Annotated in this window: 59 protein-coding genes and 5 tRNA genes; 31 read left to right on the forward strand and 33 right to left on the reverse strand. The window is 52.9% G+C overall.

From position 1 onward, the window contains the following. Nucleotides 1-800: 800 nt before the first annotated feature. The 5 genes from GXX34_04410 to GXX34_04430 all read left to right on the forward strand — a co-directional run bounded on the left by GXX34_04410 (nucleotide 801) and on the right by GXX34_04430 (nucleotide 6717). The gene (locus GXX34_04410) at nucleotides 801-3128 is read left to right on the forward strand and encodes a molybdopterin-dependent oxidoreductase (protein HHW06765.1); all 2328 of its coding nucleotides are present in this window, start codon (nucleotides 801-803) and stop codon (nucleotides 3126-3128) included. A 1-nt stretch (nucleotide 3129) separates the two neighbouring features. After that, nucleotides 3130-3693 carry a 4Fe-4S dicluster domain-containing protein gene (locus GXX34_04415; GenBank protein ID HHW06766.1) on the forward strand — a complete coding sequence of 188 codons (564 nt, stop codon included), beginning with the start codon at nucleotides 3130-3132 and terminating at the stop codon, nucleotides 3691-3693. Then, the gene (nrfD, locus tag GXX34_04420; protein HHW06767.1) at nucleotides 3690-4607 is read left to right on the forward strand and encodes a polysulfide reductase NrfD; all 918 of its coding nucleotides are present in this window, start codon (nucleotides 3690-3692) and stop codon (nucleotides 4605-4607) included. Before GXX34_04415 ends, nrfD begins: the two co-directional genes overlap by 4 nt. Before the next feature lie 152 nt (nucleotides 4608-4759). Then, the gene (locus GXX34_04425) at nucleotides 4760-5581 is read left to right on the forward strand and encodes a DUF2064 domain-containing protein (GenBank protein HHW06768.1); all 822 of its coding nucleotides are present in this window, start codon (nucleotides 4760-4762) and stop codon (nucleotides 5579-5581) included. Between the two features lie 14 nt (nucleotides 5582-5595). Further along, on the forward strand, nucleotides 5596-6717 hold the full coding sequence (locus tag GXX34_04430) for a (Fe-S)-binding protein (protein HHW06769.1): 1122 nt from the start codon (nucleotides 5596-5598) through the stop codon (nucleotides 6715-6717). Between the two features lie 27 nt (nucleotides 6718-6744). On the opposite strand, the gene selB is transcribed toward GXX34_04430, so the two are convergent. The 11 genes from selB to GXX34_04485 form a co-directional block, all read right to left on the reverse strand. After that, nucleotides 6745-8661: a selenocysteine-specific translation elongation factor gene (gene selB, locus GXX34_04435; protein HHW06770.1), complete on the reverse strand. Its 1917-nt coding sequence runs from the start codon at nucleotides 8659-8661 to the stop codon at nucleotides 6745-6747. A 21-nt stretch (nucleotides 8662-8682) separates the two neighbouring features. Continuing rightward, nucleotides 8683-10083 carry an L-seryl-tRNA(Sec) selenium transferase gene (locus tag GXX34_04440; protein ID HHW06771.1) on the reverse strand — a complete coding sequence of 467 codons (1401 nt, stop codon included), beginning with the start codon at nucleotides 10081-10083 and terminating at the stop codon, nucleotides 8683-8685. Nucleotides 10084-10204: 121 nt separating this feature from the next. After that, nucleotides 10205-10864, reverse strand: a complete 660-nt coding sequence (locus GXX34_04445; protein HHW06772.1) for a CBS domain-containing protein — start codon at nucleotides 10862-10864, stop codon at nucleotides 10205-10207. Between the two features lie 23 nt (nucleotides 10865-10887). Beyond that, the gene (locus tag GXX34_04450) at nucleotides 10888-11592 is read right to left on the reverse strand and encodes an ABC transporter ATP-binding protein (GenBank protein HHW06773.1); all 705 of its coding nucleotides are present in this window, start codon (nucleotides 11590-11592) and stop codon (nucleotides 10888-10890) included. A 1-nt stretch (nucleotide 11593) separates the two neighbouring features. Beyond that, nucleotides 11594-12352, reverse strand: a complete 759-nt coding sequence (locus GXX34_04455; GenBank protein ID HHW06774.1) for an ABC transporter ATP-binding protein — start codon at nucleotides 12350-12352, stop codon at nucleotides 11594-11596. Then, nucleotides 12327-13289, reverse strand: coding sequence for a branched-chain amino acid ABC transporter permease (locus GXX34_04460; GenBank protein ID HHW06775.1), 963 nt, complete (start codon nucleotides 13287-13289; stop codon nucleotides 12327-12329). The genes GXX34_04455 and GXX34_04460 overlap by 26 nt, the downstream gene beginning before the upstream one ends. Nucleotides 13290-13298: 9 nt before the next feature. Beyond that, a complete protein-coding gene (locus GXX34_04465; GenBank protein ID HHW06776.1) occupies nucleotides 13299-14183 on the reverse strand; it encodes a branched-chain amino acid ABC transporter permease in 885 nt (294 codons plus the stop codon). A 101-nt stretch (nucleotides 14184-14284) separates the two neighbouring features. Further along, on the reverse strand, nucleotides 14285-15511 hold the full coding sequence (locus GXX34_04470) for an ABC transporter substrate-binding protein (protein HHW06777.1): 1227 nt from the start codon (nucleotides 15509-15511) through the stop codon (nucleotides 14285-14287). 227 nt (nucleotides 15512-15738) lie between these two features. Next, a complete protein-coding gene (locus GXX34_04475) occupies nucleotides 15739-16929 on the reverse strand; it encodes an aminopeptidase P family protein (GenBank protein HHW06778.1) in 1191 nt (396 codons plus the stop codon). Between the two features lie 147 nt (nucleotides 16930-17076). Continuing rightward, nucleotides 17077-18078, reverse strand: a complete 1002-nt coding sequence (locus GXX34_04480; protein HHW06779.1) for a GerMN domain-containing protein — start codon at nucleotides 18076-18078, stop codon at nucleotides 17077-17079. A 169-nt stretch (nucleotides 18079-18247) separates the two neighbouring features. Continuing rightward, nucleotides 18248-19270 (reverse strand): hypothetical protein, encoded by a 1023-nt coding sequence (locus tag GXX34_04485; protein HHW06780.1) that lies wholly within the window; start codon nucleotides 19268-19270, stop codon nucleotides 18248-18250. A gap of 146 nt (nucleotides 19271-19416) precedes the next feature. On the opposite strand from GXX34_04485, the gene yyaC reads away from it, so the two are divergent. Next, nucleotides 19417-20058, forward strand: a complete 642-nt coding sequence (yyaC, locus tag GXX34_04490) for a spore protease YyaC (GenBank protein HHW06781.1) — start codon at nucleotides 19417-19419, stop codon at nucleotides 20056-20058. 52 nt (nucleotides 20059-20110) lie between these two features. Here yyaC and GXX34_04495 read toward each other — a convergent pair whose 3' ends face one another. From GXX34_04495 to GXX34_04520, 6 genes are all read right to left on the reverse strand, one after another. Further along, nucleotides 20111-20506: a polymer-forming cytoskeletal protein gene (locus GXX34_04495; protein ID HHW06782.1), complete on the reverse strand. Its 396-nt coding sequence runs from the start codon at nucleotides 20504-20506 to the stop codon at nucleotides 20111-20113. 22 nt (nucleotides 20507-20528) lie between these two features. Then, nucleotides 20529-21554 (reverse strand): peptidoglycan DD-metalloendopeptidase family protein, encoded by a 1026-nt coding sequence (locus GXX34_04500; protein HHW06783.1) that lies wholly within the window; start codon nucleotides 21552-21554, stop codon nucleotides 20529-20531. Further along, nucleotides 21551-22120 (reverse strand): DUF4446 family protein, encoded by a 570-nt coding sequence (locus tag GXX34_04505; GenBank protein ID HHW06784.1) that lies wholly within the window; start codon nucleotides 22118-22120, stop codon nucleotides 21551-21553. The genes GXX34_04500 and GXX34_04505 overlap by 4 nt, the downstream gene beginning before the upstream one ends. A gap of 142 nt (nucleotides 22121-22262) precedes the next feature. Further along, nucleotides 22263-22955: a DUF554 domain-containing protein gene (locus GXX34_04510; protein ID HHW06785.1), complete on the reverse strand. Its 693-nt coding sequence runs from the start codon at nucleotides 22953-22955 to the stop codon at nucleotides 22263-22265. Nucleotides 22956-23088: 133 nt separating this feature from the next. Next, the gene (locus GXX34_04515) at nucleotides 23089-23301 is read right to left on the reverse strand and encodes a hypothetical protein (GenBank protein ID HHW06786.1); all 213 of its coding nucleotides are present in this window, start codon (nucleotides 23299-23301) and stop codon (nucleotides 23089-23091) included. A gap of 241 nt (nucleotides 23302-23542) precedes the next feature. Next, nucleotides 23543-24001: a DUF296 domain-containing protein gene (locus GXX34_04520; protein ID HHW06787.1), complete on the reverse strand. Its 459-nt coding sequence runs from the start codon at nucleotides 23999-24001 to the stop codon at nucleotides 23543-23545. 306 nt (nucleotides 24002-24307) lie between these two features. On the opposite strand from GXX34_04520, the gene GXX34_04525 reads away from it, so the two are divergent. Then, nucleotides 24308-24460 (forward strand): hypothetical protein, encoded by a 153-nt coding sequence (locus tag GXX34_04525; GenBank protein HHW06788.1) that lies wholly within the window; start codon nucleotides 24308-24310, stop codon nucleotides 24458-24460. A 113-nt stretch (nucleotides 24461-24573) separates the two neighbouring features. Here GXX34_04525 and GXX34_04530 read toward each other — a convergent pair whose 3' ends face one another. From GXX34_04530 to rpmH, 10 genes are all read right to left on the reverse strand, one after another. Continuing rightward, nucleotides 24574-25458 (reverse strand): ParB/RepB/Spo0J family partition protein, encoded by an 885-nt coding sequence (locus tag GXX34_04530; GenBank protein ID HHW06789.1) that lies wholly within the window; start codon nucleotides 25456-25458, stop codon nucleotides 24574-24576. After that, nucleotides 25451-26212 (reverse strand): ParA family protein, encoded by a 762-nt coding sequence (locus GXX34_04535; protein ID HHW06790.1) that lies wholly within the window; start codon nucleotides 26210-26212, stop codon nucleotides 25451-25453. Before GXX34_04535 ends, GXX34_04530 begins: the two co-directional genes overlap by 8 nt. 125 nt (nucleotides 26213-26337) lie before the next feature. Further along, the gene (gene rsmG / locus GXX34_04540) at nucleotides 26338-27066 is read right to left on the reverse strand and encodes a 16S rRNA (guanine(527)-N(7))-methyltransferase RsmG (protein ID HHW06791.1); all 729 of its coding nucleotides are present in this window, start codon (nucleotides 27064-27066) and stop codon (nucleotides 26338-26340) included. Continuing rightward, a complete protein-coding gene (gene mnmG / locus GXX34_04545) occupies nucleotides 27059-28948 on the reverse strand; it encodes a tRNA uridine-5-carboxymethylaminomethyl(34) synthesis enzyme MnmG (GenBank protein ID HHW06792.1) in 1890 nt (629 codons plus the stop codon). The genes rsmG and mnmG overlap by 8 nt, the downstream gene beginning before the upstream one ends. Nucleotides 28949-28969: 21 nt before the next feature. Then, a complete protein-coding gene (gene mnmE, locus GXX34_04550) occupies nucleotides 28970-30367 on the reverse strand; it encodes a tRNA uridine-5-carboxymethylaminomethyl(34) synthesis GTPase MnmE (GenBank protein HHW06793.1) in 1398 nt (465 codons plus the stop codon). A 130-nt stretch (nucleotides 30368-30497) separates the two neighbouring features. Further along, nucleotides 30498-31115, reverse strand: coding sequence for a protein jag (locus GXX34_04555; protein HHW06794.1), 618 nt, complete (start codon nucleotides 31113-31115; stop codon nucleotides 30498-30500). Between the two features lie 3 nt (nucleotides 31116-31118). Next, on the reverse strand, nucleotides 31119-31796 hold the full coding sequence (locus tag GXX34_04560; protein HHW06795.1) for a membrane protein insertase YidC: 678 nt from the start codon (nucleotides 31794-31796) through the stop codon (nucleotides 31119-31121). Between the two features lie 74 nt (nucleotides 31797-31870). Further along, entirely contained in the window at nucleotides 31871-32077 is a 207-nt protein-coding gene (gene yidD / locus GXX34_04565; GenBank protein ID HHW06796.1) for a membrane protein insertion efficiency factor YidD, read from the reverse strand. Next, nucleotides 32074-32409, reverse strand: coding sequence for a ribonuclease P protein component (rnpA, locus tag GXX34_04570; GenBank protein HHW06797.1), 336 nt, complete (start codon nucleotides 32407-32409; stop codon nucleotides 32074-32076). Before rnpA ends, yidD begins: the two co-directional genes overlap by 4 nt. Nucleotides 32410-32504: 95 nt before the next feature. Further along, nucleotides 32505-32639, reverse strand: coding sequence for a 50S ribosomal protein L34 (gene rpmH / locus GXX34_04575; GenBank protein HHW06798.1), 135 nt, complete (start codon nucleotides 32637-32639; stop codon nucleotides 32505-32507). 531 nt (nucleotides 32640-33170) lie between these two features. Here rpmH and dnaA point away from each other — a divergent pair. The 21 genes from dnaA to GXX34_04680 all read left to right on the forward strand — a co-directional run bounded on the left by dnaA (nucleotide 33171) and on the right by GXX34_04680 (nucleotide 50022). Further along, complete coding sequence (dnaA, locus tag GXX34_04580; protein HHW06799.1) at nucleotides 33171-34529, forward strand: chromosomal replication initiator protein DnaA; 1359 nt, start codon at nucleotides 33171-33173, stop codon at nucleotides 34527-34529. A 178-nt stretch (nucleotides 34530-34707) separates the two neighbouring features. Continuing rightward, complete coding sequence (gene dnaN / locus GXX34_04585; GenBank protein HHW06800.1) at nucleotides 34708-35838, forward strand: DNA polymerase III subunit beta; 1131 nt, start codon at nucleotides 34708-34710, stop codon at nucleotides 35836-35838. A 55-nt stretch (nucleotides 35839-35893) separates the two neighbouring features. Next, nucleotides 35894-36988: a DNA replication/repair protein RecF gene (gene recF / locus GXX34_04590; protein HHW06801.1), complete on the forward strand. Its 1095-nt coding sequence runs from the start codon at nucleotides 35894-35896 to the stop codon at nucleotides 36986-36988. Nucleotides 36989-36999: 11 nt separating this feature from the next. Further along, a complete protein-coding gene (locus GXX34_04595) occupies nucleotides 37000-37254 on the forward strand; it encodes a DUF370 domain-containing protein (protein HHW06802.1) in 255 nt (84 codons plus the stop codon). Between the two features lie 21 nt (nucleotides 37255-37275). Next, entirely contained in the window at nucleotides 37276-39195 is a 1920-nt protein-coding gene (gene gyrB / locus GXX34_04600) for a DNA topoisomerase (ATP-hydrolyzing) subunit B (GenBank protein HHW06803.1), read from the forward strand. A gap of 67 nt (nucleotides 39196-39262) precedes the next feature. Then, nucleotides 39263-41644: a DNA gyrase subunit A gene (gyrA, locus tag GXX34_04605; GenBank protein ID HHW06804.1), complete on the forward strand. Its 2382-nt coding sequence runs from the start codon at nucleotides 39263-39265 to the stop codon at nucleotides 41642-41644. After that, nucleotides 41644-42198 carry a hypothetical protein gene (locus GXX34_04610; protein HHW06805.1) on the forward strand — a complete coding sequence of 185 codons (555 nt, stop codon included), beginning with the start codon at nucleotides 41644-41646 and terminating at the stop codon, nucleotides 42196-42198. Before gyrA ends, GXX34_04610 begins: the two co-directional genes overlap by 1 nt. Nucleotides 42199-42298: 100 nt before the next feature. Next, entirely contained in the window at nucleotides 42299-42460 is a 162-nt protein-coding gene (locus GXX34_04615) for a hypothetical protein (protein HHW06806.1), read from the forward strand. Nucleotides 42461-42526: 66 nt separating this feature from the next. Then, on the forward strand, nucleotides 42527-43801 hold the full coding sequence (gene serS, locus GXX34_04620; GenBank protein HHW06807.1) for a serine--tRNA ligase: 1275 nt from the start codon (nucleotides 42527-42529) through the stop codon (nucleotides 43799-43801). 32 nt (nucleotides 43802-43833) lie between these two features. Continuing rightward, entirely contained in the window at nucleotides 43834-44382 is a 549-nt protein-coding gene (locus GXX34_04625) for a hypothetical protein (protein HHW06808.1), read from the forward strand. 74 nt (nucleotides 44383-44456) lie between these two features. Further along, nucleotides 44457-44545: transfer RNA gene (locus GXX34_04630), tRNA-Ser, on the forward strand. A 77-nt stretch (nucleotides 44546-44622) separates the two neighbouring features. Further along, nucleotides 44623-44717, forward strand: a tRNA-Ser gene (locus tag GXX34_04635). A 3-nt stretch (nucleotides 44718-44720) separates the two neighbouring features. Then, nucleotides 44721-44797 (forward strand) — tRNA-Arg (locus GXX34_04640). 103 nt (nucleotides 44798-44900) lie between these two features. Next, nucleotides 44901-44977: transfer RNA gene (locus GXX34_04645), tRNA-Arg, on the forward strand. 157 nt (nucleotides 44978-45134) lie between these two features. Continuing rightward, nucleotides 45135-45389: a ferrous iron transport protein A gene (locus GXX34_04650; GenBank protein ID HHW06809.1), complete on the forward strand. Its 255-nt coding sequence runs from the start codon at nucleotides 45135-45137 to the stop codon at nucleotides 45387-45389. Nucleotides 45390-45461: 72 nt separating this feature from the next. After that, nucleotides 45462-47183, forward strand: a complete 1722-nt coding sequence (locus tag GXX34_04655; GenBank protein HHW06810.1) for a ferrous iron transporter B — start codon at nucleotides 45462-45464, stop codon at nucleotides 47181-47183. A 17-nt stretch (nucleotides 47184-47200) separates the two neighbouring features. After that, nucleotides 47201-47842 (forward strand): hypothetical protein, encoded by a 642-nt coding sequence (locus tag GXX34_04660; GenBank protein ID HHW06811.1) that lies wholly within the window; start codon nucleotides 47201-47203, stop codon nucleotides 47840-47842. Then, nucleotides 47778-48755, forward strand: coding sequence for a flippase-like domain-containing protein (locus tag GXX34_04665; GenBank protein HHW06812.1), 978 nt, complete (start codon nucleotides 47778-47780; stop codon nucleotides 48753-48755). The genes GXX34_04660 and GXX34_04665 overlap by 65 nt, the downstream gene beginning before the upstream one ends. Then, entirely contained in the window at nucleotides 48727-49338 is a 612-nt protein-coding gene (locus GXX34_04670; protein HHW06813.1) for a CDP-diacylglycerol--serine O-phosphatidyltransferase, read from the forward strand. The genes GXX34_04665 and GXX34_04670 overlap by 29 nt, the downstream gene beginning before the upstream one ends. A gap of 133 nt (nucleotides 49339-49471) precedes the next feature. Then, nucleotides 49472-49918, forward strand: coding sequence for a nucleoside deaminase (locus GXX34_04675; protein HHW06814.1), 447 nt, complete (start codon nucleotides 49472-49474; stop codon nucleotides 49916-49918). Between the two features lie 9 nt (nucleotides 49919-49927). After that, nucleotides 49928-50022: transfer RNA gene (locus tag GXX34_04680), tRNA-Ser, on the forward strand. 39 nt (nucleotides 50023-50061) lie between these two features. Here GXX34_04680 and GXX34_04685 read toward each other — a convergent pair. From GXX34_04685 to GXX34_04710, 6 genes are all read right to left on the reverse strand, one after another. After that, the gene (locus tag GXX34_04685; GenBank protein ID HHW06815.1) at nucleotides 50062-50883 is read right to left on the reverse strand and encodes a Dam family site-specific DNA-(adenine-N6)-methyltransferase; all 822 of its coding nucleotides are present in this window, start codon (nucleotides 50881-50883) and stop codon (nucleotides 50062-50064) included. 21 nt (nucleotides 50884-50904) lie between these two features. Next, a complete protein-coding gene (locus GXX34_04690; GenBank protein HHW06816.1) occupies nucleotides 50905-52704 on the reverse strand; it encodes a WD40 repeat domain-containing protein in 1800 nt (599 codons plus the stop codon). Between the two features lie 195 nt (nucleotides 52705-52899). Then, nucleotides 52900-53118 carry a hypothetical protein gene (locus GXX34_04695; GenBank protein ID HHW06817.1) on the reverse strand — a complete coding sequence of 73 codons (219 nt, stop codon included), beginning with the start codon at nucleotides 53116-53118 and terminating at the stop codon, nucleotides 52900-52902. A gap of 89 nt (nucleotides 53119-53207) precedes the next feature. Beyond that, a complete protein-coding gene (locus GXX34_04700; GenBank protein HHW06818.1) occupies nucleotides 53208-54608 on the reverse strand; it encodes a HAMP domain-containing histidine kinase in 1401 nt (466 codons plus the stop codon). A 1-nt stretch (nucleotide 54609) separates the two neighbouring features. Beyond that, nucleotides 54610-55263 carry a response regulator transcription factor gene (locus GXX34_04705; GenBank protein ID HHW06819.1) on the reverse strand — a complete coding sequence of 218 codons (654 nt, stop codon included), beginning with the start codon at nucleotides 55261-55263 and terminating at the stop codon, nucleotides 54610-54612. 50 nt (nucleotides 55264-55313) lie between these two features. After that, nucleotides 55314-55577, reverse strand: coding sequence for a nucleotidyltransferase domain-containing protein (locus tag GXX34_04710; GenBank protein ID HHW06820.1), 264 nt, complete (start codon nucleotides 55575-55577; stop codon nucleotides 55314-55316). A gap of 182 nt (nucleotides 55578-55759) precedes the next feature. Here GXX34_04710 and GXX34_04715 point away from each other — a divergent pair, with 182 nt between their 5' ends. The 3 genes from GXX34_04715 to GXX34_04725 form a co-directional block, all read left to right on the forward strand. Further along, complete coding sequence (locus tag GXX34_04715; GenBank protein HHW06821.1) at nucleotides 55760-56092, forward strand: CGGC domain-containing protein; 333 nt, start codon at nucleotides 55760-55762, stop codon at nucleotides 56090-56092. Between the two features lie 153 nt (nucleotides 56093-56245). Further along, complete coding sequence (locus GXX34_04720; GenBank protein HHW06822.1) at nucleotides 56246-56695, forward strand: DUF2935 domain-containing protein; 450 nt, start codon at nucleotides 56246-56248, stop codon at nucleotides 56693-56695. A 108-nt stretch (nucleotides 56696-56803) separates the two neighbouring features. Beyond that, nucleotides 56804-57137 (forward strand): copper amine oxidase N-terminal domain-containing protein (locus GXX34_04725; protein HHW06823.1); only part of this gene is annotated, 334 nt, incomplete at its 3' end.

A 57137-nucleotide genomic window follows, 5' to 3' on the forward strand; every position in this document is an offset into this window, starting at 1 on the left:
CGGCTGATCTCCGGAAATTGGCGCGGATCCACATTCTTATCAGTAAGGAACTGGCGCTTGCACCGGAGAATGTGCTCCCATCGCTGGCTCAACAATTGTTCATTCACGACGAAAGACTGATTCGCATTTTCCGGCGAATTTGGAGACACACCATAGGTATCCACGAAAATCGCCTCCTGCATAAAAGATCCGGAAAAGTCCGGTAGTGCACTTCTTCACAAGACTTCCGCTGCGAATTCCTGACCAGGTATAGGTTGCCTAGCTGGAGCAGTATCATGCCTGTAGTTTTATTTTAATATACTAATGCTTTGTAAACAAGCTCAACTAGTGTTTAGGACAATGCTCCGCATGCATCAATAATAAATGTTATATAACTTCAACTTTTTAGACAGGGTTGGTTTGCCCTTTTGCAATATCCCGTTGCCGCCGGCCTGCCCATAGCGTTCCTGATGGCGGCCTGCTCCGGGTCCGCCAGGGACATAGGGCGTAAAGCCCCTGCACCGGCCCCACCCTCTTCCCGGCTATGATGGGTATGCCCGGCGGAAGACACCCGGAATCAAGCATACATGGAAACCCCCACCGGCGGTTTTCCATACCTGAAGCACTACATCCCCGGTAAGATGAAGATAAAATACCCGTTCCCGGCCGGGAATACCTTTGGGGGCCGGCTAATCCCATTTTGATAACGTTTTTTTAATTTTGATACACCCCCCTTACCCTCAGACCCGCCGGCCTCGCTTTTCACCGGTGCGGCCGCTGGCACGGAAATTGCATTTATATATGGTGCATTCATCCCGCAAATGCAGCCGTTACGGGGTGTTAGCCCCGCTTTTTCGCCTGCCGGAAGTTTGGCAAGGAGATTAAATAGTTTGGAGGCAGTTGATAATATGAGAATTGACCTGCAGCAAGAAGGTGTGGAGATTAAAAAGTCCTGTTGCTATTTCTGCCATCAAAACTGCGGGGTGCTGGCCTATGTCAAGGACGGCCAAGTCCTCGCCATCGAAGGCGACCCGGATCACCCCACCAACCAGGGCGGCCTGTGCTGCCGTGGTAACAGCGCCTTGAAACATCTCCATCACCCGGCCCGGGTGAACTACCCCTTAAAAAGGGTGGGACCCAAGGGCAGCGGCCAGTGGGAACGGATCTCCTGGGACCAGGCTTTAGAGGAAATCGCCCAAAGACTGCAAGCCATCAAGGACCAGTACGGGGCGGAAGCAGTGGCCACCGCCGGCGGCACCCAGCGGACCGACGACTGGGCCCGCCGGCGCTTCATGAACCTGTTCGGCAGTCCGAATTGTTTTCACAATTCCCATTTGTGCTGGATCCCTACCTTCATGATCGAAACCGCCATTTACGGCTGGTGTCCCTTTGAAATCGACCTGGCTCAAAGCCGTTGTTTAGTCTTGTGGGGCTGTAACCCGGGCGCCACCACCCTGCCTTTCATGCGGAGTATCAGCGATCTCAAAAGGAGAGGCTTGAAGGTCATTGTCATCGACCCGCGCTACAGCGAAACCGCCGCCAAAGCCGATGTCTGGCTGCCCCTCAGGCCCGGTTCAGACCTGGCTTTAGCCCTGGCCTGGCTGAACGTGATTATTCATGAAGGCCTTTGCGATTGGGATTTCGTCATGAACTGGTGTACCGGCTTCGATAAACTGGCGGCACATGTGGAACAGTTTACCCCGGAATGGGCTGCCCCTTTAACCTGGCTCACCCCCGAACAAATTCGTGAAAGTGCATATATTTACGCCATGAACAAGCCGGGCAACATCCAATGGGGCGTAGCCCTGGACCAGATGGGCAAGCCCGGCGGGGCCGCCATTCATGCCCGGGCTTTGCTGCGGGCCGTGACCGGCAACCTGGACGCCCCCGGCTCGGACATTCTCACCGGTCCCGCCATGGATTTCTTAACTGACGAGGAACTGGAAGCCAACGAGTATTTACCGGAGGAACAAAAGGCCAAGCAATTGGGCGCCGACAAATTCAAGCTCATCACCTGGCCGGGCTACAGCCGCATCGCGGAGATGACAAAGAAATTCTGGGGCAAAGCGCCCACGGCGGAATGGATGTGTGAGGCCCACCCGCCTACGGTTTTCCATGCCATCATTACCGGTGAGCCCTATCCCGTGAAAGCCTTGCTGGTGTCAGCTACCAACCCGGTCAACTCTTACGGCAACAGTAAGAAAGTGCTGGAAGCCTTGCGGAAAGTTGAATTTATGGTCACCTGTGATTACTTCCTTACGCCCACGGCCATGCTGTCCGATTATGTGCTGCCCATAGCCGGGGCCCTGGAAAGACCGACCATTACCACTTCTTACGGTTGCTCCGATTATTTCATCGCCTCCCAACGAGCCATCCGGCCCTTGTACGAGCGCCGCACTGATTACGATTTCTGGCGGGGCTTGGGACTCAAACTGGGGCAGGGAAACATGTGGCCTTGGGAGACCCTGGAAGACGCTTATTTCCATCGCATTGCCCAAGTCGCTGCCGGCTTTGGGGTAGAAACCTTTGATGACTTCGTGGAATATATCCGGTTCTACTTCCCGGAAAGAGAGTACTACCGTTACCAGGAACGGGGCTTCGGTACTCCCTCCGGTAAGGTGGAACTGTACTCCACCGTGCTGGAAGAACTGGGTTATTCACCCATCCCTGAATACATCCCGCCGGTGGAAAACGAGCTCTCCGATCCCGAATTGGCCCGGGAGTACCCGCTGGTCCTGACCACCGGATACGGGGTTATGCCTTTTCACCACTCGGAGCATTTCCAAAGCCCGGACTTGCGCTACATCAGGCATGAACCCTATGCCGATATTAACCCGGAAACAGCACAAGCACTGGGTATTAAAGACGGGGATTGGATTTGGATCGAAACGAAACGGGGCCGGATTAAGCAAAGAGCCAACGTTACCCCCGCCGTCCATCCCAAGGTGGTCATCACCCAACGGGGCTGGTGGTTCCCGGAAAGGGATCTGCGGGAACCGGTCCTGGGCGGCTGCTTGGAATCCAACACGAACGTTTTAACGAGTGATGCCGACGAACACTGCGATCCCATCGGGGGAAGCTGGGCCAACCGGGGACTGTTATGTCGGATTTACAAAGTCACAGATTCCGATGGAAAGGATGGTAAATAACATGCCTCGTTACGCCATGGTCATTGACACCCGTCGCTGTACCGGCTGTCACTCCTGTACCGTTGCCTGCAAAATCCACAACGAACTCCCGGTGGATGTGATCTATAATCCCGTGGTCACCAAGGGACCGGAAGGGGTTTTCCCAAAGGTGCACATGGAGCACCTGCCTCTTCTATGCATGCACTGCGCCAACGCTCCCTGCGTGAATGCCTGCCCCACCGGTGCATCCCGGCAAAGGGAAGACGGTATCGTCTACGTGGAGGAAGCAAAATGCGTCGGGTGCAAAGCCTGCCTGATGGCTTGCCCCTACGGCGCCCGCGTATTCGTTCCCGGCAAAGGGGTGGTACAGAAATGCAATTTCTGCTTGGAGCAGTTGGCCCTCGGCAAGGAACCCTTTTGTGTCCGCACCTGCCACCAGAAAGCCCGGATCTTCGGCGATCTTTCCGATGAAAGCAGCCGTGTCTTTGAGCTGATCCACAAAGAAGGTGCGGAACCGTTAATGCCTGAACTGGACACCGAGGCGCATGTGTTTTATATCCACGGATCGGAGGCTAAGATACTATGAGTTACAGACACGATACATGGGGTTGGATGCTGGCCGTTGATTTCTTTTTCGCCGGCATGGGCGGTGCTATGCTCTGTATTGCCGGTGTCGTTGATCTCTTTGGCCGACAATCAGGTATTTCCCTCTTAGGCAGTTTTCTTGGTCCCATCTGTGTCGGCATCGGTGCTTGCTTTCTTCTCATCGAATTGGGGCGCCCCTTCCAGGGTTGGCGGGTCTTTATGAACCCGAAGGCGATTCTCACTTTCGGAGCCTGGAACATGCTGGTAGCCATTGCGGCCGGCTTGTGGTATGCTTCCTTCGGGCTGGCAGGCCTGCCCTGGTCCGCCAGCTTGGGATTGCGGAAAGTGCTGGCAGCCATTGTGCTCATGGCCGGCTTTATTGTCGCCACCTATCCGGGCGTCCTGCTCGGCAGGCATAAATCAAGGCCTTTCTGGATGGGGACAGGCATCATGAGCCTGTTCTGCCTGTCTTCTTTCGTCACCGGGTTTGCCGCCCACTTGCTCTGCGGGCTGGCTTCCTGGACAGCAAACTTGCCGCTTCACACCTTTGGCCGGATCCTGGCCCTATTGCTGGCACTGCAGCTGGTGTTCTGGCTGGGGTACCTCTGGACAAAAAGCTCCGGCGGTACCCGCTGGGAAGCAGACGCCGCCCGGCGCTGGCTCCGGGGGGATCTGGCCGCCACCTTTAAATACGGTTTTCTCCTGATTGGTACTTTGGCGCCGTTAATTCTCTTCCTCCTGCCGGCGGGCTTAGAAGCTCCGGGAGCCGTCCTGGCACTGCTGGGAGGTCTCATCATGCGCCTCCTGGTGGTCCGGGCCGGTGAAGAGCGGACCTGGCTGCCGGGCGAACGCCTCTACCACGCCAGGCTGCCCGTCGGCAACGAAGATTTCCTAAGGGCCTGGGATAACAAATAGGCTGCTTTTCAATCCCACCGGCATGGCTAAGAGCCCCCCGTCCTCAACCTTGGCCCCCACAGCTCCTTTCAGAGCAACCGGCCGGTGGGATTTCTTTTTACAGCCGGAAGGCTGCCATGAAAAGAAAATCAAACCAAAGGAGTGTTTATCTATTGCTTAAACATGCCCTGCTGATCTTCACTAAAGCACCTAAACCGGGAGTGACGAAAACCCGGCTCACGGAGGAAAAAGGCGGCATCTTCACCCCCGAGGAGGCAGCGGACCTGTACCAGGCCATGCTGCTGGACGTAGCCACCATCGCCGGTCAGGCGATCCGTACCTTGAAACAAGCCGGTGATGATGAGTACCACCTGGTCATCAGCTCCCCTTCCCCGGCGGATCAGGAAGCCTTGACTAACCTGTTTGCCCGGGAAGGAATCAAGCCCGACTTGTTTATTACTGACCGGGGGAAGAATTTCGACGAACACTTTGACAACGCCTTTCAACAGCTTTTTGCCCTGGGCTACTATGCTGTCGTGGCCGTCGGCGGGGACCTGCCTACCATGCCGGTCAGCCACTTGACACAAGCCTTTCAATGGTTGGAGCATTTCCGCATCGCTTCCAACCAAGGCGGTTTTGTGCAAGCTCCCTGTCAAGAATGCGGGGTATCCCTGGTAGGCTATACCGTCGATACCCCCATGGACTCCCAAGGAGTTTACTACAACCTGGACGGTATTCCGGCTCTGGATGCCTATATCGCCAAGGCTAAGGCCAGGAACATCCCGGTGGCGGCCCTCATGCCCGTGGCCGATGTGGATAACACCCAGGATCTGGCCCATTCCATTTCCCTGCTCCGGTCCCTGGCGTATGCCGCCAAGTTTCAAAAGGATATGTTCCTCGCCACCCGGACGCTGAACTGGATTGACCAATCCGGCATCCTGGTCTGCACCCCCCCGAATGCCAATCATGACCCCCGGGAACAGGTGGATCGATAGGAAGTAGGGATCCCATGAATATTTCTGCGGACAACCTCAACCGGATTTGCCGGCAAATCCAGGAAGATTGTACCGGCTGCCGGCAGTGTATGGCGGCATGCCCTTTCTTGCAGGAAACCGGTTGCTCTCCCGGGGAAATTGCCCGGCGCCGGCCTTCAGTCCTGGAAGCCTATTCCTGCACCCTCTGCGGTTTGTGCGAAGCCCTTTGCCCCTTGGGGCTCAGTCCCAACGCCATGTTTCTGGCGGCCCGGCAAGAAGCCGTGCGCACCGGGCAAATTGACATCAACGAGTACCGCTACCTGTTTCCCGACCGGAAGAGCACGGTAATGAGTTACTACCGGCAGTTCCACGGCATCAGCTACCATCACCTGCCTTGCGATAGGGTAGGCCCCAACGCCCTGTTCCCCGGTTGTGTGCTGCTCACCTATGCACCCCCTTTGATCGATGGCCTTTACCGTCATTTGCAGGCCAAATTGGGTTCTTTATCCCTGCTCACCGATTGCTGCGGGTTGCCCTTAGCCCAGCTGGGTTTAGCGGACAGGGCCCACCGTTTGCACGTTGCTTTGCGCCACAAGTTAACCGGCCTCCAGGTGGAGAACTTGTATATCGCCTGCCCGAACTGTTACTATCTCCTCCGGCAGGTCTTGTCTGCCACCTCCATTAAACTGTTTACCGTTTATGAAGGGCTGGACCCGGCTCACCTGCCCGGCGGCGGGGGGCAAGTTGTCGCCATTCATGATTCCTGTCCTGACCGCCACGCGGGCATTTTCGCCCGCCAGGTCAGGCATGCCCTGATTGCTAAGGACTATATCATCGAGGAACTGCCCCACCACCGTAGGCATAGGGCCTGCTGCGGCAGCGGCGGGCAGGTGACCCATTTCCGCCCCGACCTGGCGGAGGAGCTCCTGACCCGGCACCGGCAAGAATTTGCCCGGCATCCCGCCCCTACGGTAGCGGCTTACTGCCTCGGCTGCGTCCTCAATTTCGCCAAGACTTCCGGGGAGAAAAAAGTACAACATGTCCTGAACCTGCTGCTGGGCGTAGAGCAGGACTACACCGGCATCAAGGCTAAAGCTGCCGCACTCTTTGCCGGCCCGGCCGGGGAGGCCGCCTGGCAAGAAATCATGTCTGATTAAAAAAATGAACAAGGGTTAATCCCTTGTTCATTCGCTTTTGTCGGAGAATAAGATGCGCACGTCACCAATCCGCTTGGTGAACTTGATTTGATCCAGGTATTCCAGCAAAGCCAGCACGTACTTCCGGGAGCTGCCCAAAGCATCCCGCATGCTCCCCAATTGCAGGGAGCCGTGGGTTTTAATGAGGTCTCGGGCCACCTCTTTGGCCCGCTCCACCGCTTCCCGATGGAAATAGAGCCCTTCCGCCACTTTCACCAGCTGCTGGGTATCCAGCAGGTAATGCAGCAGTTCCTCCCCTGCTTCCCTGGGGCACTGCACCGCCTGCAGGGCTTCTTCCCAGGCGGGAGGCTGGAAAAGCTGCCGCCGGAACTGGGCCAGGATGCCCTCCATCCACTGCCGCTCCTTGGGCGAGGGAGTGGGCTCAAAGGCAGGCAGCCTTACCCCGCCGGCGGCGGTTACCAGGTGCCCTTGTTCCTCCCAGTATTGGATGAAGCCGTTAAACAGCTTTGCCGGCCACTTGGAAAACTTGCGGGACCGGATCTCCTCTTTGGGGAAACCGCCCCGCAAAGGATATTTCCGGTGATACTGCTCCAGCAGCTTCTCGACCTCTGCTAACACGGCCGCTTCAGCGGCGGCGGGCCAGTACCACTCTTGACCGTCGCAACCGAACTCCATCACTTGACCTGCCTGCTTAAGGTCCTGCAGGTAGCCGGCCAGTTCTTCCCGGGCCAGGTTAACGGCTTTGGCCAAATCCGCCCCGGGCACCGGTACCGGTGCCCGTTGTAAAGCCTCCAGGATCAATTCCTCCGGTGTACCGGTGAGCCTGGTGGCCAGGCGCTCCAAGGTCTGCGGGTCAAAACGGCGGTGTTTCGGCGCCACGGGATCGATAACCTGCCCTCCCCCGATGGTCCGCATGGGGGAGTAGGACCGGATCACGAGCCGGTCCTGTTTATCCGCCACCAGCGGTTCCTCCAGCTGCAGCTGGGCAAAGGCCGTCTCCCCCGGGGCTAAAGTATTCCCTTCTAAAAGGATCACCCGGCCCAGGACTTCCGCCGTGCCCAGGTGGACCCGCACCCGCTGCCGGTGTTCCATTTCCGGCGCACTTTTTAATAGGTGCAGCTGGATATCGATCCGGTAGGAGGCGGACAAGGTCCCCGGTGCCAGCAAAGTGCTGCCCCGGGAGATCTCAGAGGTCTCCACCCCGGCCAAGTTCACCGCTACCCTTTGGCCGGCTTTAGCTGTGTCCACTTTTTGCCCGTGGACCTCCAGGTTCCGCACCCTGACCTGCAAATTCTGGGGCTGGATTTCCAGCACATCTCCCACCTGGATCTGCCCGCTCCAAAGGGTACCGGTCACTACGGTACCAAAGCCCGTGATGGAAAACACCCGGTCGACGGGTAAACGCACTTTGCCGGTGGGGCTCTTGGCCGCCGTTTGCGCCACCAACCGCTCCAAGCCTTCCTTCAGCGCCGGGATACCTTCCCCGGTGAGGGCGGACACCGGATAAATCGGGGCTCCTTCCAACACGGTTCCCTGCAGCGCCTCCTTGATATCCTCCACCACCAGTTCCAGCCAGTCCTGGTCCACCAGGTCCTTTTTCGTCACCACCACGATGCCTTGCCGGATTTGCAGTAAATCAATGATGTCCAAGTGCTCCCGCGTCTGGGGCATGATCCCCTCATCAGCGGCCACCACCAGGAGAACTAAATCCATGCCCCCTACCCCGGCCAGCATTTGTTTAATGAAGCGCTCATGGCCGGGCACATCCACCAGGCCGATCCTCTGCCCGTTCGATAAGGTGAGGGGAGCAAAGCCCAGCTCAATGGAGATGCCCCGCTCCTGTTCTTCCTTCAGCCGGTCGGTATTCACACCCGTCAGGGCTTTGACTAAAACCGTTTTGCCATGGTCTACGTGTCCCGCCGTACCGACGATTACATAATCCACTGCCTGTCACCTCCGCGTACCTCAATCGGGAAAAGCCGCGGCCAACGCTTTGACCAGCATCTCTTCCTCTTTCTCCAGCACCGTCCGCAAATCTAACAGGAGTCTCCCCTCCGCCAGGCGCCCCATGACCGCCGGCTCCCCTAACCTGAGGTTCCTGGCCCACAGGCTGAGTTTGCCGTTGTGCGGCAACAGGGTAATCAGGACTGTGGGTAATTCCAGTAAAGGCAAGGATCCTCCCCCGGCTTGGGACACCCCTTTTTCCAAGGAAACCTCCGCCTTGCCGGCTAGGACTTCCCGCAGCCGCCGGCTCACCCTTTGAGCCCTGGTCCTTAAATAAGTTTCGTCCATGGTCAGCATGCTTAAAATAGGCACTCGCCCGATGGTTTCCTCCGGTTCCCAGAGATAAGCCTTGAGAGTAGCCTCCAGGGCCGCCATGGTCAGCTTATCCACCCGCAAGGCCCGGGTCAGCTGGTTCTTAGCCATTAAATCTATGTATTCCTTCTTCCCTACGATAATGCCCGCCTGGGGACCGCCTAAGAGCTTATCGCCGCTGAAGGTCACAACATCTGCACCCCTGGCGATTTCCTCTTGCACGGTAGGCTCACCGGTAATGCCGTAGGGCTCTAAATCGATCAAAAATCCGCTGCCCAGATCCTCCATAACCGGCAAGCCTGTTTCCCGGCCCAGCTCCACCAGTTCCTCCAGGGAGGTCTCATGGGTGAATCCCCGGATGCGGTAGTTGCTGGGATGGACTTTTAAAAGGAGCGCCGTTTCAGGCGTGATCGCCCGGCGGTAATCTCGTTGATATGTTTTATTGGTGGTGCCAACCTCCACCAGGCGAGCCCCGCTGGCCGCCATCACTTCCGGCACCCGGAAGGAACCGCCGATTTCCACCAGCTGCCCGCGGGAAACAATTACTTCCTTCCCCTGGGCCAGGGTGTTTAACGCCAGCAGCACCGCCGCCGCGTTATTATTCACCACCAGGGCGCCCTCGGCGCCGGTCAGATAACAGAGGAGTTCCACCACATGGCTGTACCGGGAACCCCGCTCCCCCGTGGTCAAATCCAGTTCCAGGTTGCTGTAGCCCCCGGTAACCTGCCAGAGGGCTTGGCGGGCGTCCTCACTCAAAACCGCCCGGCCTAAATTGGTATGCAGCACCACCCCGGTGGCATTGATCACCGGCCGCAGCCGGGGCTTTAAGAAGGCCTCTGCTCCTCTTACGGCCCTCCAGGCTACCTGCTCCGGGCTCAGTTCTTCCGGAGACAAAGCTTTTCCTCCCAACACCTGCTGCCGCAAATGACCAATAGCTGCCCTGACCTGCTCCACCAGTACTTTCCTAGGTATGCGAACCTGTACATCCTTCTCAATAATCTGCAGCACCTCATCCACCGATGGGAGCTGCCTTAAGCTTTGGTGATCCATCCGGGGATCCACTCTCCTTACCTTCCGCATTCTCGCTCGGTAATTATTATAGCACAACGGAATGAGCATAATCTGCGGAAAAAAGCAAGCTCCCTTGCGTGGACAAGGGAGCCTAGCCGTCTTAAGGTTGAAATTCTGCGTAACTGTTTACGCTCAAAACGTGGTAGCCGTGTTCTTTCAGCTTGGCGGCGATTTGGCTGCCGTCGCTGGCATGGATGCGAATCACGATTTTGGCCATGGGAGTGCCGTTGCGAAAAACCGCAATCCGAGCAATATTGGCGCCTAGGGCACCGATGACCCTGGTAATGTCCGCCAGAACCCCGGGCTTGTCTTCCGCTTCCAGGCTGATGCGGCATCCTTCTTCTTTCAGACCCATGATTTCAATGAAAGCGTCGAAAATATTGGTTTCCGTAATAATGCCCACCAGCTGCCCGCCGGATACCACGGGCAAGGCCCCTACCTTGTGCTCCCGCATCACCAGGGCCGCCTCTTCGATGTAGGCATCCGCATCAATCACGTGCACCTTTTGCTTTTTGGGCAGGAAGTCGCCAATCTTCATCTTAGCCAGCAGGTAGTTGATCTCAAAAATACTCAAAGATGTAGCCGGAGACGGTGAAATCTCCCGCAGGTCCCTGTCCGTCACAATTCCCACCAATTTCCCGTTCTCCATCACCGGTAAACGGCGGATGGCATGCCGGCGCATCAAATCCAAAGCATCGGCAATGGTCGTCTCCTTGGTGACGGTGACCGGGTTAGGCGACATGTAATTTCGGACCAGCATGCTGCTCAAACCTCCTTTTCCATTTAACCCCCTAGGTAAGCCTTCCTCACTTCATCGCTTTCCGCCAAATCCTTGGCATACCCGCTCAACACGATCCGCCCCGTTTCCAACACATATGCACGATGGGCAATGGAAAGTGCCATGTGAGCATTTTGTTCCACAAGGAGCACAGTAGTTCCTGCTTTGTTAATTTCGGAGATGATCGAAAAAATCTCCTGCACCAGGATAGGGGCTAAACCCATGGAAGGTTCGTCCAGCAAGAGAAGCTTGGGCTTCGACATCAAAGCCCGCCCCATCGCCAGCATCTGCTGCTCCCCGCCGCTTAAGGTTCCGGCCCGCTGGTACATCCGCTCTTTCAAACGGGGAAACCTGGTAAAAACCATTTCCATGGCTTGCTTGATTTCCTGCCGGTCCTTGCGCAGGTAAGCACCCATTTCCAGGTTTTCCAGCACCGTCAGATTGGCAAAAATCCGTCTTCCTTCCGGCACTTGGGAGATACCCTTCTTGACAATCATGGGCGCCGGTACATTGGAAATCACTTCATCTTCAAAAACAATCTCACCGGTTTTAGACCTGAGTAAACCGGAAATAGTCCGCAGTGTCGTAGTTTTCCCCGCACCGTTGCCGCCAATGAGGGTGACGATTTCGCCTCGCTCCACTTCCAGGGAAACGTTTTTCAGGGCATGAATGTTGCCGTAGTAGACGTTGATATTGTTTATTTTGAGCATGTTACGCCTCCCTCCCTAGATAAGCTTCAATGACCCGCGGGTTTCGCTTAATCTCATCGGGAGTGCCTTCGGCAATAACTTTCCCATAGTCCAATACATAAATGCGTTCACAGATGCTCATCACCAGGGACATATCGTGTTCGATGAGAAGAATCGTCAAGTCAAACTTCTGCCGGATTTCCCCAATCAGGTGCATTAATTCCTTGGTCTCCAGGGGGTTCATCCCCGCCGCCGGTTCATCCAGCAGGAGCAGCTTCGGCTTGGCAGCCAGCGCCCGCACAATCTCCAGCCGTCTTTGTTCCCCGTAGGGCAAGTTCTGGGCCATTTCATAGGCTTTATGGTCTAGATTAAAGACTTTTAAAAGTTCCATGGCCTCCCGGGTCATTTTCGCTTCCCCGCGGTAATAATCCGGGAGCCGCAGAAAAGCACCGGCCAGGCTGTACTTCCCATGCCAGTGGTAAGCCAGTTTCACATTATCCAACACCGTCATGGAGTTGAACAGGCGGATGTTTTGAAAAGTCCGGGCAATACCCTTCGCCGTTACCTGGTAAGGTTTTAATCGCAGGATGCTCTGCCCTTCAAAACTGATGTCGCCGGACGTCGGTACGTAGATACCGGTCAGCAGGTTAAAAACCGTCGTTTTCCCCGCCCCGTTGGGCCCGATTAAGCCTACCAGTTCACCGCGCTTGATTTCAATATCCACGTTGGAGACAGCGGTTAATCCACCAAAGGTCTTAGTCAGTTTGTTTACCGTAATCATAGTACCCGCTACCTCCCTTCCGTCTCAACAAGGTTTGAAAGGTGAATTCGCTGTTGCCCAGTAAGCCTTGGGGGCGGAAGATCATCACCAGGACCAGCAGCACGGCATAAATGACCATCCGCAGGGCGCCGAAGCTTTGCAAGGCGGCGTTCAGGATGGTAATACCGGAGGCCGCGATAATGGAGCCCGTCAAACTGCCCAATCCGCCCAGCACCACCATGACCAGAGCATCAAAGGACTTCAGGAAGCTAAAGGTCTGGGGCTGGATCAGGAAGAAATAGTGGGCATATAATGCCCCCGCCAAACCGGCAAAGAACGCTCCGATACTGAAAGCCAGCACTTTGTAAAAAGTGGTGTTGATGCCCATGGCATCAGCGGCAATCTCGTTTTCGCGAATGGCAATGCAGGCCCTGCCGTGGCTGGAGTTGATGAAGTTTTTAATCAGGAGCACCGTAACCACGGTAAAAATAAACAGCCAGGTCCAGTTCGTCATTTTCGGGATGCCGTTTAAGCCGGCGGCACCACCGACGTAGTCTATGTTAACCAGCAGTCCCCGGACAATTTCGCCAAAACCCAGGGTAGCAATGGCCAGGTAGTCCCCCCTAAGCCGCAAGGTCGGCAAACCGATCAAGATGCCCACCAGCCCGGAAGCCAGGGATCCGGCCACCACAGCCAGCAAAAAAGGCTGTCCCAACTTCAGGGTGAGCACAGCGGACACATAAGCCCCAACCGCCATGAAACCTGCATGCCCCAACGCCAGTTGTCCCGTAAAACCGACAATGAGGTTTAAGCTGACGGCCAGGATAATATTGATACCCATCCAGTACAAGTTCACCTGGTGGAAGGAACTGATCAGGCGATGCTTGAGGGCATAAGCGACTCCGAAGTAGACGAGCGCCAGTAATATGATCACGATTATATTGTTTCTCCACCGCATTGCCCTCACCTACACTTTCTCCCCGGTGTCTTTGCCAAAAAGACCGGAAGGTTTTACAATCAGGATAAAGATGAGAATTAAGAATACCACCACATCGCGATAATTGGTACTCCAGTAGCCGCTCACCAGTGCTTCGATAATGCCCAGCAAAAATCCACCGGCCATGGCTCCCGGAATCACCCCGATGCCCCCTAACACGGCCGCCACAAACGCTTTCAAGCCGGGCATCAGGCCCATCAAAGGCTGCACCGTTTGATAATACAGTCCTAAGAGTACGCCGGCTACCGCCGCCAGGGCACTGCCGATGGCAAAAGTCACGGAAATAACGGAGTCCACGTTAATGCCCATCAGCAGGGCCGCATCCTTGTCATAGGAGACCGCCCGCATGGCCTTACCGGTTTTCGTCTTGTTCACGATGAAATTTAAAACCAGCATCATGATAATCGTCACTACTAAAATGAGGATTTGGTAACTGGTGATGGTGATCATGCCGTCAAGAAACTGGAAGGTCTTTTTGGGAAAGGCTTGGGGAAAAGACCGGTAATCAGCACCTAAGACGTATAGACCGCCGTTTTGCAGGAACAATGATACGCCGATGGCGGTAATCAAAGCTGCCAACCGTCCTGAGTTGCGCAGGGGTTTGTACGCTATTCTCTCAATAATCACGCCGAGCAAACTGGATACCAGCATCGCCAAAAGCATGGCGGCAAAAAAGTTCATGTTATACTCGGCGATGGCAAAAAAACCTACAAAGGCACCCACCATGATGATTTCCCCGTGGGCGAAATTAATAAGCTGGATGATGCCGTAAACCATCGTATAGCCCAAGGCAATTAACGCGTAAATGCTTCCCAGGGATATGCCGTTAATCAATTGTGCGAAAAAGAGATCCATGATTTCACCCCTACATTGCCTTTAACACGGTCACAAGTTAAACAGGAAGAGGGGGGAACATCCCCCCTTCCTCCGTCAACCTACACCCAACACCATTACCATTAATTGGGAGCAATCTTAGTCTTGAGCACTTGGTTGCCATCGAGCATCTCGATGATGGCAATTTCTTTCACCGGGTTGTGGAACTCGTCAAAGCTCATGGTACCTGTTACCGCTTCAAAATCCTTGGTATTGGCCAGAGCAGTCTTGATGGCTTCAGGATCAGCGGAGCCGGCCCGGTTGATAGCATCAGCCAACAGGTAGGCAGCATCATAACCAAGAGCAGCAAAGGAATCGGGCGCATCGCCGTATTTGGCTTTGTAAGCCTCAACAAATTTTTGTACTTTGGGATCCTGGTCTTGGGAAGAATAGTGGTTGGTAAAGAAGGTATTGTTCAGGTTCTCCGCACCGGCGATTTTGACCAGGTCCGGGGAATCCCAACCGTCAGCACCGACAAAGGGAACATTTAAGCCCAGCTCTCTCGCCTGGCTGACGATCAAAGCTGCTTGTTGATAATAACCGGGCAGGTAAACCACTTCGGCGCCGGCATCCCGGAACTTGGTTAAGGTCGGGCGGAATTCCTTGTCCGTATCAACATATCCTTCCTCAGCCACAACGGTACCACCCAATTTGGTGAACTCTTCCTTGAAGACCTTGTACAAACCTTTACTGTAGTCATTGGTATTATCGTAGTAGACAGCGGCCTTCTTCAGGCCCAGGTCATTGTAGATAAAGCTTGCCGCCACAATTGCCTGGGGCGGATCGATAAAGCAGGTTCTAAAGATGTAATCCCTGGTTTGCCCTGTTTGCGGGTCCACCGTCACGTCCGGTGAAGTAGCCGATGTAGTTAACAGGGGCACTTTGTATTCCGTCGCCACCGGAATGGCAGCCAGGGTATTACCGGTAGTGGCAGGGCCAAGATGAGCCACTACTCCTTCGTCCGCGATCAACCTGGTGGCCACACTGAGGGATTCCGCGTTGTCTGATTTATTATCCAAAACAATGGGTTCGAGCATCCTGCCGCCTAAAACACCACCGGCAGCGTTAATCTCCTCAATAGCCAGCAAGATCCCGTCTTTGCTGTGGGTGCCGTAGGTTGCTACAGCGCCGGACAGCTCATAGTTAACTCCGACTTTAATGGGTTCACCGCCGCCGGAAGCATCGCCCTGTGACCCTTCAGAAGACGGCGCAGGTTGAGAGGATTGACCGCCTCCCCCACAGCCAATGGCGATGCCGGCCACAAAAGTAAGCAACACCACCATAACCAGCCATTTACTAATTTTTTTCATATCTTCCCCTCCTTAAAGTTTCCCCTTGAATTCCTCATGGAAAGAAAAGCAACTTCTTTCGGTTGGGCTTCACCTCCCCGGAGAATTAAAGACTGCTGCGCATCAGCAGTTGGAAAAACGAGACAGGAAGACCGCCTTCCCGGCATCCTTTTCTCCTTTAACACATTAATAAAATTATATAATGGGTCAAATCAGGTGTCAATCCTTGGCCCGCCTCATCTCCTCCCTTACAGAATTTGCATTTCATCAGGCGTCACCGTTAATTTCTCCACGCCCGTGGCAGTGACCAGGTAGGTGTTTTCAATGCCGGCCACTCCCACTCCGGGAAAGACAAATTTGGGCTCCAGGGCAAATACATGTCCTTCCGCCAGGGGTACCTCCACCCCTTTGGCAATTACCGGCCATTCATTCACTTCCAGGCCCACCCCGTGCCCGATAAAAGTGACCGGCTTGCCGTACCCCATGAAGTGCTCCGCCAGGCCCGCCCGGGCAGCAATACCCAGGGCTTCTTCATAGATTTCGGCCCCGTTTGCCCCCGGCTTAGCTCTTTCTTCCACCATGTGCTGTACCTCCAGGGCCACTTGAAATGCTTTCGCCAATTCACTGGGAGGTTTGCCGAGGCAATACATCCTGGTCTGATCCACCATGTATCCGGTATAATTGCCCATGGAATCGACGCTGATCACTTTACCGGGCGTGATCACGGCCCCGCACGGGCCCTGGGGGTACAAGGGAGACAGCCCCTGGCCCCCGAGAGGAGTATCATAACAAGTCGGCACCGCCGCTTCCGGCCCTACCAGAACTTGTCCAATAAAGAGCTCCATGTTGAGCCCCCGGAACCTGGTAAAACCGTAATGGCCCCGCCGCCGCGCTTCGTATTCGAACTTGGCGGCTAAGGCCAAGTCCGTCATCCCCTCTTGGATCAAACCCGGTATGGCGGCAAATACTTCCCCGTGGACCAGCCCTGATTTTTTGACCAGGGCGATTTCATAATCCGATTTGACCGACCTGACCAACCTGGTCAGGTGGCTGGCATCTTCGATGGCTACCTCTGGACCCAAGATTTTTTGATAGCGGAAATAATCCTTCGCCGGCAGCACATCCAGTTCCATACCCAGGCGTTGTGGCCGGTGCCCGTAGGCCTTAAGGACAGCCCCGAGACTGCGCAAACTGTCCAGGGATAGGACCTGGGTCAGCGCCGACTCGCGCCTGGCCCGGTTAAGGTCTTTGCGCACCAGGAGCAACGGTTCCCCTGCCTGTGGTATGTACAGGCACCCGTTGGGCACGGTCCCGCTGAAATAATACAGGCTGGTGTTCTCCACTATTAAGGCGCCGTCTAACCCTGCCCGGCCCAGCTGCTCTTGCAGCCCGGCTGTGCGCCGGGCCAGTTCCTCCGCCGGCACATGGCTGTAATCCAACGATTCACACCTCCATAATAGTCAATAGTCAGAATTTCCAGTAAAATTCTTCGCTATGTGGCAGAAAATTCCTCCTCTAACCTGCCGGGAATTATGTATTCAAAGGACACAGAAGTTCCATCCCCCTGTGTCCTGCTAATAGCTCCCCTAGCTCGGCTGGCTGTAATTAAGTTTATCCCCTACACTGGACCTGGTCAAGGGTTTGTAAATATCGGTACCCTCGGGAAGATAATCCCATCGTTCCCCTTCGATTAAGATTTGTACTTGATGCACTCCGGGCAGGCTGGTTAAGGTGTAAACCAGGGAATTGACCAGCTGCTTCTCAAAGGCGCTGCCTCCTCCATAGCCCACAAATTCCCGGCTGAAATTCACGGTTAATAATTTTTCCGTCTCCTGCCATTCCAGGCTGAGGATCTTGGTACCGCTCCACAGCACATGATTAAGGCTGCTGTCTTTCGGCGGTCCTTGGGCCAACAACTCCAAAGCCTCCTGGGCTTTTTCCGGTACCGTTAAGCCCGCCGGAATGGCGTAAGTCAGGGGCACCAAAAACATGGCGTTTTCATCGCCAAAGAATACCCGGATCTCGTCCTGGCCTTCCTGTTTTTTGCCCGTCAAGTTGACCCCGTGCTCCTTTTGCAGGGGTTGATCCAGGGTTACCCCGTGGAGTTCCTTGATAGGCTCCCCGTCAATGGAAAGCTGCACGCGTTTTACTTCCGGCAGTTCCGCCAAAGTATAGGTGAGGGATGCCAGGGCGAGCTCTACTTCCTGCTCATCCTTTAATTGCAAGAAATCCTGGGTTAGGTCCAGGTAAACAGTACCGCTGTTGGCGGAAAAATAGATATCCCTCAGTTTCGTTCCCTCAGGAATGGTGGGCGCCACGAAATCGTTATTGGGGCCTGCCAGCAGCTTTTCCACCGCTACTTTAGCTACTTCTTTCGTTGGGTTGATATCAATGGTTACCGGCACCAAATATGCTTTATCAACGGTGGCAAAATATATTAAAACCTGACTCCGTTCACTGGACAGGACTAACTGCCTCTTGCCGTTGGTCGTTATTTCACTGCGGCCGTCATCTTGAGGGCCGGCGGATCTGGCACGTAAACCGCAACCAGCCGTCAAGAAAACCAGCAGCAATAGAATGAGCACCACCCAAAGCCGCTTTCTCCGCATGACGGTCAGCCAATTATGCTCCATGTCAACCTAGGCTTAGTCGTAACAAAACCTAGGGGTCACCTCCTTGATGCTAGCTGAAATCGGCTTAAACAAGTATTCTATTCTCTTCACGGCTCTTTAATTCCTGCTATTTAGGTGTTTCCAATTACCTGGCAATATATACTTGCCGGGCTTTCACCAAAACCGCAGCCAGTACCACCAAATTCAAACAACCAAAAAACGGGTATATGGTCTTAATTAATACGGAGAAACCAATCCTGCTCAGCAAAGCGGCGCCGGTCAGCAAAAGGATTACCGTCACCGGATAGGACAATTGCCGGGCCGTTAATCTTAAAGCCAGCCCCATGGCATCGACCATGGCCGAGGTCAGCATGGCTAACCAAAGCACGACGGCATAACCAAGGCCCACCGGGAAAGATTGCTGCCTGGCCAGGTACAAAAGGGGCACTTCCACCTGCTCAACCACCTGGTGATGCTCCAACAGCACCGCACACAGCAGCCAAGCAAGCATCCCCAACAGGATGCCGCCGAGCAAGACGGCACGGGTACCTTCATGCCGGTGAGTATTAGCAAAACTTACTAAAATTACCATCCCGCTAATCATATTATATGAAACATACAGCAACGCTGACAGCAGCCAGGATCCGTCACCCGTCATGCCGTCAGGGAAAGAAAAACGGCTTCCTCCTTGCCAGGCCGAGCCGGCCACGATCAAGATCCCCAAAATCATGGCAGGCACCAGCAGGGAGTTAAAAGCCAGTACTCCTTCCCGCTGGGCCAGCAGGACACATAACAGGATCAGTGTGCTGGACAACACCCCCATCCAAGCCGGCAGGGCAAAATACTCTTGGAAGGCTGCCCCACAGCCGGCCAGCATGATGACCAAACCGGCAAACAGGTAAAGGGACAGCCACCCATCTACCACCGTACCGGCCTTTTTTCCCAGCAAGAATGCCAGGAATTCATGGTATGAATTAACCCGGTAATGTGCTGCCAACCGGAAGATCAGCATCCCTACGAGCATAAACCCCGAGCCGGCCACCAGCGTACCCCACAAACCGGCCCGGCCGAAAGAAACGAAAAATTGCATCAATTCCTGCCCTGAGGCGAACCCGGCACCCACAACCGCCGCCACATAGGTCAGGGATAAGGCCCACACCTTGCCCATCTTATACACGGCTTGCTGCAACTCCTTTGCCAATGAAATATGGCTTCTTTCTAATCCTATGCCGCTTTAGCACTAATTACATCCGCCAGTATAAGATCTCCAATTTTTACATATACTAAATACCAAAACCGGAAAGGAGGCTGATTATGTCAAGGATGCCATATCAATTGAGTCGTCCTGTGGAAACATCAGCACTTATGCCGCCTCCAAAAATCAAATGCCATCACGAAGAACCTTACCTGATCACCCGGTTGGGACGAGCCCTCCAGCAGCATTTAACGATTCTCGACCCCACAGGCTTAAGGAAACGGGTGATTGTTTGCATAGGTACGGATCGCTCCACCGGTGACAGCCTGGGACCGATCGTAGGAACCCGTTTAATCGACCTGGGCACACCTGTCACTGTTTACGGTACCTTGACCAAACCGGTGCATGCCACTAACTTGCAAGAAACGCTGGACGAGATTTACTCCTGCTTCGACAGCCCCATCGTCATTGCCGTAGACGCCTGCCTGGGCCGGTCCGAAAGCGTCGGTTCCATTACCCTCGCCTCCGGGGCCCTCAAACCGGGCGCCGGGGTTAACAAGGAGCTGCCTCAAGTGGGCGATATTCATTTTACCGGTATTGTAAACGTGGGAGGTTACATGGAGTATTTCGTACTGCAAAATACCAGGTTGGGCCTGGTGTGGAAAATGGCTAATGTCATCGCCGCCAGCATCCACCATGGTTTACTCCTCACCCATGCGCAGCAAGCCGCGGAAACCGGTACGACACCCGGCCTCCAGTAAAGATATTGGCAGCAGGTCATAGGAACAAAGCATACCTGCTGCCAAAAGAATTTTATGCCTGCCCCGCTTTCAGTTCCGTTTTTGCCGGGGCCGGTTTCTCCGCCTTGTCCATTTGACAGGTACCCTGAAAAACAGCCCCGTCATCGATGACTAGACTGCTGACCTTGAGGTCACCGACAATCCTGGCCGTATTAGCTAACTCCAGTTTTCCGCTGGCCACCACATTACCTTGCATGTGACCGGCAATTAATACATTGCGGGCATAGATGTTGCCTTCTACCCTGCCCGTGTCTCCCACGACGATATCTCCTTTGGTGCTGATATCCCCTTGTAATCCCCCATCAATCCGCACGCTGCCTTTGGCGGCAATTTTGCCGGTAAAGACTGTATCGGCACCGATAATCGTGTCTATTTCGCCGTAGGATTGGGCGTCCCGTTTGCGCAGCATTACTTAATGTTACCTCCTCGGGTCACTGCTTTAATATAGTCAATGGATCTATGTACTGGCCGTCTTTCATAATGCGAAAATCCAAATGGGCCCCGGTGGAACGGCCGGTGCTGCCCACCCTGGCCACAATTTGTCCTTTCGTTACTTCCTCTCCCACTTTGACCAGCAGGCGCGAATTATGAGCATACTGGGTCTGGTACCCGTTACCATGGTCAATCACCAGTACCCTACCCCAGCCGCTCCGGTAACCGGCAAAAATCACTTTGCCGCTGGCGGCGGCTTTCACCGGCGTACCTGCCCTGGCTGCAATGTCAATTCCTTCATGAAACTCCCTGCCGCGATTGGTAATGGGATTCTTCCTCCACCCAAAGGTGGAAGTAAGCCGTCCTTCCACCGGCCATAAATCGGGGACGGTGGACAGGTACTCCAGCCTTTCTTCCACTTCCACCAGCAGTCGTTCCATTTCCATGGCCTTTTTTTCTGCCTTTTCCTGCAGTTCTTCATAATTTTCTGCTATCTGGTGCACCAGTTGGAGACTCTGCTCGGCGCCCCGGCCTGCCTGCCTGGAGGTGTTGACGGTGGTCAGGCGTTGTTCCAAATCCTCCCACCTACCGGCATCATAATTGTCCTGCTCCAAATCGAACTGCAAAGGCTCCAGGCTCCCGCCGGAACCGGCCAAACCTGCTTCGTCCCGGGATGTCTCCAACCCAACCAGGGAGCGCACTTTCCGGTCCAGTTCATCGAGCATGTGCAGCTTGGTTTCCATGGCTTGCGCTTGCCGCTCCAGCTCTTTAATTTGCCTGGCTTGATACTCGTTAATGGTCTCCAGTACCTTCAATGACGCCACTTCTTCCTGGTAAGTAAAGTAGCCGTAGGCAAAGAAGATCATGCAGCCCAAACCGAATAAGCTGAAAAAGGTCATAAGCGGTACGAGGATCACGGGTATGCGCCATTTCCGCATGGAGTTTTCATTGTTGGGGATTAAAAGCAGGGTGTAGTATTTTTGTTTCTTGGAACGGCCGTCTATCTTGGGCCATTTCCTGTTCAAGATGCGCCCTCCTCTCCCTGATAAGCCAGCCAACTGCTCAAATTGGGATCCTGCCTCGCCCGGTCCAGGGCTAACCGTTCTTCCTCCGTCAGGCGGTAGCGAGACTGTCCTTTTCTAATCGGCTTGGCAAAAAGGCGGCACTCATCCCGGCCGTAAAGGCTGGTTAAAACCACCCCGTCGTCCTGGCTGTCCAGCAGCGCCAGGGAAAAGCTCTGGTCACTGCCCTGATCTTGAAATGCATTGTACCTGACGATACCTACTTTTTGGATAGCAGAGGCAAGCGTCTGTTCCAGTTCTCCGGTTTTCTTTTCCAAAGCCTCAATCCTGGTGAAATATTCCCTCACTTCTGCGCGGTGCTTGATGATCAGTTCCTCAACGTTGCCTGTATGTATACCGGCCAGTAACTCTAAGTATTGGCGGCGAAATTTCTTATTGGCTCTGCGTTCGAGGAGAAAAAGTACTAAAAAAAGCAGGTTAACCAGCACAAGACATGCGAGTAACATTGCTTGATTATAATCCATCTTGGACAAGAACTGCTGCAATGCCGGTATGGTTTCCAAATCCATGGACTGACAATCCTCCTCAATTCTGCCTTGGTTACTATTCCACATGGAGGGCAAGTTTTCCTTTTTTCTGCATACTTTTTAGGCTTGTCTAATCCGTGGGAAATTGATGCATTATTGATATAATTTGTCAATAGTTCCATCCTTATTTAAAGAAAGAAAGGCACCACATCAGCCCCATGGCCACAAAAACCGCCGGCAGTAAGTTGCCTACTTTAAACTTTTTAATGGACAACAGGTCCAGCCCAATGGCAAAGATTAATAAACCGCCCACCGCGGTCATTTCCGTCACCACCGCCTCCGTCAAAAAAGCCCCCAGCCAATGGGCCAGCATGGTGATGCTGCCCTGGTAAACAAAAACCGTGATAGCGGCAAAAGCCACGCCCCAGCCTAAAGACGAAGCCAGGATAACGGCGGACACCCCGTCCAGCAGGGATTTGGCATACAGGGTGGTATGCTGCCCTGTCAGACCGCTTTCCAGGGAACCCATGATGGCCATGGCGCCGACACAGTAAAGGAGGCTGGCACTGACAAATCCCTTCACAAAGGTTGTTTCTCTCCCGCCGTTGGACACCAGTCTTTCCATGGCTTGTCCCATTCTTTCCAGCTGGGTTTCCAAAGCCAGCAGTTCCCCCAGTATGCCCCCTAGGACCAGGCTGACCAGTACTACCAGGATATTGTCGGTGGTAATCGCCATGGTCAGGCCGATCAAGACCACCCCAAGCCCGATGGCCTGCATGACCACCTGCTGCATTTCTTCTTTGAGGGCACTACCTGCCCACCTGCCTAAAGCAGCTCCGACCACAATCGCCACCGTATTAACGATCGTCCCTAACACCGTCTTCTCTCCCATCTTGCCTGTATTTTTGATATCTCTTATTTAAGTATAAACCCTGCTGTCAAGACCGGACCCTCCCTGGCGAAAGCTCACAAAAAAAGACAGGGTGTTCCCTGCCTGCGTATAAACGGGTTTATTTTTGTGCATCATACATTTCATCGTCAATGGTGAAGAATTCTCCCGGTTTAATGGTAATCAAACCTTTGTCCCACAATTCTTTTGCTACTTCGTATAAGGAGGATCGCTGTTGCTCCGGTAGTCTGGCTACAAATTCATTGATTTGTTCAGGCGGCACATTGTTCACAAACTTGACCCCGCCGTACTTGAGAATATACTCTTTGGGCAACGGTCTTCCCTCCTAACAGGATTTATTATTAAAATGACCCGGTTTTTAATTAATATTCCCTAGGAGTGGCATTATTTCTCAAAAATAATCTTTCTTTGCCGCTTTTTATTCCATTTTTTGTATTCATCCCAAAGAGCTTTTCTCCCAATAGGGCGGGCCTCAACCGGGCCTGCCGGTCAGTGGAAAAGTATTGCTGCCACTTAATGCCGCCCAACGGGCCGTCTTTTCCCTGCCGTACTGCCTAACCCTCCGGATCATCCAACTCAAGCACGGCAAAGCCCATTTGCGGATCCACCTTTCTCCTCCCTTTAACCTGCAGCAATTCAAGAATGATCGCTTCGCCAATCTGCCACACTTTTACTCCTTCCCTGGTGCAGCCGGTAAGGGTGTCCTTTTCCCTACCGCAGGCGGCATGCAGGTGCAGTTTCGGTTTTCCTTCTTCATTGAGAAAGATAGTGCCCGTCCCCACGGCTTCACTGACGCCCCATAATGGTTCAACCATGATTTTCGGTTTTACCTGTGTTCCGTCCTCCGGACCGACCACCAGCTTGCTGCCGCTATCGGCCCCGCCGAGGAAATGGACCAGGGCACTGCTGATATTTTGCACCTGGGCAAATTCTTCGATCACATCGGGAATGACATCCCCGTGTTCCAACCTGAGCACAAAGATCCGCCCCAGCTTTGCTTCTCGATACTGCATTTTCATCCCTCCCGGTTCTGCTTCTCAAGATACACGGATTTCCTACCACCGTCCCCTTGGCGGGCATATCTCCAGGCGCCGGCTCCGGTGATCCTGTTATCGCCGCCGGTAACGCCCGGGCCGCTAACAGCACATCCGCCGGCCAGGCATGATTCTCAATGGTCACCGGCAAGACCGCCCGGGCCCAAGGGTTCCCGGCTGACTCCTGTGTTCTGACAGTATTACTTTTCTGCTTGCACTCCTTTGGATAAAGGGTTTCCCGCCCAGGCCCACCTGGGCGGGACCCAAAGATGACGCCGGTCGCACTTGCCACTCCGGCGTGCCGTCACTTCCATCGCCGCCGGGGCCGCCATCTTGGCGTTTTTGCCGGAAATGTTTCACGTGAAACACGCCAGGGGCAATAAAAAGAAAACCGGTGTTAGCACTGCCAGCACCGGCACCAGTCCCCGGCTCCAATAAAACCCCGGAAGTCAAAAAGCCCTCCTGCTACCAAAAACATCTATGGCCAGCCGGCCCAACCTGCCTCTCCAACACCTTTAATACATAAGCATCAGTGTTTCACGTGAAACAGCCTATGGGTCCTCCAAAAGGAATTCCAACACCCGGCTCAAATCCTCCGGGCTGTAGTATTCAATGATAATACGCCCCTTCTCTCCTCGCTGGTCAATCTCCACCTTCGTGCCCAGTTTTTCCCTCAACCGTTCCTGGTAATCCAACACCAAGGTTTTCTCCAGCGCCGGATATATCTCTCTTTTCCTGGCAGGCCCCTTTTCTTCCCCGGCCAATGCTAAGATCCCTTTCACCAGGGCTTCACACTGCCGCACCGACAAGCCTTCCCGTACAATTCTCCGGGCCAGGTTAACCTGACCTTCTTCCGGCAGCGGCAGCAAAGCCCGGGCATGGCCGACGGAGAGTTCCCCGCTGGCCACCATGGCCTGCACCGGTACCGCCAGGTGCAGCAAGCGCATTAAATTAGCGATGAAAGGACGGCTTTTACCCACCCTGGCGGCCACTTCTTCCTGGGTGAGACCGTATTCCTCAATTAACGCCTTGTATGCTCTTGCCTCTTCCAGGGGGTTCAAATCCTCCCGCTGGATATTCTCAATCAAGGCTATTTCCAGCAGCTGCTGATCGCTGTAGTCTTTGATGAGCGCTGGGATGGTCTTTCTGTTCAGCAGCCGGCAGGCCCGCCACCGGCGCTCCCCGGCCACTATCTGGTAGCCGCCCCGCGGCAGCTTCCGCACAATGATGGGCTGGATTACACCCTTTTCTTCAATGGAAGACGCCAACTCCTTTAACGAGTCCTCGGAAAAATGCCGCCGCGGCTGCCGGTCATTGGGAACGATCTCATCAATAGCCAGTTCCACCACTTTCCCGGTGTCCCCGCTGCTGTCCGTCAGGCTGAAATTGCTAGGCAGCAGCGCTTCCAAGCCTTTCCCTAAACCTCGCTTAGCCATGGCTGATCACTTCCTTTGCCAACTCCATGTAAACCTCAGCTCCTTTGGACCGAGGGTCATAGGTGATAATCGGCTGTCCGTGACTGGGCGCCTCACTCAAGCGGACGTTACGGGGGATGATGGTTTTCATTAATTTATCTTTAAAATGTTCCTTCACTTCCTCCACCACCTGAATGGACAGGTTCGTGCGCGCATCAAACATGGTACACACCACACCCTCCAGGTCTAGCTCCCCATTCAGGTGCTTTTTCACCAGCTGCACCGTATTCATCAGCTGGCCGAGCCCTTCAAGAGCATAATATTCGCACTGAATGGGTATCAGCACGCTGTCGGCTGCCGTCAAAGCATTGAGGGTGAGCAGTCCCAGGGAGGGAGGACAATCCAGCAAGATATAATCATACCGGTCTTTCACCGGCTGCAGCGCTTTTTTCAGCTTCGTCTCCCTGGAGATGGCCGCCACCAGCTCAATTTCCGCCCCGGCCAGCTGAATGGTAGCCGGTACGATATCTAGATTCTCCACATCCGTAGGCACGATCACGCTCTCCATGGGGATATTGTTGATCAAGACATCATAAATGCAGCGATCCGTCTTAAGCCGGTTAATACCCAGCCCGCTGGAGGCATTGCCCTGGGGATCGTTGTCCACCAGCAGCACTCTCTTACCCAACCGCGCCAGGCACGCACCCAAGTTAATCGCCGTGGTAGTCTTTGCTACGCCTCCCTTTTGATTAGCAATTGCGATGACCCGACCCATTTCCATCACCTTTTTCCCATAGATCTCCCCTCACTGGCTTATACATTCCACGTCCCTTAAACTTCTTCCTGCCCTCAAGTAAAAAAAGCTGGACCGGCAAGACAGGTCCAGCTCAGGCGTTTAGTTTACCTTGGCCCTAGAGGCCGTTTCTCCGGTAAGCCGCTGCGGCGAGGGTATGGTGCTGGCGTGGGATTAATCTTTTTGACGGCGATCAAGGAACGGGCATCCCCGCTGATGGGTAACGGGTAGCTATATACTTCCTCTACCTGCCCTCCTAAAATTCCCAGGGCTTCCTCAGCCTGAGCCAGTTCTGCTTGAAAACTGGGACCCTTAAAGGCATAGAAATAACCGCCCACCCTTACCAACGGCAAACAGTATTCCGCCAGCACAGGTAAACCGGCCACCGCCCTGGCCACCACGATCCCGTAATGCTCCCGGTGTTCCTCTTGCCGGCCCAGGGCTTCAGCCCGGCTGTGCAGGGCCTGTATACCTTCCAGCTCCAACTTTTCCATCACCAGGGCCATAAAATTCACTTTCTTTTGCACCGCATCCACTAAAAGAAACTGCCGCTCCCGCTGCCAGATCTTTAACACCAGGCCGGGAAAACCGGCGCCGGCCCCCAGGTCCAGAATATCACCGGGTACATGCCAATGGATGTATCGCCCGCCGGCCAGGGCATCGAGAAAATGCTTCACGGCTATTTCCCGTGAATCTGTGATAGCGGTTAAATTGATCCTTTTATTCCAATCCAACAGCAGTTCCAAGTACCGTTGACACTGGTCCAACTGCTTAGGGGTAAAATCCATCTTTAATTCCGCCAACCCTTTTTGCAACACCGCCAGGAAATCACTCATGTTCCTTCCGCTTCCTTCTCCTTTGTTCCAGGTAAACCAGCAGCACATTGATATCAGCCGGGGAAACGCCGGCAATCCGGGCCGCCTGCCCCAGGGACCGGGGCCTGATTTCCGCCAGCTTTTCCCGAGCCTCTAAAGACAACCCGCTCATGCTGCCGTAATCCAAGTCCGGCGGCAGCTTCTTGCTTTCCATCTTATTAAACCGCTCTACCTGCTGCATCTGTTTCTGGATATATCCTTCATACTTAATCTGGATCTCTACTTGCTCTGCAACTTCCGCCGGCACCTGCCCATCCCCGGCAAACTCTGCTAAATCGCCGTAGCTCAATTCCGGCCGTTTCAGCAGGGACGCCAGGGAAGCAGGCTGCTTTAAAGGACTGCTGCCTTTTTGCACCAGTACTTCATTGATCCGCCCTTCTAAAGGCGACACCAGGATGCTCTGCCAGCGCGTTATTTCCCTGTCGATGGCCTGCTTTTTGGCCAGGAAAGCTTCATAGCGCTCATCCGTGACCAGGCCCACCGCCCGGCCTATTTCCGTCAACCTTAAATCAGCATTGTCATGCCGGAGCAGCAGCCGGTATTCAGCCCGGGAAGTCAAAACCCGGTACGGCTCCGTGATATTCTTTGTCACCAGGTCATCAATCAGTACTCCGATATAAGCCTCGGAACGCTTGAGAATCATGGGTTCCCGCCCCTGGACCAGCAAGGCGGCATTGATGCCGGCCACCAGCCCCTGTGCCGCCGCTTCCTCATAACCGGAAGTCCCGTTAATCTGACCGGCAGAAAACAACCCGGGTATTTGCTTCACCTGCAGGGTCAAATCCAACTGGTAGGGCAGGATGTAATCGTACTCGATGGCATAGCCCGGCCTAATAATCTCCACCTTCTCCAACCCGGGAATGGTCCGCAGCAGTTCCAGCTGCACATCCTCCGGCAAACCGGTGGTTATGCCCTGCACGTAGACCTCCTGGGTATGGAGCCCCTCCGGCTCCAGGAACACCTGGTGGCTGGTTTTCCCGGCAAACCGCATGATCTTATCTTCAATGGAAGGACAGTACCTGGGCCCGGCTCCTGCAATATCGCCGCTGTAAATCGGCGAACGGTACACATTATCCCGGATAATCCGGTGGGTTTTTTCGTTGGTATGGGCCAACCAGCAGGATAAATTCGGCACCGGGATATCCCGGCTGAGGAAAGAAAAATAGGTAGGCGGGTCATCTCCTTTCTGTTCCTCCAACCCCTCATAATCAATGGTGTTCTTGTCCACCCGGGGGGAAGTGTTGGTGGAAAAGCGCCCCAGCTTGATACCCATTTCCTCTAATTGGGGCGACAATCCCTCGGCGGCTAATTGCCCGTTGGGGCCGCCGGTATAGGATGTTTCCCCCAGCAGTATTTTGCCCCGCAGGTAGGTACCGCTGGTTAACACCACTGCCCGGGCCCGGTAAACCAGCCCGGATTTCACCCGCACCCCGGCGATTTTTCCCCCGTCCAACAGTATTTCCTCAACAATGCCTTGCTTCACCGTCAGGTTTTTCTGGTTAAATAAGGTTTGTTTCATTTTCTCCTGGTAAAGTTTTTTATCACTTTGCGCCCGCAAGGCCCTTACCGCCGGCCCCTTAGCGGTATTCAACATCCTGATCTGAATTGCCGTTAAGTCAGTATTGATACCCATTTGACCGCCCAGGGCGTCAATTTCCCGGACCAAATGCCCCTTGGCGGGACCCCCCACCGCCGGGTTACAGGGCATCAGCGCAATCTGATCTATATTGAGCGTAATTAGCAGCGTATCACAGCCCAGGCGGCTGGCGGCCAGGGCTGCTTCACAACCGGCATGACCGGCCCCGACCACAACCACATCGTAACTGCCTGCAATGTAGCTCATAACTTCATCCTTTCTCCCTGCTTATTTGCCGATGCAGAACTCCGCAAAAATCCGGTCCAGCACATCCTCACCCACGGTTCTACCATTAATTTCCCCCAACGCTTCCCAAGCTGATCGTAAATCAATGGTCAAAAAATCTTCCGGCATGCCTTTATGTAAAGCCCTTAAGAATTCCTCCAGGTGATCCATTGCTTTCTGCAGGGATTCCCTGTGCCGCAAGCGGGAAACCAAGACTTCCTGATCGAATCTGGCTTCTCCCATGCCTACCATGAGCCGCACTTTTTCTTCCAGGGCCGGTAAGCCGTAGCCCGTCAAGGCGGAAATCTCAATAACGGTCTCCTCCCGGTCACCAAACCTTTCCCTTATTTCCCGGAGATCAAGCCTGGCGCTATTTAGATCAACCTTATTCACCAGGATGATACGGGGTACACCTGTTTCCCGGATTAACTGCCAGACCAGTTCATCGTTCCCGGTAATGCCGGCAGCGGCATCCAGCACAAAGAGCACCAGGTCGGCCTCCCTAAGCACCGCTTTCGTTCTTTCGACGCCGATTTTTTCCACTAGATCTTCCGTCACCCGGACCCCGGCCGTATCAACCAGCTTTAACGGAACGCCTCCTATATCTATAAACTCTTCAATCAAATCCCTGGTAGTGCCGGGAATATCCGTGACAATGGCTCTTTCCCGGCCCAGGAGGGCATTAAGCAAACTGGACTTCCCTACATTTGGTTTTCCTAGAATGACGGTTTTTAAACCCTCTTGCAGTACCCGTCCCTTGTCAAATCCCGCTGCTAGTTTGGTCAAGCGCTGCAGCACGGCCCGGGCGGTCTCTTCCATCTCCCCGGCCCCCATGGCCTCAATCTCGTCTTCCGGAAAATCTATCGCCGCCTCCAGGTGAGCCAGGATGCGCAGCAGCTCCTCCTGGCAGCTATCGATTTCTTGGGATAATTTACCATCCAACTGGGAAACTGCCATTTGTAACCCGGCCAGGCTCTTGGCCCGGATTACATCTATAATGGCCTCGGCCTGGGCCAGATCAAGTTTGCCGTTTAAGAACGCTCTTTTGGTGAATTCACCGGGTTCCGCTAATCTTACCCCGGCCCGCAAAACCCCTTCCAACACCGACCGGACCACGAAAAAACCGCCATGACAGTGGATTTCCGCCATGTCCTCCCCAGTATAGCTGCGGGGCTGCCGCATGACCGTCACCAGCACCTGATCTAAGATCTCATCTGTACCGGGTCCTTTCCGGATGTAACCTAAATACAGTTTATGGCTCACCCTTTGGTTCCAGTGGCCCTGGTTCTTGGGAACAAACAGCTGCTCCACCACTCTCTCGCTATCAGGACCGCTGATCCTGATAATACCGATGCCGCTTTCACCCACGGCCGTGCCGATGGCTGCAATAGTATCTTCCATGTTTTACACCTACCTCAAGTGCAGTCCCACTTCTTATTATAAATCAGCCGCTCATCTATCATGTGACAAAAACTGCCTAAAAACCTCGAAAGAAAACCCAGCAAAGCTTCTTGCTGGGTTCTTGACACCGTCATTTTAAACTGATGATTACCTTGCGATAAGGCTCCTGCCCTTCACTGTAGGTTTGAATGTCCGGATCTTCCTGCAGGGCCGTATGAATGATGCGGCGCTCTTGGGGACTCATGGGCTCCAGTACCACCCGCCGCCCGGTCCTTTTGGCTTTGTCCGACAACTTGCGTGCCAGTTTGACCAGGGTCTCTTCCCGCCGCTGCCGGTAGTTTTCCACATCCAGCACGATATGGACCCGGTGGGTCAGCTTCTTGTTCACTGCCAGGTTGCACAGGTACTGAATGGCATCCAGCGTCTCGCCCCGATGGCCGATTAAAATGCCCAGGTTTTTCCCATAACAAGATAAGTAATAATACTTGTCTTTCTTACTGGCTTTAATCTCCGGCTGAACTCCAAGCTTCTTAAAGATGGGCATTAAGAAATTCCGCGCCAATTCCACCGGATCTTCCTTCACCTTAATTCTCACCTTGGCCATTCTCGACCCGATAATACCGAAGAGCCCCTTCGACGGCTCTTCCAACACCTCCACCTCAACGGACTCCCGGTCTACTTGCAGTTCTTTTAAAGCCGTCTGTACTGCCTCTTCTACAGTCTTAGCGGTGACCTCTAACGTTTTCATGGTTTAAGCCACTTCCTCCTTTTTCACACCGCCCGGAGCGCGCCGGATGACAAATTGTTCTAAGGCACTCATGATACTATACATCACCCAGTACAGGGAAAGACCGGCAGGGAAACTACGGGCAAACCAGGCCATCATCAGCGGCATCACATACAGCATGGTTTTTTGGGTCTGGTCACCAGGGTTGCTCATGCTGAGTTTACTTTGCAAAAAGGTGAACAAACCCACCAGCACCGGCAGGATCCACGGGTCGGGAGCACCTAAATTCTCTACCCAGAAAAAGGATGCATGATCCAAATTCACATACTCAGGATGCTGCTGGGGATCAAAAAAAGTACGCAGAGAATTAAATAACGCAATTAAAATCGGCATTTGAATGAGCAAAGGGAGGCAGCCGGAAAAAGGATTAACTTTTTCTTTTTGGTACAGCTCCAACATTGCCTGCTGGGCTTTTTGCGGATCATTCTTATACTTTTGCTGCAATTTCTGAATCTTAGGCTGGATCTCCTGGATTTTCTTCATGGAACGAACTTGGTATGCCGATAACGGGAACAATAGGATTTTGACGGCCACGGTGAACAGGAGAATCGCAATGCCGTAATTAGGTATACCAAAGCTTGCCGTCAAGGTGTAAAAAAACTGGATACAACCGGATAGAAAATCTACTAGCGCACCGAACAAACCATTCCCTGCATCACATTACCACAAAAGGTGGCACTTCTGCAGGATCCACCTCCCTAACACAGTTTAATAAACTAAATTGGATCATAACCGCCAGGATGAAAAGGATGGCACTTTAAAATCCTTTTGATGGCCAACAAGCCGCCTTTACGCCAACCGTATTTTTGTAGGGCCAATACAGAGTATTCGGAACAAGTGGGATAAAAGCGGCAGTGCCTGGGCAGTAGAGGAGAAATAAAACGCTGATATAACCGGATAATGCCAATCAAAATACCAGTCATCGCCATAACCCAGCTCTCGTACATAATTTTTCAATTTCTTGTTCGACTAAGTGGTACCTAATTCCTTTTATTTTTTTTCTCGCCACAAAAATTATATCATATCCTTTGGCAAAACGATCCAGATTCAAGCGACAAACTTCGCGCAACTTCCTTTTTATCCGGTTACGCACCACGGCCTTGCCGATCTTCTTGGACACGGTAAACCCAATCCGGGTCTGATCCGATTGGTTTTCCTTCACATACAGCACCAGGTAATATCCCACGTAAGAACGGCCTCGACTGTATACCTCTTTGAACTGAGCATTTCCGGTCAGTCGATATCGACGCTGCAGCAATCCAAAACCCCCGAATATAGTATTATAACCTCTTCTACCTCTGCTCAAACACTAAGGTCCATAAACGGGAAAAAGGCCACCTATGGGGCCTTCTATGCTGTCAATCTCTTTCTACCTTTGGCTCTCCTGGCTTTAATCACTTTACGACCGCCGGCAGTGGACATCCTCTTTAAGAATCCGTGCACCTTTTTATGTTTTCTCCGGTTAGGCTTGTAAGTTCTCTTCAACTCCCTTTCCCTCCTATCTTCCAGGATATTGCCCTCAGGGGATTAAGCCAATACTGCGCAGGCATTGATACATATACGTTATTGTACATTTACCACAACTGTTTTGTCAACTGCGTGCCCTTTCCTCCCGCCGTAAGATAAATCCTTTAATAAATCATAGGGAATTGTGGATAAATTATTACGTTTTTCTCCCTTGTACGAAAGTTATTAACATAATCCACAGAAAGATATCACCAACTTGTTGATAACTGCCCAGGGCACTGGAAAATATTATTGATTCTGTGGATAAGATTTGCTATCATGAAGGTAGCCTTCAACGATTAACCTATAATGTTCCTTTTTTTTTGCACTCAAGCCCCATTTATCTTTTGTCAACAAAATACACAATTTGTTTTTCCACTTACCCACCGCCCTTGTTGTATAACTACATAATAACCAGCCGAATTTCAAGTAAAAATCCACAAGCTTCTGCCCCCAGCAGAGGCTTTTTGTCCCCATTTAGCATCAAGCATCTAAGGAGGCCGTGTCAAAGTGTCTAAACACTGGTTAACCGATCTGTGGTCAAAAACACTGTCTATTCTTAAAGACGACTTGAATCATGAGATTTTCGATATTTGGTTTAAACCCACCGAACCAGTGTTTTTTGACGGAAAACAGCTCGTCGTAATGGTTCCCAACGAGTTTGCCCAGAATTACCTGCGGGATCGCTACTACACCCTCATTAAGAATACCCTGCAGCTCTTGTTGAACCAGGACGTGATCGAAATCCAATTCATTTTGCCCGAAGAAAAGTCCCAATGGGTGGAAATGAACAAGCCGGCCGATAAAACCGGTAAAGCCGCCGGCACTCCTCCGAAACAGGGATGTCTTTCTCAATTAAACCCACGTTATACCTTTAACACCTTTGTCGTGGGCAACTCCAACCGGTTTGCTCACGCGGCTTGCCTGGCGGTAGCCGAAAGCCCGGCGGAGGCATATAACCCGTTATTTATTTACGGGGGAGTGGGCCTGGGCAAAACCCACCTCATGCACGCCATCGGCCACATGATCCTGGCCCGCAACCCCCAGGCTCGCGTCCTGTATGTATCTTCCGAAACTTTTGTCAACGAGTTGATCAATTCCATCAAGGACGACGCCACCGAACAGTTTCGCAACCGCTACCGCAACATCGACGTACTTTTGATTGACGATATCCAGTTCCTGGCCAAGAAAGAAAGGACCCAGGAGGAGTTTTTCCATACATTCAACGCTCTTTACGAAGCCAATAAACAAATCGTGATCTCCAGCGATCGCACCCCGAAGGAGATTCCCACCTTGGAAGACAGGCTTCGCTCCCGGTTTGAATGGGGTCTGATTACCGATATCCAGCCGCCGGATTTTGAAACCAGGGTAGCTATTTTGCGCAAAAAGGCAGAGCAAGACAACCTCAACTTGTCTGACGAAGTGATGACGGCCATTGCCGCCAAGATCCAGTCCAACATCCGGGAACTGGAAGGGGCCTTAATCCGGGTGGCCGCCTACGCTTCCTTGCAAAACAAGACTATCGACAGCGACTTCATCGAAGAAGCTTTAAAAGATTTAATTCCCAATTCTCCGCCGAAAGAAATCACCATCTCCTTGATCCAGCAGTGCTGTGCCGAATACTTTAATTTAAGGGTAGAAGATCTCAAAGCCAAGAAGAGGACCAAAAGCGTGGCTTGGCCGAGACAAATCGCCATGTACCTGGCCAGGGAACTAACCGATGCCTCCCTGCCGAAAATCGGCGAAGAATTCGGGGGCCGGGATCACACCACCGTCTTGCACGCCTGCGAAAAGGTAAGCCTCCAGCTGGAACACGATCACAACCTGGCCAAAACCATCAAAACCCTCAAAGAAAAAATCACCGGGTGAACAGCTGGGGATAAAGCAAAAAACAGCGGCCCGTCATGCACATCTTGTCCACATGAACCCACTCGGCATGAATCAACGACCGCTGGCCTTATCAACTTATCCACAAGTCCTACTACTAAGTCTACTGGATCTTTTATTATGATGAAGATCGTGAACATTCAAGGGAGGTCCTACTTACATGAAGTTCACATGCCCCAAAGACAAGCTCCTGAAAGCCATTCAAATTGTCCAACGAGCGGTAGCTACTAGAACCACCGCTCCTTACTTGAGCTGTATCTTGTTAGAAGCCGGGCCGGACCAGGTGGTTTTCCGCGCCACCGACCGGGAAATCATGATCCAATATGAAATACCGGTAGAAGTTGTCCAAGAAGGCAAAGCCTTGCTGCCCGCCCGCTACTTGGGAGACCTGGTCCGCCGCTTACCCAATATGGACATCACCCTGGAGCAGCAGCTGCCGGACCAAGTCTTTCTTTTCCGCTACGGTAATTCCCAAACCCAGCTCATTGGCATGGATCCGGAAGACTATCCCGCCATGCCTTCCCTGGCATACAACCAGTCTTTCGAAATACAAGCCGGTATTTTTCAAAAAATGGTACACCAGGTGAGTTCCGCTTCCGCTGTGGACAGCATCAGGCCCATTTTTTCCGGCATTTATCTTGAAAGCACCGGGAACCAACAGCTGAATCTGGTAGCCACCGATACCCACCGGTTGGCTTATACCTCCACTAAACTGCCGGTGCCGTTAAACGGGGATCAGCCTATATCCATCGTAATTCCTACTAAGACTTTATTGGAAGTTACCAGGTTAGCGGAAGATGAAGAAAGCATGATCAAAGTTTTCATTGGGGGCAACCAGGTTATTTTTCTCATTGATACCGTCACCGTCGTGACCAGGGTCATTGAAGGCCAGTTTCCCAACTATCGCCAGGTGATCCCGGAAACCTACACCACCCGAATCAAAGCCAATACCCAGCTCCTGTATGAAGGAGTGGACCGGGCTACCCTGCTGGCCCAGGACAGCAACAAATTTGCCAGCAATGTGTTAAAACTTACCACAAAGGGAGAGACTTTAATACTGGAAAGCTTTTCCCAGGAAATCGGCCGGGCTTACGAAGAGATTCCCGTTTTCTTGCAAGGAGAAGAATTGGAAATCCGCTTCAACGGCCGGTACCTGTTGGATGCCCTCAAAGCCGTTGATGCTGAAGAGGTCTACCTGGATTTAACCGGCAACTTAAATCCCGGGGTTTTCCGGCCGGCGGACGGCAGGGATTACCTGTACCTTGTCTTACCGGTGCGCAGTGGCGTATAATAAAAAATTAAGGATAATTTACCTGCCTCGCCAGGCACCCTGAGGGGTGTTTTCATTGTTAATCAAAGAACTGGAACTGGTTAACTATACTAATTTTTCCCAGCAAACGGTTAGCTTCAGTCCCCACATCAATATTTTGACCGGTGCCAATGCCCAGGGCAAAAGCAATTTGATCGACAGTATTTTCTTCCTCGGTTTTGCCCGCAGTCACCGCTATCCTAATGACCTGGCCCTGATTCGTTGGGGACAAAGCTACTTTCGCTTAAGAGGCGTGATCCAGAACAGGCAGGGGTTAATTACCATAGAACATGCCGTCAAGAAAGGCCGGAAGCACGTGAAAATAAACGGCAGTTCCTTAACGAAGATCAAGGATCTTTTGGGGCAGTTTACCACCATTATCTTTACCCCGGATGATCTTACCCTGTTAAAAGGAGGCCCGGAGGAACGGCGCCGCTTCTTAAACCGCCACTTGATCCAGCTCAGCCCGGTTTATTACGATTATTCCTTGATCTACCAGCGGATCCTGCAGCAGCGCAATGCCCTTTTAAAAAAGGGCCCGGCCCATGGGCCGGAAATAGAAATCTGGGATGAAAAATTAAGCCTGTACGGCAGCTTGATTATTCAAGCCCGGCGGGAACTGCTGGCCAAGCTGGCTCCCCTGGCCGGTGAGGTTCACACCCGGTTATCGGGGGGAGAAGAACAGCTGGTGCTCCGGTATGAGCCCAGCGCCGCCGCGGGCGAGGACACACCCCAAGCGATACAAGGGGCCTTGAAAGCAAGTTTATCCAAGCATCTTAAAGAGGATTTAAGAAAAGGCTATACTTCCGTAGGGCCTCACCGGGATGATTTTACCTGCCGTATCAATGGGATTGATGCTCGTGTTTACGCCTCCCAAGGCCAACAGAGGACCGCTGTCTTGACATTGAAACTGGCTATGCTAAAGTTAATGGCAGACGTGACGGGGGAATACCCTGTTCTTTTATTAGATGATGTGTTTTCCGAGCTGGATCAATACCGGAGAGAGTATCTTTTAAATACGGTAGCTCAAACGGTGCAAACCATCATCACGGCCACAGACATAGGTGCTTGGACCGGGCCGGGGATGCAGTTGGCTAAAATTTTTCACGTAAGCCAAGGAAGAATAACATAGAGGTGGAATTAATGTACCTACATATTGGCAATGAAATATCCATTCCCTTACGGAAAATCATCGCCATTATCGATTTGGAGACGGCGGATCCCACCGGCCGGCTGCAGGAGCTGATTGAACTGGCGGAAAGGCAGCAAAAAGTCAACGTGACTGCTGGAAAATCAGATCCAAAATCCTGTATTATTACTGATGACCGGTTATATTTATCCAGCATTTCCGCTTTGACGCTAGCTCGCCGCGCTGAAATCAAGGACAGACTACAGTAGGGAAAGGAGGCCTAAGCGTCGTTGGAAGAAAAAAGAACACCAGCTAGTGCACAGAATTACGATGCCAGCCAGATTCAAGTACTGGAAGGTTTGGAAGCCGTCCGGCGAAGGCCCGGCATGTATATCGGCAGTACTTCCAGCCGTGGCTTGCACCACTTGGTTTATGAAGTGGTGGATAACAGTATCGATGAAGCCATGGCGGGTTTTTGCGATTATGTCGAAGTGATTATCCACGAAGATAACAGTGTTACCGTGAAGGACAACGGCCGGGGTATCCCGGTGGATATTCACCCGCAAATGGGCATTCCGGCCGTGGAAGTAGCCTTAACCACCCTCCATGCCGGCGGCAAGTTCGGCAGCAGCTTGTACAAGGTTTCAGGGGGACTGCATGGCGTCGGCGTTTCCGTGGTTAACGCTTTGTCCGAGTGGCTGGAAGTGAGAGTCAAGCGGGACGGCAACATCTACCACCAGCGCTATGAACGAGGCAAGACCGTTACCCCGCTGAAAATCGCCGGACAAGCCAAGGGAACGGGAACGGAAATTACTTTTAAACCGGATGCCGGGATCTTTGATGAAGTAGACTTCAACTTTGAAACTTTAGCCCAGCGGTTGCGAGAGCTGTCTTTTTTAAATAAAGGCATTAAGATTGTCCTTAAAGATAAGAGACAGGGCCTGAAAGAACAGTTTCTCCACCATGGAGGCATTGTGGACTTCATTAAATACTTGAATAAGAATAAAGATCCCCTGCATCCGAAACCGATCTATTTTGCCATGACCAGGGATAACGTGTTCGTGGAAGTTGGCCTCCAATATCACCTGGGATATACGGAAAACCTGTTTTCCTATACCAATAACATCCACAATACCGAGGGCGGTACCCACGAGGAAGGGTTTAAAAGGGCTTTAACCAGGGTCATTAACGACTATGCCCGCAAGAACAATTTATTAAAAGACAATGAAAGCAATTTGACCGGTGAAGATATCCGCGAGGGCTTAACGGCGGTAATCAGCATCCGGGTGCCCGAGCCCCAATTTGAAGGGCAGACGAAAACGAAACTGGGCAACAGCGAAGTGCGCGGTATCGTGGACTCCATCGTAGGGGAGGGGATGTCCTCTTTTTTAGAAGAGAACCCGCAGGTGGCCAGGAAGATTGTCGAAAAAGCTATCCATGCCTACCGGGCCCGGGAAGCGGCCCGCAAAGCCCGGGAATTAGCCCGGCGCAAGAATGCTTTGGAAGTCTCCAGCCTGCCCGGTAAACTGGCTGATTGTACCGAAAGAGATCCGGCCTTATCGGAAATCTACCTGGTGGAAGGGGATTCCGCCGGCGGTTCGGCCAAGCAGGGACGGGATCGCCGTTTTCAGGCCATCCTGCCGCTAAGAGGAAAGATTCTCAACGTGGAAAAAGCCCGGCTGGACAAGATTCTAAACAGCGATGAAATCAAGGCCATGGTGACGGCCTTCGGCACAGGGATCGGGGAAGATTTCGATATTACGAAAGCCAGGTATCACCGGATTATCATCATGACCGATGCCGATGTGGACGGTGCCCATATTCGCACTTTACTCCTGACGTTCTTTTACCGCTACATGCGGCCTTTAATTGATCACCAGTATGTATATATTGCCCAGCCGCCCTTGTACAGCGTCAAAGTGGACGGCAAAATGCATTATTTCTATTCGGACCAGCAGCTGGAGGAGTTTACCTCCAAGTTAGGGGATAAGAAATACGAAGTCAAGCGATACAAGGGTTTAGGGGAAATGCAAGCGGAGCAGCTGTGGGATACGACCATGAACCCGGAAACGAGAACCCTCTTGGCCGTATCGATTCAAGATGCTATGGCTGCCGATGAAATCTTTACCATCCTCATGGGAGACAAAGTGGAGCCAAGAAGACAGTTTATTGAAGCCTACGCCAAGAAGGTGCGCAATCTGGATATCTAAGGGAAGTGATAATTAAGTGGGACAGTTATTTTTTGGCCATATCGTGCCGGTCAATATCGAAGATGAAATGAAAAACTGCTATATCGACTACGCCATGAGCGTGATCGTCGGTCGGGCCCTGCCCGATGTGCGGGACGGGTTAAAACCCGTCCACCGGCGCATCCTCTATGCCATGCATGAAATGGGCATGACCGCCGACAAACCCCACCGCAAATCGGCTCATGTGGTGGGACAAGTCATGGCTCGTTATCACCCCCACGGGGATGCTGCCATCTATGATGCCATGGTGCGCATGGCTCAGGATTTCTCCACCCGGTATCCCCTGGTGGACGGCCACGGCAACTTCGGCTCCGTGGACGGGGACAGCCCGGCGGCCATGCGTTATACGGAAGTGCGCATGGCGAAGCTGACGGCGGAGCTGTTGGCTGACATACATAAAGAAACCGTAGATTTCATGCCCAACTATGATGAAAGTTTGAAGGAACCGGTGGTGCTGCCGTCCCGTTTCCCGAACCTGCTGGTGAACGGGTCGTCGGGTATTGCCGTGGGAATGGCCACCAATATCCCGCCCCACAACCTGGGTGAAGTCATCGACGGGTTGGTGCTGATGATTGACAGTCCCGATGCACCGGTGGAACAAATCCTCAAGAAAATCAAGGGTCCTGATTTTCCCACCGGGGGCATCATCCTGGGTGTCAAAGGGATCAGGGAAGCCTATTTAACCGGGAAGGGCATCATCAAAGTCAGGGCCAAAGTGAACATTGAAGAGATGTCCAACGGCCGCGAGCGTATCGTGGTGACGGAAATACCTTATCAAGTCAATAAGGCGAAGCTGGTGGAAAGAATCGCTTCCCTGGTGCGGGATAAAGTCATCGAAGGTATCGCCGATCTGAGGGATGAATCCGACCGGAACGGGATGCGCATCGTGGTGGAGCTCAAAAAAGATGTATCATCCCGGGTGGTACTGAACCAGCTGTACAAGCATACCCAGATGCAGGAAAGCTTCGGCATTATCAACCTGGCCCTGGTGGACGGGCGGCCGAAGGTGCTCAACCTGAGAGAAATGCTGTATTACTACCTGGAGCACCAGAAAGAAGTGGTAACCCGCCGCACCAAATATGACTTGGGGAAGGCGGAAGCCAGGGCGCATGTTGTCGAAGGTTTACGCATAGCCTTAAAATACCTGGATCAGGTCATTAAGATCATTCGCGAGTCCCGCAGCCGGGATACGGCCCGGGAAGCGCTCATGTCCAAATTCTCCCTGACCAGGATCCAGGCCGACGCTATCTTGGATATGAGGCTGCACCAGCTGACCGGACTGGAAAGAGAAAAACTGGAACAAGAGTACAAAGAGCTGTTAGAAAGAATATCTTATCTTAAAGAAGTGCTGGCCAATGAAAAAATACTGATGGGCATCATTAAGGATGAGCTGCTGGAGATCAAGCACAAGTACAGTGACCCGCGGCGGACCAGGATCGCCCCGGAAGAGCAGGAAATTGACGTCGAGGATTTAATTGCTGAAGAAGATATCGTGGTTACCGTAACCCACCGGGGCTACATCAAACGCATGCCCCTCAGCGCTTACCGCAGCCAGAAGAGGGGAGGTAAAGGCATCACCGGGCTGACGACCCGGGAAGACGATTTCGTGGAGCACTTATTTGTGGCCACCACCCACCACCAGTTGATGTTCTTTACCAACCGCGGGAAGGTCTATCGCTTGAAAGGGTATGAAATCCCCGAAGCGGGGCGGACCGCCAGGGGTACCGCCGTGGTGAACCTGCTGCCCCTTAGCAAAGGGGAATTCATCAATGCTATTATTCCCGTGGGTGACTTTACCCAGGACGGGTATTTATTCATGGCCACTAAGCAGGGTGTGGTGAAAAAGACGGAGTTAAGCCAATTCATCACTTCCCGGAAGGAAGGATTAATCGCCATTAGCCTTGACCAAGATGATGAGCTCATTGGTGTAAAGCTCACCGACGGGCGGCAAGAAATCATTCTGGGTACCCGGGAAGGGATGGCCATTCGCTTCCCGGAAGAAGAAGTCCGGCCCATGGGACGCAGTGCCAAGGGAGTGAAAGGCATCAGTTTAGCCACCGGTGATGCGGTGGTGGGCATGGATATTGCCCAGGCGGGTGCCGACCTTTTGGTCCTGACGGAAAACGGTTATGGGAAGAGGACCGGTTTGGAAGAGTACCGTTCCCAGGCCAGGGGCGGCAAAGGCATTTTGAATATCAAAATGTCGGAACGAAACGGTAAAGTCATCGGCATCTCAGTGGTGCAGCCCGGGGAGGAGCTCATGATCATCTCCAGTGAAGGGATCATCATCAGGTTGGATGTCGATGGTATTTCCAGAACCGGTCGGGTCACCCAGGGAGTTACTCTCATGCGCCTGGAAAATGACCAGCGCGTGGTAGCGATGGCAAAAGTGATCAACGGGGGTGACTAATGCAGATTGGCCTCTTGTCTCTATCCATTGATCCGGTTTTTGGCAAGCATAACTCTTTGACCTGGACCGGCATAACCACACCGGGGGAGATCTATGGTCTCGACGGCCTGATTCTCGCCGGCAGCAATATCAGGGAGCTGCAAGATTTTCTCGTCAAGAACCGGCTGGTGGATCCGATTAGAGAAAAAGCAAAACAAGGGATGCCCGTGTGGGGGATTCAAGCGGGCCTGTACTTAATGGCCAAGAGGAGATCCGGCAGTTCTTTGGCCGCCCTGGATTTAATGGATGGGACGGCCGCCTGCAGTACGGAAGGGGCGAAGTTTACCGTGCCCCTTCATATCCAGGCTCTGGGGCCGGAACCGGTCTGCGGTATCTTTGACCGGTTCATCTACCTGTCCCAGGTGGAACCCCAGGTAGGGATCATGGCTTACCACCGGGAAAGGATCGTGATGGCCCGGCAGGGGAATTTGCTGGTTTCCGCTTTTCGCCTGCAGGCGGGAGAAGACAGGCCCTTAAGCTATTTCTTGCAAATGGTGCGGGAAAACCTGGACTAGAGGTTGCATTTGCCTTGTTTTTGTAGTAAGCTAGTTTAAAAATCAGCCCGTGAAACCTGATGAAGGGTATCCGGTATTGTCATTCCGTTAAAGAGAGCTGGTGGATGGTGCAAACCAGCCGGAAGCAATGCTTGGCAGCGACCTGGAAGGGGAAGTGAAAACCGCCTGTGGCGGGTTAAGCTTCAGCGGCGGCCGGCCGTTACCCGGCATGGAGGTGAATCAGATCCGCCTGATTAACCAGGGTGGTACCGCGGGAAAATAGATCTCGTCCCTGATGAGGACGAGATTTTTTGTTTAAATACACAAGTAGAGGAAGGAGATGACGGCAGTGCTTGACTTGAAATTTGTCAGAGAAAACCCTGCCTTAGTGGAAGAAGCCATTAAGAAAAGAGGGGGGAAGATCAATTTAGATGAGTTCCTGGCCCTGGAAAAACAGAGAAGACAGCTGCTGCAGGAAGTGGAACAATTAAAGAACCGGCGCAATGTGGTTTCGGAAACCATCGCCCAGAAGAAAAGAGCCGGTGAAGACGCCCAGGCATTAATTGAGCAAATGCGCCTCGTCTCACAAGAGATCAAGGACCTGGACGACAAGCTGAAAAACATCGAGGATGAGATCCAGAAAGCCCTGCTTAATATACCCAATATTCCCCATGCCTCCGTGCCGGTGGGACAAACCTCGGAGGACAATGTGGAAGTCAGGCGCTGGGGCGAGCCCCGGGAATTTGCCTTTGAACCAAAACCCCACTGGGAAATCGCGGAAAAGCTGGGGATCCTGGACTTTGAAAGAGCCGGCAGGGTCTCGGGAGCCAGGTTCACCTTCTACCGGGGCCTGGGTGCTCTACTGGAAAGAGCCTTAATCAACTTCATGCTAGATCTGCACACCCAGGAGCACGGTTATATCGAACTGTTCCCGCCTTTTTTGGTGAACAGCGACAGTATGACCGGCACCGGGCAGCTGCCCAAGTTTGCCGAGGATATGTTTAAGGTGGAGAAGCACGACTTGTACCTGATCCCGACGGCGGAAGTGCCGGTGACGAATATTTACCGGGACGAAATCCTTGACGGCAGCGAACTCCCGATCTATCATTGTGCTTATAGCGCTTGTTTCCGCGCCGAAGCCGGTGCCCACGGCCGGGATACCCGGGGCCTCATCAGGCAGCACCAGTTTAATAAAGTGGAATTGGTCAAGTTTACCACGCCGGAATCCTCCTATGAGGAACTGGAAAAACTCACCCGTGATGCGGAAAAGGTGCTGCAGCTCTTGGAACTCCCTTACCGGGTAGTGGTACTCTGTACCGGCGATTTAGGTTTTTCCTCTGCAAAAACTTATGATTTGGAAGTCTGGCTGCCGAGCTTTAACGAGTATAAAGAGATTTCTTCCTGCAGTAACTTTGAGGATTACCAGGCGCGCCGGGCGAATATCCGTTTCCGCAGCGAACCGAAAGCGAAGCCCCGTTATGTGCATACCCTGAACGGTTCCGGCATTGCCGTGGGACGGACCGTAGCCGCGATCCTGGAGAATTACCAGAATGAAGACGGCAGCGTTACCATTCCGGAAAAGCTGCAGCCCTACATGCGAGGTATCAAAAAGATTTCCGTGTAAGGCCGGCTAATTGGTGGTGATCTAATCAACACATGTCCAAAGAATCCATGAAACTGCCCGGCATCGGTTTACGCAACATAAAAACGGCCTTGGGAGTATTCCTGTGCATCTTGCTGTACGGTATACTCCAAAGGCCCTACGCTTTTTTTGCCTGCATTTCCGTGGTGATCTGCCTGAGCAATACCATGGAAAGTTCCTACCAAACGGGCAAGGAGCGGATGATCAGCACGGCGGCCGGGGGCCTTTTGGGTATTCCGTTCTTGTACTTCAAGAACTCGGTCATGGAGTGGTTGAGCTTTCAGGCCGTGGAAGCCGTCGTTGTAAGCCTGGGCATTGTTTTACTCATTTACCTTTTTAACCTGTTGGGCCTTAAAGGAGCCATTGTGAATGCTTGCGTCGTGTTTTTGTCCGTAGTCATCAATTTAAGCGATACCCAGCAGCTGCTGTCGCCCTTCATGTATGCCGTGAATCGCATCATTGATAATGCAGCCGGTATTGTGGTGGCCCTGGCGGTGAACAAGTACTGCTTTCCGGTAAAAGGGGAGAGCTGCCATGGTGCCGGGCAGGAGGAGCGCATGTAAACCGGTTATCCTGACATTGACATCGCCCTCAGGCTTATGGTATACTTATCTCTGCTTTACCCAAGGATACCGCTGGAGGGGTGTCCGAGTGGTTTAAGGAGCTGGTCTTGAAAACCAGTGACTCCGCAAGGGGCCGTGGGTTCGAATCCCACCCCCTCCGCCATTTTTCCTAAGAATTACAATCTAATATGATTGATTTCTTTTTTTTGTTGTGCTATACTATCTTTGCATTGATTCCGCGGAGAGATGGCCGAGTAGGTCGAAGGCGATCGCCTGCTAAGCGATTATACGGGCTAAAACCTGTATCGAGGGTTCGAATCCCTCTCTCTCCGCCACACGCGCCCGTAGCTCAACCGGATAGAGTAACTGACTACGAATCAGGAGGTTGGAGGTTCGAGTCCTCCCGGGCGCGCCACACGATGACTACCAAAACAGTAGCAGACGGCTAGGAGTGACAAGGTATTTCGCCATGACTTCTAGTCTTTATTTCACTTTAGAGAAAGATTAAAACTCGATATGTTTCCGTAGCTCAGCTGGATAGAGCAACCGCCTCCTAAGCGGTAGGTCGTGGGTTCGAATCCCGCCGGGAACACCATCCGTACCGGTCCCAAGGCTTGAAGCCTTGGGACTTTTTTTCTGGGGGATTATTGACAGGGGGAAAAAGATGTTATATACTACAAACAAAATTAGATCAGACTAAGTTTATTAGTTAAACATAAATTCAGTTTGAGAGGAAAAGGGGGAGGAGCAGTATGAGTATCAATCTTGCCCTTAAGTATGAGCGGCCGGTAAGATCGTCCGTCTATCATGCGCCGAACAACAAAAACTATGTGGTGCGTGACGTTCCGAACATAAGTTTACTAAAAAGTCTGGGTATTAGAAAAAACAGTCAGGTTTATAAAAAGCGCACTTACCGGCTGGGCGGTCCGGTGCTCTTAGTGGTGGATGCCAGGGAAATTGCCCTCGGCAAGGATATTGCCGAACAGATCATCGTCGAGGAGGCATGACGGCCCGTGAGCAGTTGTCATGACGTGAACTACGGCAGCGGTCCCGGCAATCCTCACAAGACCATCTTACTCATGGGCAATCCTAACGTCGGCAAGAGTGTCTTTTTCACCTGGATGACCGGAGTGGATGCCATCAGTTCCAATTACCCCGGTACTACCGTGTCTTACTTGGAAGGCAAACTCACCATCAACAACGAGACTTATACCCTGGTCGATGTGCCCGGCGTCTATGCCCTGGAAGCATCCTCAGAGGCGGAGGCGGTAGCCCTGAAAATCCTGGCACAAGGTGCCGCCGCCATTATCTGTGTGCTGGATGCCACCAACCTGACCAGGAACGTGAAGCTGGCCTTGGAATTGCAGCGTTACCGGGTTCCCACGATCTATGCCCTGAACATGATGGATGTGGCTCAAAGACACGGGACGGAAATAAACGTCAAACTCCTGGCCCAGGAGTTGGGTGCTCCCGTTATTCCCACCGTTGCCGTGAAGCAGCAGGGTTTCCCTGAATTAAAGGCTGCCCTGGAGGAGGTGCTGGCAGGCCGGGCGCCGCAAGGTTGCGCCTGCGGCTGCAGTGAGTGTGGGTGTGGGGCGGCCGCCGCTGAGGAAATCAGTCTTTGGGACAGGGCGGCAGAAATCACCGCCCGGGTGAGAAAAAGCAAACAAGAACAAAAACTCAGCTTTCTGGATCGCCTAGGGGAATGGATGATCCGGCCTTTTCCCGGCATTTTTATTTCCCTGTCGGTGATGCTGCTTTGTCTAGCGGTTATTGTCTTCGGTGGCAAAGGGCTGCGGGCGGCGCTGCTTTTGCCCCTGGTCAATCAAGTAATCGTTCCCTTCTTAAGAACACTTTTTACCTCCTTTGTGCCAGAGGGAATGCTGCTCAATGTGCTAGTCGGTGAATACGGTATCTTTGTGATTAGTTTCGAATGGATTCTGGCTCTTGTTTTACCTTATGTGTTTCTCTTCTATGTGGTGTTTTCTCTGTTGGAGGATACCGGTTATCTCCCCCGGGTCAGCGTCATGTTTGATAACCTGATGCGCAAGATCGGGCTGCAGGGCGGGAGCATCATCAGCATGATGATGGGGTACGGTTGTGCCGTGCCGGCGATTATCGGGACCAGGACGGCCACCACCAGGAAAGAAAGACTCATGGTTACTACGGCGGTATGTTTTGCCGTGCCCTGTATTTCCCAATCAGGTGCTTTGATTAGTCTACTGGGCAGCCACTCCATGGGTTTGGTGGCAGCTATTTACTTGTTTTCCCTGTTCATTCTGGTCCTGGTTACCGTCGTCACCGGCAAAGTTCTGAAAGGGCAGTTGGATCCGCTGATCATCGAAGTGCCGAACCTGCTCATGCCGAACCGCAAAACTTATTTCAAGAAGCTGTCCATCCGCATGAAGCATTTTCTGGCGGAAGCAGAAGTGCCGATGCTCCTGGCCGTATTCATCGCTGCTTTGTTGAAGGAAACAGGTTTATTGGATTTTATTGCCGTTTATTTTGAACCCCTGGTCCAAGGCTGGTTGGGCATGCCCAGGGAAGCGGTGATGGCCCTGATTCTAGGTATTGTCAGGCGGGAAATGGCGGCAGCGCCCCTTTTGGCGTTGGATTTGACTCCGCTCCAGCTTTTCGTGGGGGGTACGGTAGCTTTGCTGTACCTGCCGTGCCTGTCCGTTTTCGGTATTTTAAGCAAGGAATTCGGCACCTTCACGGCGGTAGTTATTGCTCTGTCCACTACCCTGACGGCGTTTTTGTTGGGAGGCATGATCAATCATATCGGGCTGTTATTTATCTGATATAGGAGCAATGAGCGATGTTGATCACCTTAAACCAGCTTACCGGGTTTACCAGGACCATAGAGGATTGGGCCGTTCATAACAGCTTAATGTACAAATTGGGCTATCTATACTATCGCGCCGTGGTGCAAAAAGAAGCGGCCCTGGCCGGTATTAGGGCGGAAGACAAAGTTTTATGCATCGGAGGGGGGCCTTGCCCGTTTACCGGCATCATTATCCATCAGTTGACCCGGGCACCGGTGACGATTATTGATCAAGACCCGGCCAGCGTGGACCGGGCATGCCGGATCGTGCACCGGTTAGGTTTAGAATCAGGTGTGCAGGTCCGGTGTCAAAACGGCCGGGATGTGGATGTAAGGGAATTCTCCGTAATCCATTTGGCCATGCAAGTGGCTCCCTTCCGGGAAGTATTTCAAAAGGTGCGGGAAAACTGCCGGGCGGAAGCCAGGATCCTCGTGCGCTTACCGAAGGTATCCCTGAAGTGTCTTTACGGCGATCCTGATCTCAGTTACTTCCGCGGCTGCAGGCAGATCAAGCATGGCAGGAGCCGCAATATAGGCAGTACCGCACTTTATGTTAAAGCAGGTAAGGGTTATGTACAGGATACTGGGTATCATTCTTTTGGCGCTATTTCTCCTTCTTATCACCCCTCAGCTTGAATGGCAGGCTTTAGGCAAGGCAATCCGGCAAGTGCCCTTTAGCTCCTTACTGGGTTTGGTTTTGCTGCAACTGGTTACCCAACTGCTGCTGAACTGCCAGTGGTGCAGTCTGGGTAAAACTCTCCAGTCCCCCGTGAGTTTTAATAAAATGCTTTATATTAACTCACAGGGCACTTTGCTGGAATCCATTACTCCCGGCGCCAAGATAGGCGGTGAAGTGGTCAGGGTATTGCTTTTAAAGAACATCGCCGGTTATTCCGCCGCGAAAGCGGTGTCCCTGGTGACCATCCAGAAACTGTTCAGTTTTAGTTCCTTTTTCTTATTAAGCCTGGCCGCTCTATTCCATATCACCGGCAAAATCAGTTATTTTGACGGGCCGGCCCTTGTTAAAGGGACGGTTTACACGGCGCTGGTTTTATTAATCACGGTTTTTATGGCAGCGCTCCTGTATCCCGACCGGATGCTGGTCATGCTCAAGAAAAGAAATGAAAATTCTTTCCTGGTGGAAATCTTGACCCACATGACCGTTTTCCGGCAGCACCGGGGCGCCTGGTGGCGGCAGTTGGGCCTGTCCTTCCTCATCTGGCTGCTGTTTCCCCTGAAGTTCTGGCTGCTGGTGAGAGTCTTTACCCATGAGGTGGACCTTTTCACCCTGGCCGGCATCGCCATGGTGGCCTACCTGGCCGCCATGCTGCCAGTGGCACCGGGTGGACTGGGCAGTTTTGAAGTCACCATGTCCGGTTTGCTGCTGCTTTTGGGTCTCCCGGCTGCCGATGTGGTAGTGATTACGGTGCTATTCCGGTTTATTACTTTTTGGCTGGTGGTCCTCCTCAGCTTATTGTTTGTGGCGGTTTGGAAAATCCTGTGCAAGGAGGGAAACCCGGATGGGCCGCTTCAACAATCCTGTTCTTAAACACTTGCCCAATGCCATCACCGTGACCAATATGGTCTTGGGCCTGTCGGTGATCTTTCTCGTCATTGGGGATCAGGGGAGGGCGGCGGTTAATGGCTGCTGTCTTTTGATCCTGTTGGGGGCCGTGCTGGATTATGTGGACGGCAGGCTGGCCAGGTACTTGCAGGCTGCCAGTGACTTCGGTAAACAGATGGACTCCTTTGCTGACCTGGTAACTTTCGGGCTGGCTCCGGTGGCCTTGTTGTGGTCTTTGGAACCGGCCGGCACCGGTGCTCCGGCTTTTTTACTTTTGGCGGTCTATCCCCTGGCCGGTGCGTTCCGTCTGGCCAGGTACAATACCGGCGACTACCGGGATTATTTTCTAGGCTTGCCCATTACCCTGGCCGGTGCCGGCCTGGCGGTGTATATCCTGGTGTATGAAAACTTCCTTAGGGTGCATAAGGTGCCGGTGTTAAATGTTATCTCGGTTATCATCTTGCTGGTCTTGTCCCTATTGATGGTCAGTAACGTCAAAGTGCCCAGGCGATTGAGCCTGGGCGGTATGCTGAACCACCATCATTTTTTCAGCCTGCGCATGAAATAGCCCTGATGCCGCCTGTCAATTATTAACTTGGGCCTTTTGTGGGGCGGTTTTAATAGACAGGCGGGGATTTTTTAGTTATAATAAATCAGGTAGATGAACAGGGAAAACGGCTTCCCTGCCTGCAGGTGATGCTGTGCGTCATCATGACTACATGGCTATAGCTTTGGAGGAAGCCCGCCAGGGCTTCGCCCTGGGGGAAGTTCCCGTGGGGGCGGTGCTGGTGAAGGAGGGCCGGATCCTGGCCCGGGCCCATAATTGCAGGGAAACCTGGCAGGATCCTACGGCGCATGCGGAAATCCTTGCCTTGCGCCGGGGAGCCCAGGCGCTGGGAACCTGGCACCTGGACGGGTGCACCCTTTATGTGACCCTGGAGCCTTGCCCCATGTGTGCGGGCGCCATCGTGCAAGCCAGGGTTAAGACCCTGGTCTACGGTGCCACCGACCTCAAGGGAGGAGCCGTAGAATCCCTGGTGAACCTGGTTCAGGATCCCAGGCTTAATCACCGGGTGGAAGTGATAGCCGGCATCCGGGAGGAAGAATGTAAAGCTTTGCTGAAAGAGTTTTTTCAATTAAGACGTTAAGAAAGACATGGAGAGATGGCCGAGTCCGGTTTAAGGCGCACGACTCGAAATCGTGTGAGGGTCCAAAAGGCTCTCCGTGGGTTCGAATCCCACTCTCTCCGCCAGTCGAAAAAAGCACCCTTTGTGATGGGTGCTTTTTGTATTTACATGTTTTTCATGGCGATTACCTCCAGTGCCGGGGTCCGGTCGCCGGTGCAGCTGATCATGCGCGGCGCCGGCAGGATCGTCACCTGAAAACCAAGGTCTTGGTAGAGGTCCAGGATACGCCGGGTGGCCTGGTTGGAGAGTACTACCGGGCCTGGATGCCGGGCCAGCCATTCCGCCAGCCGTACCTGGTCCTGCCAGGTAAAGCCTTGCGCGGCATACTGGGTAAATTCCACATCGTAAGGCGGGTCTGCATAGACAAAATCCTCCGGGTGGAGGGGTACGTCGGCAAAATCACCGCTGGTGAATTCCCAGGCAGTGAATACTTCTTTGTATACCGTAAAATCCCGGATATAGTTGATCCTGTTATACCTGCCAAAAGGCACATTAAATATGCCCTTTTTGTTGAAACGGCAGAGGCCGTTATACCCGGTCCGGTTCAGGTAGTAAAAGAGTTCGGCTGCTTCTTTGGAATTGCTTTTTCCTTCCTGTATCAACCGGTTAAATTCATGCCGGTAGCGATAGTACATTTCCCGGTCATTAGCCATGGGAATCTCGATTACCAGGCCCCGTTTCAGCCACCGGAAAAAGTTGATCAAGTGAACGTTCACATCATTCAAGAGGGCTTGTTCAGGCATGAGCCCCAAAGTGACCGCCAGCCCGCCGCACAGGGGCTCCACCAACCGCCTGCGGCGGTGGCGTTCCCAAAGGGGCCGGAGGTACGGCACAAGCCAGCGCTTGCCGCCGGCCCACTTCAAAGGAGGCCTGACCCTTGGTCTGGAAAGGTATTTTGTACTTGTGAGCGGGGCATTGGCGGCCATGCTGGTGTCACCTCCGGGAAATTATAATCCACCCAGGTCTTCCTGCGTCAACTTGACCACTTTCCAATCCATTTGCTCCGTCTTTTCCAACACCAGTTTATAGATTTCTCCTGCCCCCGGCGGGCCGGTATGCAGAAACACCTTGACCGCATCGGCCCTGGCCACCAGCGGGGCAAAGTAATTCATGCCTTTGTTCCAAAACTGCACCTGCCCGATCTTCATGGGCTTATCCTGCAGCTCATCATAGAGGGTGTTGCCCAATTGGATGCCGGTGATGATGTCCTGTACGGTCTCTTCCACCAGGCGCCGCTCCTCGGAATCGGGAAAAGTGCTGAACCCGGTGATATACCAGTGTTCGCTGCTCTTGATTAATTCCAGGGCATAATCCACTACTTTCCCGGTGCCTTCGCTGCTGCGGGTGCTTACCCGGATGCGAAAAGCTGCCCTTTCCCCGGCCGGGTGGAGTTGAAAGTCCATGACTCTAATGTTTAGAGCATACCGCGGGGCGGGGAGTTTGCCGTTTTCCCGGCGGAAAATGGTTTCCATATCAAACAGGGCCCACTGGGCCGGGGTGTCTGTGTTAATAAAGTATTTGTCCAGATCCACCCAGTTCCGTTTACCCCTGAACCGGTACTCATAATAGGTGGTCATACCGCCCCTGATGGTCTCATAGATACCTGCTAAGTTAACTTCTGCCCCGGCACCCGGGAGATTATCCTCGGCCAGGGTGTGATCCACGAAATCTACTCTTTGCCATACCGGCCCGTTGACATAGCCAAAAGTGCCGTCCGGGGACAGGGCGATCCGGCCGCCGTACACTTTCAGCCGTTTCAACTGGCGTCCCTCAGGGCTGGCGATATACAAGTAAAAAGCGTTACCTGTTGTATCGCCGGCTTGGACGGTATAGGCGATTTGCCCGCCTGTTACGAATTTAGCGTCATAAACGTATTCGTCGGTTAAAGCAACGACCTGATCCGGCCGGGTAATATCCTTGATATAGGAGAGCCCAAAGCCGTGGTCATTGCCTAAAAGCAGGGATTTCTGATAGGCATCCCGGAAGAGGCCGGGGCCGATGGTTTTAATGACCTTCCGGTGTTTATCCAAAACCACCGTCTGCATTTGACCGGTAGTAAAATCCCATTTGGTACCGTAGTAATAGTCATTGTCCAGCCTGCCTTTGTAATAAGTCTCCTCCCTGGTCTCGTAAGCTTCCACCTTGCGCTGGGAAGACAAGTAGTAGATGCTGGCGTTGGCCAGGTCCGGCTGTTCGGTATAAAGCTTATCCTTGCTGTCCGGCGACCAGTAAAAGCCGCTGATGGTTTCCATGGAGAGTATTTCCTCCATGACCAGGCGGTCATTGACCGGGTCATAAATGGTCAGCCTTTCTCCCCCGCCGAAGGCCACCAGGTTCCCGTCCGGGCTCCAGGCGACTTTAGAAACGAAAGGGATCCCGTCCACAATGGTTTTCTGTTCTCCGGTCTGCACATTCTTGCGCAGGATTCTGACCTGGTCCGCCGGATCACCAAGGATCACATCAGGAAGTCCCTCGCCGGGGGATTTCTCCATCAGGAACACTTCTTCCCCGCCGGGGGATACGGACAGGAGTACCTGTCCCGGCTCGCAGTAGTGGGCCGGGTCTTCACTTTCGTATTTTTGAAAAGGGATTCTCCCCTCGATATTCAAAAGGTCAGCGTCTTCCGGAAAAGACTGGTTATCGCTGACCACATAGATTTGATTTTCTTCGACAGGATTTTGGCTGCAGCCGGTGACCAGCAGTATAATGGCTATTAGAAACGCGGCAAGGGGCGGGATTCTCGTCATAACGCCAGTTCCTTTCCCTGTAGCTGTTTAAATTATACCTTTATCAATTAGCAAATAAAAGAGCTTCCCCGGCTTGTGGCAGCCTTCAGCCGGCCTCGTCTTGCCCCTGATAGTACCATTCCCCGGCAAGACGGTACAGAGGTTAAAAAAAGAGATCCCTTTGAAGGGGACCTCTTTCGCTGTGTTGGACAGTAGTTACTGCTCCTGTTCTGTTTCAACCTCTGCAGCAGCCTGGTTATCTTCTCCCGCCGGTTCCGCTGCTTCTTCCTGTGCCTCTGTACCGGCTTCGCCCTGCACTTCTTCTTGCCCGGCCGGGTTTTCCGCCGGCGGTGTTCCTTCTTCTCCGCCGCTGCATCCGACCACAAAGGCTGCACTCATGGCCAGAACCAGCAGTACCGCAAAAATCTTTTTCACGGGTATCCCCCTCCTTTGGTGTGTTTGCAACTGTTATGCTAGCAGGGGAATATATATAAAACGGCTCATCTTTGTAAAATAGTTGTAAATTATTTTCCAAATTTGATCTGGATAGTGGTTCCTACGCCGGTTTTGCTGGTTATGGCGAATCCGGCGTTATGTTTCTCTACAATTTGCTTGACCAGGGCCAGTCCCAGCCCGATGCCCCCTTCTTTCCTGGAACGGGATTGATCTACCCGGTAGAAGGGTTCCGTCACTTTGCTGACATGTTCCTCATCCATGCCTCTTCCTTGATCCGCCACAAAAACTTCCGTCCCCCGGTTGTCCTGTTTCACTCCCAAGATCACCTTCTGTCCGGGGGAACTGGCCTTGATGGCATTATCTACCAGGTTGATCAGCGCCGTCTTAAACAGCTCCTTATCTACCGGCACCTGGGCCGGTGAGCCCGTGACTTCGATGGTGATGCCCTTTTCTTCCCCTTTCACCTGCATGATGTGTTGCACTTCCACCAGGATTGCCAGCACATCTTCTTCTTTCAATTGCAAAGGGTTTTCCCTGATGAAGATCAAGTCCATCATCTTTTTAGCCAGGTTTAGAATACGTTTTCCTTCGGCATGGATGTATAACAAGCTTTTGTGGAAGACTGCCGGGTCGTATTTAGCTTTTAACAAGAAGTCCGCATAGCCGATAATGGAAGTAAGGGGAGTGCGGAGTTCATGGGTCAGATTGTCAATAAAAAGCTGCTGGCGCTGGCCTTGTTCTTCCAGTTGCTTGATTTTCCGTTCCACTTCCTCCGCCATGAGGTTGAATTGTTCTGCCAGGAGTCCTACTTCATCTTTACGCTTCACTTTAGTCCTCACGTGGTAATTCCCGGAAGCAATACTCTGTGCCGTGGCGGTTAATTCTTGAAAAGGCCTTAAGAGAAAGATACTGGATTGCCAGGTTACCAGGGCCACCACCGCCAAGCCCACCAATCCCGTTTTTAAGAAAAACAAGTACTGGTCCCACCGGTGTTTCTCCACGTGGGTTATCTCTCTAATCATGGCCAGAACGATTTTTTCTTGGCCGATTTCCAAAAGGTTGGATACGAACAAGTATAGCCGGCCGTCTTCCCGCCGGATGATGAAATTCTTGTGACCTTCCAGCGCTACTTTAAGTTCAACCCGCTCATAAAACCAAGCGCGGGGGGCATTGGAAGCGAGAAGCTCCAGGTTCTCATCATAAATTTCCAAGTAATTTCTATCGGTACTGACCAGGTCCACCAGGTTTTTACTGTAGTCTTTTAATGCTATTCTTTCCTGCAGCGGCTGGGTGCTCATTAAATACAACTGCAGCGTGGAGTGCAGGTTGCCTTCTTCCTCAAGGCTTCTTTCAATCTCCTCGTTAAGGAGATTCCGGTACGTATTTTCCGTTACCACGATACTGGTGACCGACAAGGACAGGATATAGACCGCCAGGCAGAGGATGAAAATTTTCCGGCCGAATTTCATGTTAATCCTCCAGCCGGTAACCGAACTTGTAGATGGTCTTGATCTTGTCGGTGCCCAGTTTGCTCCTCAGCCGCTGGATATGCATATCCACCGTCCTGGTGTTGCCTTCAAAATCATACCCCCACACCACTTCCAACAACCTGTCCCTGGACAAGGCACAGCCCTTGTTTTCCACCAGAATCCGCAGCAGGTCAAATTCTTTGCAGGTCAGTTCTATTTCTTTCCCCTGGCGCAGTACTTTGCGCTGGTCCAGGTAGATTTCCAAACCATCGTCAATGATTGCTTTATTTTTCTCCTTCCCCGCCCGGCGCAGCACGGATTTGATGCGGGCTAAAAGCTCGATGGCTTCAAAAGGTTTGGTGATGTAATCATCGGCTCCCATTTCCAAGCCTTTGATCTTGTCTTGCAGCCGGTCCTTGGCGGTCAAAACGATGGTGGGGATGTCCTTGCTCGCAATTTTGGGCAATAGCTCAAACCCGTCGTATTTGGGCAGCATGAGGTCCAGGATGACGAGGTCGATCTTCCCCGTGTCTATTAAGTTAAGGGCCTCCTCCCCGTCGGCGGCTTCCAGGGTATCGTACCCGGCCATGGTCAGATTCATTTTGATGAGCTCCCGAATGGGATCTTCATCTTCCACAATTAAAACAATACTCATAACCCTCACCCCACCTCTAAGTATAGCATGTAAAGGGCCGGGTCCGGTTTTCAGGTGGAGTAAAAAGCTGTGCGCTTCACCAGCACCTCCCAAACAAAAAGAAGGAGGATGTCGCCAATCCTTCCCGGCAGATCCGCTTCGAAGGCCGGGCTTACCTCCCGGGAAAAATACACAGCTAAATCGATGTCTCTCCCGGGATGCCGGTATTCGGTGCCGTAGGAGCCGAATAGGAAAACGGCGACGATTTCCGGGTCCTTGGCAAAGAGAGCAGGTAACAGGGGAGTTTTATCGTCAATATCCAGGAGGGTGTTCATGGGACAATCCCCTTTACACCCTGATGGCAACGAGGAATAATATGGAAATCAAACTTTAGTTTTTCCGCCGGGAAGAAGGTAAAAGACCAGGGGGGAGAGAACTGTCTTAACGTTATCCCTGCCGGGATTTCGCAGGCAGTTCAAGTTTGGGACAAGAAGTTAACGCAAGGAGTGAAGGCTGTATGAAGAAAGTAGGCATTATTCGCTGCCGGCAGACGGAAGACCTGTGCCCGGGCACCAGTTGTTTTAAAGTTACCAAAGAGGGGAAGCAAGCTTTTGAGGAAACCGGCCCGGTGGAGGTCGTCGGTTTTGTTTCCTGCGGCGGCTGCCCTGGGAAGAGGGCCGTGAGCAGGGCGAAGCTTTTGGTAGACAAGGGGGCGGAAATCATTGCCCTGGCTTCCTGCCTGGGCTTAGGAAAGCCCTTGAGTTTTCCCTGTCCCCATTTCGAGGCCATTGCCAGCGCTACGAAAAAGAAACTCGGCCCTGAGATCACGGTACTGGAGTGGACTCATTAAGAAAGCACCGGCATATTAAAAGAGCCTGGGCCTTGAACCGGCCCAAGGCTCTTTTGCTCCTTCTTCAGGCACCTTGTTTCCCCACAGTCACCAACCGCCGCCGGCGAGCATATGATGGAAGCCAAATGAGTATGAAAATGGAGGAGACATTCCATGGGGTTGTGTTATGGGGAACTAAACCACCTGCGGATCTTGGAAGAGGCGGGGTTTTGGAAAAGACAGGAAGCGGAGCATACGGTGGTGATTAGGGAAATTGTCCCTACTTTGGAGGCGCCCTATGCTGACCGGCTGCAAGACCTGCAGCTGTCCTTCCAGGAGATGGAAAACACCGTTGTGCAGTTGATCGAAAGGCTGGTCAGGGCCCACTGCCCGGTAAGCCCGGCTTTGGCCGGGGAAATCCGGCGTTTAATCGAAAATACCGCACAGCAAAGCCGGGTGTTTGTTAACTTCCTCAACACCCTGCTGCAGGAGAGCGCCGCCCTGCAAGAAAATCCTACAGCGGCGGTGGTCATCAACCATATTATCCGGGAATCGGAATACTACCTGGGCATTGCCCAGGCTTATCTCAGCGACCGGCCTTGCAGTCCGGTGCCACCCGTTTAACCGCCGGGTGGCTGTTTTGCTGTTGAGAAATATTTTATCCTGGAAGGAACAAAAAGGTGGGCGTCGAAGTCTATACCAGTGGAAAATATGCCAAAGGAGGAAGATATTTTGCGGCAGAGAGCAAGGATGATAGCCCTATTAAGTTTACTGGTATTCCTGGTATGGGTCGTGACCCCCGTTGGGGCGGCTGACGGCACCAAGACTTTAAAAGCCATCTTCAGGAATTTGCAGATTGTCGTTAACGGCAAAACCCTGATTTCCGATAAGGAACCCTTTATCGTAGACGGCGTTACCTACGTTCCCATCCGGCTGGTATCCGAAGCCACCGGAGCCACGGTGGACTGGGACGGCGCCCAGGGCCGGGTGATTATCACCACTAAGGCGACCATGGATCAAGCCCAAATAGACAAGATTAAACAGGAAAGCTACCAGCAAGGGTACG

Source organism: Clostridia bacterium (assembly GCA_012840125.1).
Classification (GTDB): Bacteria; Bacillota; DULZ01; order DULZ01; family DULZ01; genus DULZ01.

Coding starts and splice junctions, on each gene's coding strand:
- GXX34_04555 (HHW06794.1), bottom strand. CDS start 31,115: ATGAAAACGTTAGAGGTCACCGCTAAGACTGTAGAAGAGGCAGTACAG.
- GXX34_04445 (HHW06772.1), bottom strand. CDS start 10,864: ATGCTGGTCCGAAATTACATGTCGCCTAACCCGGTCACCGTCACCAAG.
- GXX34_04670 (HHW06813.1), top strand. CDS start 48,727: ATGGGCCGCTTCAACAATCCTGTTCTTAAACACTTGCCCAATGCCATC.
- GXX34_04685 (HHW06815.1), bottom strand. CDS start 50,883: ATGGCCGCCAATGCCCCGCTCACAAGTACAAAATACCTTTCCAGACCA.
- GXX34_04465 (HHW06776.1), bottom strand. CDS start 14,183: ATGGATCTCTTTTTCGCACAATTGATTAACGGCATATCCCTGGGAAGC.
- GXX34_04625 (HHW06808.1), top strand. CDS start 43,834: ATGTCCAAAGAATCCATGAAACTGCCCGGCATCGGTTTACGCAACATA.
- GXX34_04410 (HHW06765.1), top strand. CDS start 801: ATGCAGCCGTTACGGGGTGTTAGCCCCGCTTTTTCGCCTGCCGGAAGT.
- GXX34_04655 (HHW06810.1), top strand. CDS start 45,462: ATGGGCAATCCTAACGTCGGCAAGAGTGTCTTTTTCACCTGGATGACC.
- GXX34_04430 (HHW06769.1), top strand. CDS start 5,596: ATGAATATTTCTGCGGACAACCTCAACCGGATTTGCCGGCAAATCCAG.
- GXX34_04700 (HHW06818.1), bottom strand. CDS start 54,608: ATGAAATTCGGCCGGAAAATTTTCATCCTCTGCCTGGCGGTCTATATC.
- mnmE (HHW06793.1), bottom strand. CDS start 30,367: ATGGAAGATACTATTGCAGCCATCGGCACGGCCGTGGGTGAAAGCGGC.
- GXX34_04665 (HHW06812.1), top strand. CDS start 47,778: ATGTACAGGATACTGGGTATCATTCTTTTGGCGCTATTTCTCCTTCTT.
- GXX34_04505 (HHW06784.1), bottom strand. CDS start 22,120: ATGGATTTGGAAACCATACCGGCATTGCAGCAGTTCTTGTCCAAGATG.
- nrfD (HHW06767.1), top strand. CDS start 3,690: ATGAGTTACAGACACGATACATGGGGTTGGATGCTGGCCGTTGATTTC.
- GXX34_04720 (HHW06822.1), top strand. CDS start 56,246: ATGGGGTTGTGTTATGGGGAACTAAACCACCTGCGGATCTTGGAAGAG.
- rsmG (HHW06791.1), bottom strand. CDS start 27,066: ATGAGTGATTTCCTGGCGGTGTTGCAAAAAGGGTTGGCGGAATTAAAG.
- GXX34_04440 (HHW06771.1), bottom strand. CDS start 10,083: ATGGATCACCAAAGCTTAAGGCAGCTCCCATCGGTGGATGAGGTGCTG.
- GXX34_04710 (HHW06820.1), bottom strand. CDS start 55,577: ATGAACACCCTCCTGGATATTGACGATAAAACTCCCCTGTTACCTGCT.
- mnmG (HHW06792.1), bottom strand. CDS start 28,948: ATGAGCTACATTGCAGGCAGTTACGATGTGGTTGTGGTCGGGGCCGGT.
- GXX34_04530 (HHW06789.1), bottom strand. CDS start 25,458: ATGGCTAAGCGAGGTTTAGGGAAAGGCTTGGAAGCGCTGCTGCCTAGC.
- gyrA (HHW06804.1), top strand. CDS start 39,263: ATGAAAAACTGCTATATCGACTACGCCATGAGCGTGATCGTCGGTCGG.
- GXX34_04460 (HHW06775.1), bottom strand. CDS start 13,289: ATGCGGTGGAGAAACAATATAATCGTGATCATATTACTGGCGCTCGTC.
- GXX34_04415 (HHW06766.1), top strand. CDS start 3,130: ATGCCTCGTTACGCCATGGTCATTGACACCCGTCGCTGTACCGGCTGT.
- GXX34_04535 (HHW06790.1), bottom strand. CDS start 26,212: ATGGGTCGGGTCATCGCAATTGCTAATCAAAAGGGAGGCGTAGCAAAG.
- dnaN (HHW06800.1), top strand. CDS start 34,708: ATGAAGTTCACATGCCCCAAAGACAAGCTCCTGAAAGCCATTCAAATT.
- GXX34_04610 (HHW06805.1), top strand. CDS start 41,644: ATGCAGATTGGCCTCTTGTCTCTATCCATTGATCCGGTTTTTGGCAAG.
- GXX34_04650 (HHW06809.1), top strand. CDS start 45,135: ATGAGTATCAATCTTGCCCTTAAGTATGAGCGGCCGGTAAGATCGTCC.
- yyaC (HHW06781.1), top strand. CDS start 19,417: ATGTCAAGGATGCCATATCAATTGAGTCGTCCTGTGGAAACATCAGCA.
- GXX34_04495 (HHW06782.1), bottom strand. CDS start 20,506: ATGCTGCGCAAACGGGACGCCCAATCCTACGGCGAAATAGACACGATT.
- yidD (HHW06796.1), bottom strand. CDS start 32,077: ATGACTGGTATTTTGATTGGCATTATCCGGTTATATCAGCGTTTTATT.
- GXX34_04660 (HHW06811.1), top strand. CDS start 47,201: ATGTTGATCACCTTAAACCAGCTTACCGGGTTTACCAGGACCATAGAG.
- GXX34_04595 (HHW06802.1), top strand. CDS start 37,000: ATGTACCTACATATTGGCAATGAAATATCCATTCCCTTACGGAAAATC.
- GXX34_04705 (HHW06819.1), bottom strand. CDS start 55,263: ATGAGTATTGTTTTAATTGTGGAAGATGAAGATCCCATTCGGGAGCTC.
- GXX34_04455 (HHW06774.1), bottom strand. CDS start 12,352: ATGATTACGGTAAACAAACTGACTAAGACCTTTGGTGGATTAACCGCT.
- GXX34_04690 (HHW06816.1), bottom strand. CDS start 52,704: ATGACGAGAATCCCGCCCCTTGCCGCGTTTCTAATAGCCATTATACTG.
- GXX34_04470 (HHW06777.1), bottom strand. CDS start 15,511: ATGAAAAAAATTAGTAAATGGCTGGTTATGGTGGTGTTGCTTACTTTT.
- GXX34_04520 (HHW06787.1), bottom strand. CDS start 24,001: ATGCAGTATCGAGAAGCAAAGCTGGGGCGGATCTTTGTGCTCAGGTTG.
- GXX34_04450 (HHW06773.1), bottom strand. CDS start 11,592: ATGCTCAAAATAAACAATATCAACGTCTACTACGGCAACATTCATGCC.
- GXX34_04715 (HHW06821.1), top strand. CDS start 55,760: ATGAAGAAAGTAGGCATTATTCGCTGCCGGCAGACGGAAGACCTGTGC.
- GXX34_04485 (HHW06780.1), bottom strand. CDS start 19,270: ATGGGCAAGGTGTGGGCCTTATCCCTGACCTATGTGGCGGCGGTTGTG.